The sequence below is a fragment of the Kitasatospora sp. NPDC101447 genome, from assembly GCF_044767225.1.
Lineage (GTDB): Bacteria > Actinomycetota > Actinomycetes > Streptomycetales > Streptomycetaceae > Kitasatospora.
In genome coordinates this window covers 1-55,796 of the sequence record NZ_JBIWNL010000017.1, presented here as the reverse complement: position 1 = coordinate 55,796, position 55,796 = coordinate 1, and the positions used below count along the sequence as shown (strand labels likewise).

At 72.8% G+C, this 55,796-nt stretch carries 52 protein-coding genes and 1 tRNA gene (1 of these 53 running past the window's edge); 29 read left to right on the top strand and 24 right to left on the bottom strand.

The genetic code is table 11. The features are described 5' to 3' along the window. Positions 1 to 932, top strand: the 3' portion of a protein-coding gene (locus ACIRST_RS23905; protein ID WP_350523578.1) for a DUF1963 domain-containing protein. The gene continues 34 nt to the left of window position 1, outside the view; only the last 932 of its 966 coding nucleotides appear in the window; the start codon falls outside the window, past its left edge; it ends in the stop codon at positions 930 to 932. Between the two features lie 164 nt (positions 933 to 1,096). Here the strand turns inward: ACIRST_RS23905 and ACIRST_RS23900 are convergent, their stop codons facing one another. The 3 genes from ACIRST_RS23900 to ACIRST_RS23890 form a co-directional block, all read right to left on the bottom strand. Continuing rightward, positions 1,097 to 1,798 carry an exonuclease domain-containing protein gene (locus ACIRST_RS23900; protein ID WP_350523577.1) on the bottom strand — a complete coding sequence of 234 codons (702 nt, stop codon included), beginning with the start codon at positions 1,796 to 1,798 and terminating at the stop codon, positions 1,097 to 1,099. A gap of 191 nt (positions 1,799 to 1,989) precedes the next feature. Then, positions 1,990 to 2,937 (bottom strand): GNAT family N-acetyltransferase, encoded by a 948-nt coding sequence (locus tag ACIRST_RS23895; protein WP_402804193.1) that lies wholly within the window; start codon positions 2,935 to 2,937, stop codon positions 1,990 to 1,992. 62 nt (positions 2,938 to 2,999) lie between these two features. Next, positions 3,000 to 4,274, bottom strand: coding sequence for an SAV2148 family HEPN domain-containing protein (locus tag ACIRST_RS23890; protein WP_350523575.1), 1,275 nt, complete (start codon positions 4,272 to 4,274; stop codon positions 3,000 to 3,002). A gap of 482 nt (positions 4,275 to 4,756) precedes the next feature. Here ACIRST_RS23890 and glgX point away from each other — a divergent pair, with 482 nt between their 5' ends. From glgX to treZ, 3 genes are all read left to right on the top strand, one after another. Beyond that, positions 4,757 to 6,880: a glycogen debranching protein GlgX gene (glgX, locus tag ACIRST_RS23885; RefSeq protein ID WP_350523574.1), complete on the top strand. Its 2,124-nt coding sequence runs from the start codon at positions 4,757 to 4,759 to the stop codon at positions 6,878 to 6,880. Positions 6,881 to 6,999: 119 nt separating this feature from the next. Further along, entirely contained in the window at positions 7,000 to 9,498 is a 2,499-nt protein-coding gene (gene treY / locus ACIRST_RS23880) for a malto-oligosyltrehalose synthase (protein WP_402804191.1), read from the top strand. Then, a complete protein-coding gene (gene treZ / locus ACIRST_RS23875; RefSeq protein WP_402804189.1) occupies positions 9,498 to 11,231 on the top strand; it encodes a malto-oligosyltrehalose trehalohydrolase in 1,734 nt (577 codons plus the stop codon). The genes treY and treZ overlap by 1 nt, the downstream gene beginning before the upstream one ends. A gap of 82 nt (positions 11,232 to 11,313) precedes the next feature. Here treZ and ACIRST_RS23870 read toward each other — a convergent pair whose 3' ends face one another. Together ACIRST_RS23870 and ACIRST_RS23865 are read right to left on the bottom strand one after the other, a co-directional pair. Further along, a complete protein-coding gene (locus ACIRST_RS23870; protein ID WP_350523571.1) occupies positions 11,314 to 12,207 on the bottom strand; it encodes a transketolase C-terminal domain-containing protein in 894 nt (297 codons plus the stop codon). Positions 12,208 to 12,275: 68 nt separating this feature from the next. Continuing rightward, entirely contained in the window at positions 12,276 to 13,028 is a 753-nt protein-coding gene (locus ACIRST_RS23865; RefSeq protein ID WP_396553256.1) for a transketolase, read from the bottom strand. A gap of 57 nt (positions 13,029 to 13,085) precedes the next feature. Between ACIRST_RS23865 and soxR the strand changes: the two genes are divergently transcribed. Next, positions 13,086 to 13,646 carry a redox-sensitive transcriptional activator SoxR gene (soxR, locus tag ACIRST_RS23860; RefSeq protein ID WP_402804187.1) on the top strand — a complete coding sequence of 187 codons (561 nt, stop codon included), beginning with the start codon at positions 13,086 to 13,088 and terminating at the stop codon, positions 13,644 to 13,646. A 43-nt stretch (positions 13,647 to 13,689) separates the two neighbouring features. Next, on the top strand, positions 13,690 to 14,616 hold the full coding sequence (locus tag ACIRST_RS23855; RefSeq protein WP_402804185.1) for a phosphotransferase family protein: 927 nt from the start codon (positions 13,690 to 13,692) through the stop codon (positions 14,614 to 14,616). Here the strand turns inward: ACIRST_RS23855 and ACIRST_RS23850 are convergent. Both ACIRST_RS23850 and ACIRST_RS23845 read right to left on the bottom strand, forming a co-directional pair. Continuing rightward, a complete protein-coding gene (locus tag ACIRST_RS23850) occupies positions 14,613 to 15,134 on the bottom strand; it encodes a GNAT family N-acetyltransferase (protein WP_402804183.1) in 522 nt (173 codons plus the stop codon). The genes ACIRST_RS23855 and ACIRST_RS23850 overlap by 4 nt on opposite strands. 138 nt (positions 15,135 to 15,272) lie before the next feature. Further along, positions 15,273 to 15,710: a hypothetical protein gene (locus ACIRST_RS23845; RefSeq protein WP_402804181.1), complete on the bottom strand. Its 438-nt coding sequence runs from the start codon at positions 15,708 to 15,710 to the stop codon at positions 15,273 to 15,275. A 333-nt stretch (positions 15,711 to 16,043) separates the two neighbouring features. On the opposite strand from ACIRST_RS23845, the gene ACIRST_RS23840 reads away from it, so the two are divergent. The 3 genes from ACIRST_RS23840 (at position 16,044) to ACIRST_RS23830 (ending at position 19,468) form a co-directional block, all read left to right on the top strand. Next, a complete protein-coding gene (locus tag ACIRST_RS23840) occupies positions 16,044 to 16,799 on the top strand; it encodes a class I SAM-dependent methyltransferase (RefSeq protein WP_402804179.1) in 756 nt (251 codons plus the stop codon). Between the two features lie 36 nt (positions 16,800 to 16,835). Continuing rightward, on the top strand, positions 16,836 to 18,095 hold the full coding sequence (locus tag ACIRST_RS23835) for an alpha/beta hydrolase (protein ID WP_402804177.1): 1,260 nt from the start codon (positions 16,836 to 16,838) through the stop codon (positions 18,093 to 18,095). A 560-nt stretch (positions 18,096 to 18,655) separates the two neighbouring features. Then, on the top strand, positions 18,656 to 19,468 hold the full coding sequence (locus ACIRST_RS23830; RefSeq protein ID WP_402804175.1) for a hypothetical protein: 813 nt from the start codon (positions 18,656 to 18,658) through the stop codon (positions 19,466 to 19,468). Positions 19,469 to 19,688: 220 nt separating this feature from the next. Here ACIRST_RS23830 and ACIRST_RS23825 read toward each other — a convergent pair whose 3' ends face one another. The 3 genes from ACIRST_RS23825 to ACIRST_RS23815 all read right to left on the bottom strand — a co-directional run bounded on the left by ACIRST_RS23825 (position 19,689) and on the right by ACIRST_RS23815 (position 22,035). Further along, positions 19,689 to 20,294 (bottom strand): hypothetical protein, encoded by a 606-nt coding sequence (locus tag ACIRST_RS23825; RefSeq protein WP_402804174.1) that lies wholly within the window; start codon positions 20,292 to 20,294, stop codon positions 19,689 to 19,691. A gap of 153 nt (positions 20,295 to 20,447) precedes the next feature. Further along, entirely contained in the window at positions 20,448 to 21,002 is a 555-nt protein-coding gene (locus ACIRST_RS23820) for a GNAT family N-acetyltransferase (protein ID WP_402804172.1), read from the bottom strand. A 124-nt stretch (positions 21,003 to 21,126) separates the two neighbouring features. Then, positions 21,127 to 22,035, bottom strand: coding sequence for a LysR family transcriptional regulator (locus ACIRST_RS23815; protein ID WP_402804170.1), 909 nt, complete (start codon positions 22,033 to 22,035; stop codon positions 21,127 to 21,129). A 70-nt stretch (positions 22,036 to 22,105) separates the two neighbouring features. Between ACIRST_RS23815 and ACIRST_RS23810 the strand changes: the two genes are divergently transcribed. Further along, a complete protein-coding gene (locus ACIRST_RS23810; protein WP_350523560.1) occupies positions 22,106 to 22,837 on the top strand; it encodes a glutamine amidotransferase-related protein in 732 nt (243 codons plus the stop codon). 7 nt (positions 22,838 to 22,844) lie between these two features. On the opposite strand, the gene ACIRST_RS23805 is transcribed toward ACIRST_RS23810, so the two are convergent. Then, entirely contained in the window at positions 22,845 to 23,537 is a 693-nt protein-coding gene (locus ACIRST_RS23805) for a GNAT family N-acetyltransferase (RefSeq protein ID WP_402804168.1), read from the bottom strand. A 102-nt stretch (positions 23,538 to 23,639) separates the two neighbouring features. On the opposite strand from ACIRST_RS23805, the gene ACIRST_RS23800 reads away from it, so the two are divergent. Continuing rightward, the gene (locus tag ACIRST_RS23800; RefSeq protein WP_402804166.1) at positions 23,640 to 24,875 is read left to right on the top strand and encodes a sensor histidine kinase; all 1,236 of its coding nucleotides are present in this window, start codon (positions 23,640 to 23,642) and stop codon (positions 24,873 to 24,875) included. A 114-nt stretch (positions 24,876 to 24,989) separates the two neighbouring features. Here ACIRST_RS23800 and coaE read toward each other — a convergent pair whose 3' ends face one another. Both coaE and ACIRST_RS23790 read right to left on the bottom strand, forming a co-directional pair. After that, positions 24,990 to 25,589 (bottom strand): dephospho-CoA kinase, encoded by a 600-nt coding sequence (coaE, locus tag ACIRST_RS23795; RefSeq protein WP_350523557.1) that lies wholly within the window; start codon positions 25,587 to 25,589, stop codon positions 24,990 to 24,992. Positions 25,590 to 25,689: 100 nt separating this feature from the next. Then, positions 25,690 to 26,331 (bottom strand): MBL fold metallo-hydrolase, encoded by a 642-nt coding sequence (locus tag ACIRST_RS23790; protein WP_402804164.1) that lies wholly within the window; start codon positions 26,329 to 26,331, stop codon positions 25,690 to 25,692. Positions 26,332 to 26,393: 62 nt separating this feature from the next. On the opposite strand from ACIRST_RS23790, the gene ACIRST_RS23785 reads away from it, so the two are divergent. Beyond that, entirely contained in the window at positions 26,394 to 26,825 is a 432-nt protein-coding gene (locus ACIRST_RS23785; protein WP_350523555.1) for a MarR family transcriptional regulator, read from the top strand. 77 nt (positions 26,826 to 26,902) lie between these two features. Here the strand turns inward: ACIRST_RS23785 and ACIRST_RS23780 are convergent, their stop codons facing one another. Beyond that, positions 26,903 to 29,128 carry an MMPL family transporter gene (locus ACIRST_RS23780; protein WP_402804162.1) on the bottom strand — a complete coding sequence of 742 codons (2,226 nt, stop codon included), beginning with the start codon at positions 29,126 to 29,128 and terminating at the stop codon, positions 26,903 to 26,905. 194 nt (positions 29,129 to 29,322) lie between these two features. Then, a complete protein-coding gene (gene rpsA, locus ACIRST_RS23775) occupies positions 29,323 to 30,813 on the bottom strand; it encodes a 30S ribosomal protein S1 (protein WP_316520647.1) in 1,491 nt (496 codons plus the stop codon). Positions 30,814 to 31,227: 414 nt separating this feature from the next. Between rpsA and ACIRST_RS23770 the strand changes: the two genes are divergently transcribed. From ACIRST_RS23770 to ACIRST_RS23760, 3 genes are read left to right on the top strand one after another with little or no spacing between them, the layout of a single operon-like run. Beyond that, positions 31,228 to 32,094, top strand: coding sequence for a class I SAM-dependent methyltransferase (locus ACIRST_RS23770; protein ID WP_402804159.1), 867 nt, complete (start codon positions 31,228 to 31,230; stop codon positions 32,092 to 32,094). Positions 32,095 to 32,099: 5 nt separating this feature from the next. Next, positions 32,100 to 34,610: an ATP-dependent helicase HrpB gene (hrpB, locus tag ACIRST_RS23765; RefSeq protein WP_402804157.1), complete on the top strand. Its 2,511-nt coding sequence runs from the start codon at positions 32,100 to 32,102 to the stop codon at positions 34,608 to 34,610. A gap of 36 nt (positions 34,611 to 34,646) precedes the next feature. Beyond that, entirely contained in the window at positions 34,647 to 35,123 is a 477-nt protein-coding gene (locus ACIRST_RS23760; protein ID WP_350523551.1) for a hypothetical protein, read from the top strand. A gap of 28 nt (positions 35,124 to 35,151) precedes the next feature. Here the strand turns inward: ACIRST_RS23760 and ACIRST_RS23755 are convergent, their stop codons facing one another. The 5 genes from ACIRST_RS23755 to ACIRST_RS23735 all read right to left on the bottom strand — a co-directional run bounded on the left by ACIRST_RS23755 (position 35,152) and on the right by ACIRST_RS23735 (position 37,395). After that, entirely contained in the window at positions 35,152 to 35,619 is a 468-nt protein-coding gene (locus ACIRST_RS23755) for an NUDIX domain-containing protein (RefSeq protein ID WP_402804155.1), read from the bottom strand. A 68-nt stretch (positions 35,620 to 35,687) separates the two neighbouring features. Then, complete coding sequence (locus ACIRST_RS23750) at positions 35,688 to 35,891, bottom strand: DUF397 domain-containing protein (RefSeq protein ID WP_402804153.1); 204 nt, start codon at positions 35,889 to 35,891, stop codon at positions 35,688 to 35,690. After that, on the bottom strand, positions 35,882 to 36,076 hold the full coding sequence (locus ACIRST_RS23745) for a DUF397 domain-containing protein (RefSeq protein ID WP_402804151.1): 195 nt from the start codon (positions 36,074 to 36,076) through the stop codon (positions 35,882 to 35,884). The genes ACIRST_RS23750 and ACIRST_RS23745 overlap by 10 nt, the downstream gene beginning before the upstream one ends. Before the next feature lie 295 nt (positions 36,077 to 36,371). Beyond that, positions 36,372 to 36,575, bottom strand: a complete 204-nt coding sequence (locus ACIRST_RS23740) for a DUF397 domain-containing protein (RefSeq protein WP_402804149.1) — start codon at positions 36,573 to 36,575, stop codon at positions 36,372 to 36,374. Then, complete coding sequence (locus ACIRST_RS23735; RefSeq protein WP_402804147.1) at positions 36,565 to 37,395, bottom strand: Scr1 family TA system antitoxin-like transcriptional regulator; 831 nt, start codon at positions 37,393 to 37,395, stop codon at positions 36,565 to 36,567. Before ACIRST_RS23735 ends, ACIRST_RS23740 begins: the two co-directional genes overlap by 11 nt. A gap of 143 nt (positions 37,396 to 37,538) precedes the next feature. Between ACIRST_RS23735 and ACIRST_RS23730 the strand changes: the two genes are divergently transcribed. The 5 genes from ACIRST_RS23730 (at position 37,539) to tgmC (ending at position 41,053) form a co-directional block, all read left to right on the top strand. Then, positions 37,539 to 37,961 carry an ATP-binding protein gene (locus tag ACIRST_RS23730; RefSeq protein WP_402804145.1) on the top strand — a complete coding sequence of 141 codons (423 nt, stop codon included), beginning with the start codon at positions 37,539 to 37,541 and terminating at the stop codon, positions 37,959 to 37,961. A 12-nt stretch (positions 37,962 to 37,973) separates the two neighbouring features. Further along, positions 37,974 to 38,543, top strand: a complete 570-nt coding sequence (locus tag ACIRST_RS23725) for a hypothetical protein (protein WP_402804143.1) — start codon at positions 37,974 to 37,976, stop codon at positions 38,541 to 38,543. A 133-nt stretch (positions 38,544 to 38,676) separates the two neighbouring features. Beyond that, a complete protein-coding gene (gene tgmA, locus ACIRST_RS23720) occupies positions 38,677 to 38,949 on the top strand; it encodes a putative ATP-grasp-modified RiPP (protein WP_402804141.1) in 273 nt (90 codons plus the stop codon). Then, positions 38,949 to 39,914 (top strand): ATP-grasp ribosomal peptide maturase, encoded by a 966-nt coding sequence (gene tgmB, locus ACIRST_RS23715; protein ID WP_402804139.1) that lies wholly within the window; start codon positions 38,949 to 38,951, stop codon positions 39,912 to 39,914. Before tgmA ends, tgmB begins: the two co-directional genes overlap by 1 nt. Beyond that, complete coding sequence (tgmC, locus tag ACIRST_RS23710; RefSeq protein WP_402804137.1) at positions 39,911 to 41,053, top strand: ATP-grasp peptide maturase system methyltransferase; 1,143 nt, start codon at positions 39,911 to 39,913, stop codon at positions 41,051 to 41,053. The genes tgmB and tgmC overlap by 4 nt, the downstream gene beginning before the upstream one ends. 166 nt (positions 41,054 to 41,219) lie before the next feature. On the opposite strand, the gene ACIRST_RS23705 is transcribed toward tgmC, so the two are convergent. The 3 genes from ACIRST_RS23705 to polA form a co-directional block, all read right to left on the bottom strand. Beyond that, positions 41,220 to 42,002: a hypothetical protein gene (locus ACIRST_RS23705; protein ID WP_402804136.1), complete on the bottom strand. Its 783-nt coding sequence runs from the start codon at positions 42,000 to 42,002 to the stop codon at positions 41,220 to 41,222. A 249-nt stretch (positions 42,003 to 42,251) separates the two neighbouring features. Continuing rightward, positions 42,252 to 43,019, bottom strand: a complete 768-nt coding sequence (locus ACIRST_RS23700) for a GNAT family N-acetyltransferase (protein ID WP_402804134.1) — start codon at positions 43,017 to 43,019, stop codon at positions 42,252 to 42,254. Between the two features lie 150 nt (positions 43,020 to 43,169). Continuing rightward, entirely contained in the window at positions 43,170 to 45,854 is a 2,685-nt protein-coding gene (gene polA, locus ACIRST_RS23695) for a DNA polymerase I (RefSeq protein ID WP_402804294.1), read from the bottom strand. 362 nt (positions 45,855 to 46,216) lie between these two features. On the opposite strand from polA, the gene ACIRST_RS23690 reads away from it, so the two are divergent. The 6 genes from ACIRST_RS23690 (at position 46,217) to ACIRST_RS23665 (ending at position 53,056) form a co-directional block, all read left to right on the top strand. Beyond that, complete coding sequence (locus ACIRST_RS23690; protein WP_350523539.1) at positions 46,217 to 46,681, top strand: hotdog fold thioesterase; 465 nt, start codon at positions 46,217 to 46,219, stop codon at positions 46,679 to 46,681. Positions 46,682 to 47,259: 578 nt separating this feature from the next. Then, positions 47,260 to 48,495 carry a branched-chain amino acid ABC transporter substrate-binding protein gene (locus ACIRST_RS23685; RefSeq protein ID WP_350523538.1) on the top strand — a complete coding sequence of 412 codons (1,236 nt, stop codon included), beginning with the start codon at positions 47,260 to 47,262 and terminating at the stop codon, positions 48,493 to 48,495. Between the two features lie 121 nt (positions 48,496 to 48,616). Next, positions 48,617 to 49,546, top strand: coding sequence for a branched-chain amino acid ABC transporter permease (locus ACIRST_RS23680; RefSeq protein WP_350523537.1), 930 nt, complete (start codon positions 48,617 to 48,619; stop codon positions 49,544 to 49,546). Between the two features lie 5 nt (positions 49,547 to 49,551). Further along, entirely contained in the window at positions 49,552 to 51,483 is a 1,932-nt protein-coding gene (locus ACIRST_RS23675; RefSeq protein ID WP_402804132.1) for a branched-chain amino acid ABC transporter permease, read from the top strand. A gap of 8 nt (positions 51,484 to 51,491) precedes the next feature. Next, positions 51,492 to 52,343 carry an ABC transporter ATP-binding protein gene (locus ACIRST_RS23670; RefSeq protein ID WP_402804292.1) on the top strand — a complete coding sequence of 284 codons (852 nt, stop codon included), beginning with the start codon at positions 51,492 to 51,494 and terminating at the stop codon, positions 52,341 to 52,343. After that, positions 52,340 to 53,056, top strand: a complete 717-nt coding sequence (locus tag ACIRST_RS23665; RefSeq protein WP_350523536.1) for an ABC transporter ATP-binding protein — start codon at positions 52,340 to 52,342, stop codon at positions 53,054 to 53,056. The genes ACIRST_RS23670 and ACIRST_RS23665 overlap by 4 nt, the downstream gene beginning before the upstream one ends. A gap of 92 nt (positions 53,057 to 53,148) precedes the next feature. Here the strand turns inward: ACIRST_RS23665 and ACIRST_RS23660 are convergent, their stop codons facing one another. Then, positions 53,149 to 53,805, bottom strand: coding sequence for a response regulator (locus ACIRST_RS23660; RefSeq protein ID WP_350523535.1), 657 nt, complete (start codon positions 53,803 to 53,805; stop codon positions 53,149 to 53,151). A 96-nt stretch (positions 53,806 to 53,901) separates the two neighbouring features. Between ACIRST_RS23660 and ACIRST_RS23655 the strand changes: the two genes are divergently transcribed. The 3 genes from ACIRST_RS23655 to ACIRST_RS23645 all read left to right on the top strand — a co-directional run bounded on the left by ACIRST_RS23655 (position 53,902) and on the right by ACIRST_RS23645 (position 55,662). Continuing rightward, a tRNA-Leu gene (locus ACIRST_RS23655) sits at positions 53,902 to 53,976 on the top strand. A 119-nt stretch (positions 53,977 to 54,095) separates the two neighbouring features. Next, positions 54,096 to 54,881: a helix-turn-helix domain-containing protein gene (locus tag ACIRST_RS23650; protein WP_402804130.1), complete on the top strand. Its 786-nt coding sequence runs from the start codon at positions 54,096 to 54,098 to the stop codon at positions 54,879 to 54,881. Between the two features lie 7 nt (positions 54,882 to 54,888). Continuing rightward, entirely contained in the window at positions 54,889 to 55,662 is a 774-nt protein-coding gene (locus tag ACIRST_RS23645) for a transcriptional regulator (RefSeq protein WP_402804129.1), read from the top strand. Positions 55,663 to 55,796: the final 134 nt, after the last annotated feature.

Genomic DNA, 55,796 nt, shown 5'->3' with positions numbered 1-55,796 from the left:
TCGCCGCCGTACCGGGACTGGCTCCCTACCTGCGGCCCGCCACGCTGCTCCACCCGTACGCCGCGACACCCGAACCGGCGGCGAGCCGGATCGGCGGCCCGGCTCTGTGGCCGGCCGGCGAGCCCTGGCCGCACTGCACGGCCAAGCACCTGGACGACGACTACCAGGACGTCTCCCCGGCCGACCGCGCGATCTGGGAGGGCATCGACCGCGCGCTGCACGAGCGGGCCCGGGCCGGCGGCGACCCGCACGTCCTCACCTCCGAGGAAGCCGCCGAGCAGCGCCGGATCATGGCCGGCGCCGGCTCCCTCGACCTCACGAACTGGCGCCTCCACCGCAAGGTCGCCGAACGGCCCGCGGCCGGCACGGCCCTGGTACCGCTGGCACACATCCGCGCCGAGGACGCCCCGCACCTGCCCTGGCCGGAGGGCACCGACCGGCTGCAGGTGCTCTGGTGCCCCAACGACCACGACGACATCCAGGGCCAGCGCTTCTACTACGGCCCGAACGTCGAACTGCACTGGCAGCGCGCCGCCGACCTCTCCCCGGTCACCCCGCCGGCACCCCGGCGCAGCGACGAGTACTACCTGCCGACGCCCTGCGCGCTGCGCCCCGAGCAGGTCCTCGACCTGCCCGACCAGGACGAGCTGCCCGGTGAACTCCACGACGCCGCAGAGGAGTTCGCGCAGCGGCACGAACTGGAGTACCACCGCGCGCTGTCCTGCGCGGACGGCTGGAAGCTCGGCGGCTGGCCGTCCTGGCACTCCACCGACCTGATCCCGATCGACTGCGGCTGCGGCGCCCGGATGGTCCACCTGCTCACCGTGGACAGCGGCGGAGACCCGGACCTGTCCGTCGGGCGCTTCGGCGAACTGCACGTGTTCGTCTGCCCGGTGGACCTCGCGCACCCGGTGGGGCTGGACCTGCAGTAGCCCCGGCGGGGCCCCGGTCGGACCCGGCGGGTCGGCCCGGCCGTCGGCCGGCCGGGCCCCCTCAGGTGTGGTCGAGCCGGTGGACCTGCCCGGGGCCGCCCTCCGGGCCCGGGGCGGGGCGTACGGGGCGGGCGGCCATCGGGCCGGTGGCCGGGCTCGCGCGGCTAGCGGGCGGGCCAGCGCGGGTCGACCACCGCCTGCGGGTCCTTGCCGCGGCGCAGCCAGGCCTGCAGGCCCTCCGCCCACGTCCGGTACCAGTCGATCTGCCGGCGGTGCAGCTCGGCCGGAGCGACCGCCCCCACCTCGGCCGGGTAGCGCCCGGCCAGTGCGACGGCGACCCGGACGGCGGCCAGCGCGTCGCTGCCCGCCTCGTGGGCGTCCGTCAGTTCCACCCCGTACACCTCGCAGACCCGCTGCAGGGTGCGCGAGCCCTTGCGGTACTTGTCCACGGCGCGGTCGATCACCAGCGCGTCCAGCACCGGCCCGACCGGCCCGCCGAGGCGCTCCGCGAGCGTCGCCAGTCCGTACCGGCGCAGCTCGGCGTCGAGCAGCGACAGGTCGAACGGCGCGTTGAACGCCACCACCGGTCTCCCGGCGGCTATCCGCTCGCACAGCGCGGCGGCTATCTCCTCCACCGCTTCCTTCGCCGGCCGCCCCTTGCCCCGCGCCACCGCGTCCCCGATCCCGTGGATCGCCTCCGCCTCGGCGGGTATCGGCACCCCGGGGTCGAGCAGCCAGTGCGCGGCCCCCACCCGGGCGGCCCCGACCGTGTCCACGAGCGCGGCCGTGACGATGCGGTCCACGGCCGGGTCGGTGCCCGTGGTCTCCAGGTCGAAGCCGACCAGTGGCTGCTGCCACCAGCTCATCAGGTGTGTCCTTCCGTCCTGTCTCTCGAAACAGCCCCCATCATCACCCGCCCCACCGACAACCCGGCCCACGGGTCGGCCCGCCGGCGTCGCGGACGGGCCGGAACGGGTGCGGTCGAGCCGGTCGGCGGCGCCCCGAACGCCCGGGATCCCAGGGGCACCGGCAGGCACCGGCAGGCACCGGCGGATCGCTACGGCGCCGGGTCGGTCCCGGCCAGTCGGCGGGCCTCGGCGAGGACGTCGGCGTCCACCTCGTCCCGGCTGCGCGTGCTGTACGCCAGGGTGTCGTACTCGTCGTCGAGGCAGGAGAGCGGGTCGGCCGCGTCCAGCTCGTGCCCGAAGCGCTGGTGCGCGGCGCGGGTCAGCTCCCGGGGTGTCAGTTCCCCGTTCAGGAAGGCCACGGCGAGCGCCCGCAGGACGTCCTCCTCGGCGCCGTCGCCGCCGAAGGGGTGGAAGACCAGGCCCTGTTCGGCCATGGCCGCGGGCAGCAGGGTGTGGAGTTCGGTGGCGGCCTCGCGGTAGGAGCAGGCGGCCAGTTCGCGCAGGGCCGGACCGTCGAGCCCGACGACCAGGGCCTCGCAGGCCGCGTCGACCACCACCCGGCCGTCGGCGGCCCCGCCGCTCCACAGGGCGGCGCAGTCCCGGAGCCGGGTGAGCGCCTGGTCCGGGGTGGTCACGGGGGCGGGCTCGGGGGCCGGGCGGTACATGTGGACGTCGACCGGGTCCTCGTGGACGACGGTGAAGCCGTGCCGCTCGTAGAGCCGCCGGGCGGCGCTGCCCTGGAGGACGATCAGGCGCACCGGCTCCCGGGCGGCGTCGGCCTCGGCGAGGAGCCGGCGCAGCACGGCGCCGCCGATCCCGCGGCCCTGCAGGTGCGGGGCGAGGTAGAACAGTTCCAGGTGGCGGCCGCCCTGCGGGTCGGGCCGGACGGCGACGGAGCCGGCGAAGGCGCCGTCGACCAGCAGCACGGACGTCCACCTGGTGGAGAAGGAGTCCGCCACCCGCCGGCGGGAGCGGTCCGGGTCCCAGCGGCCGAGGCGTTCCAGGTCGGCGCGCATGACCTGGTCCTTGAGGTCGGTGATGCGTTCGAGGTCGTCGACGGCGGCGGGTACCAGGGTCCAGGCGGGATAGCTGTTCACGGACCGCAGTCTGTCAGCCCCGCCGCCGCCGGGACCACGGGGTTTCCCGGGGCGTCCGGCCCTCACGACACGGGCCGGGAGTCCGCCCAGACCCCCTCGAACTCCTCGCGGTAGACCTCCAGCAGCCCCGGTTCGGTGCCGCCGGGCTGCTGGCCGGCGCCGCCGCGCAGCACCAGCGCCGGGGACTCCATGCCGCGGGAGCGGCGCAGGTAGGGCTGGATGACGCCGAGGTCGCGGCCCTGCCGGCGGCCGCCCGCCTGGCCGGTGGCCCGGGGGCCCTCGACCAGGTAGGCGGTGAAGCGCGGGGTCTCGTCGAACACCCGGATCTCGAAGCCGCCCTGGTCCCGCAGCCGGGCCCGGACCCGCCGCACGTGCATGATGTTCATCTCGATCGAGCGGGACAACTCGCTGCGGCTGAGGCCGAGTTCGCGTTCGCGGCGGCGCACCGCGCTGCTCGCCGGGTTGAGGAAGAGCAGCCGGACCCGGCAGCCCTCCCCGGCGAGGCGCACCAGGCGCTTGCCGGTGTAGTTCTGGCAGAGCATGCCGAGGCCGATGCCGAGCGCGTCCAGTCGCCGGGCGCCGTCCAGCAGGTCCTCCACCGGCAGGTCGCGCTGCAGCCGGACCCGGTCGGCGTGCACCGCGACCACGTCCGCGTACCGGCCGGCCACCAGGGACTCCACCACGTCGGCGGGCACCCCGCCCGCGCCGCCGTCCAGGACGGCCAGCAGCCGGGCGGCGGCGCGCTCGGTCTGCGCCAGGACGGTCTGGGTGAGCACCCGGTTGCGGGAGACCACGTGCCGGGCCACCTCCAGCTCGTCCAGCGCGAGCTCGATCTCGCGCCGGTCGGCCAGGTACGGCTCGAAGCACGGCCAGTGCTGGACCATCAGCTCGCGCAGCTGGGGCAGGGTGAGGAAGACCAGCGGGTCGTCGTCGGCCGGGTCGAGCAGGTAGCCCTTGCGGCGGCTGACCTCGCGCACCGCCCCGGCCCGGTGCGCCCACTCCTCGCCGGCCGGTCCGGCGGCCGCGGTGACCCAGTCCTCGCCGTGGGCGGGGGCGTAGATCGGGTGCAGCACCTCGTCCACCAGGGAGCGCAGCCGTTGCTCGACCAGGTTGAGCCAGACGTAGGCGCGGCCGGACAGCCGCACCCGCTGGTAGGCGTCCTCCCACTCGCCGGCCGACCAGGCCAGTGCCGGTATCTCGACCGGGCCGCCCTGGGCGGGCACCAGCGTGCGGCCGGTCAGGGTGGGACGCATGACCACCGTGGGCGCCTCGCTGCGGGCCGCGCCCCGGTCGGGGCCGTCGGGCCCGGGGCCACGGCCGCCGGCGGGGAACACCATGCGCCACCTCATCTGGTTGCTGCCGCCGGCCCCCGCGGGCGCGAGGACCGTTGACGGACCGCCATCAGCCTGTTGACGGACTGTCGGCGGGGCGCCGGGCGGCCGGACGATCAAGGGTACTGCCCGCCGCGAGCCGACCGCAGCCGGATCGGCGGGGCTCCGCCCGCGCCGCGGGGCCCGCCCGGCCCGCGTTCCCGCCCGCACCGGCGGCGGCTCGGGCGCCCGGGCGGGCGCGCCCCACCGGCATCACTCTTCACACGAATGCCCGCCGGACACTCGTTCGGACCAACCCGGGCCGGTTCTCCCGGCCACCGGGGAAGGGCTCCGGAAGTATGCGGGCTGTGCCGTGCGTCACGGCGCGCGAGCACCGCACATGCCCGGCCGCCCGGCCGGGCAGGAGAGCGTCCGGGTCCGGGCAGGCTGTCGGACTTATTGTCGGACTACATGTCAGTTTGCTTATGCAGCAAGGAAGTTGAGGAGCCATGCAGGTCTGGCCCGGCACGCCCTACCCCCTCGGCGCCACCTACGACGGAGCCGGCACCAACTTCGCCGTGTTCTCCGAGAGCGCCGACCGCATCGAACTGTGCCTGCTCGCCGAGGACGGCTCCGAGACCGCCGTCGAACTGCGCGAGACGGACGCGTTCGTCCGGCACGCCTACCTCCCCGGCGTCCAGCCCGGCCAGCGCTACGGCTTCCGCGTGCACGGACCGTACAACCCGGGCCTCGGCCAGCGGCACAACAGCGCCAAGCTGCTCCTGGACCCGTACGCCAAGGCGATGAGCGGGCACATCGACTGGGACGAGTCGGTCTACGGCTACCACTTCGGCGCACCCGAGCGCCGCAACGACCTCGACTCCGCCCCGCACACCATGCACTCGGTGGTGATCAACCCGTACTTCGACTGGGGCACCGACCGCCCGCCGCGCACCGACTACCACCGCACCGTCATCTACGAGGCCCACGTCAAGGGCCTCACCCGGCTCCACCCGGGCATCCCCGAGGAGATCCGCGGCACCTACGCCGGCCTCGCCCACCCCGCGGTGATCGAACACCTCGCCAAGCTCGGCGTCACCGCGATCGAGCTGATGCCGGTGCACCAGTTCGTCCGCGACCACCGGCTGCGCGACCTCGGCCTGGCCAACTACTGGGGCTACAACACGATCGGCTTCTTCGCGCCGCACTCCTCCTACTCCTCCACCGGCGACCGCGGCCAGCAGGTGCAGGAGTTCAAGTCGATGGTCAAGGCGCTGCACGCGGCCGGCATCGAGGTGATCCTGGACGTCGTCTACAACCACACCGCCGAGGGCAACCACCTCGGCCCCACCCTCTCGCTGCGCGGCCTGGACAACGTCTCCTACTACCGCCTCGCCCAGGACCAGCGCTTCTACGAGGACACCACCGGCACCGGCAACAGCCTGCTGATGCGCAGCCCGCACGTGCTCCAGCTGATCATGGACTCGCTGCGCTACTGGGTCACCGAGATGCACGTGGACGGCTTCAGATTCGACCTCGCCGCCACCCTCGCCCGGCAGTTCCACGAGGTCGACCGGCTCTCCTCCTTCTTCGACCTGGTCCAGCAGGACCCGGTGGTCTCCCAGGCCAAGCTGATCGCCGAACCCTGGGACCTCGGCGAGGGCGGCTACCAGGTCGGCAACTTCCCCCCGCTGTGGACGGAGTGGAACGGCATGTACCGGGACACCGTGCGCGACCTGTGGCGCGGCGAGAACGCCACCCTCGCCGAGTTCGGCTCCCGCCTCACCGGCTCCTCCGACCTCTACCAGGACGACGGCCGACGCCCGATCGCCTCCATCAACTTCGTCACCTGCCACGACGGCTTCACCCTGCGCGACCTGGTCTCCTACAACGACAAGCGCAACCAGGCCAACGGCGAGGACAACCGCGACGGCGAGTCCTTCAACCGCTCCTGGAACTGCGGCGTCGAGGGCCCCTCCGGCGACCCGGCCGTCGAGGAGCTGCGAGCACGCCAGCAGCGCAACTACATCGCCACCCTGATGCTCTCCCAGGGCGTGCCGATGCTCTCGCACGGCGACGAACTCGGCCGCACCCAACTGGGCAACAACAACGCCTACTGCCAGGACAACGACCTCACCTGGGTGCAGTGGCCCGAGGATGACGGGCCGCAGGCGCGGCTGCTGGAGTTCACCCAGGGAATGATCTGGCTGCGCCGCGACCACCCGGTGTTCCGCCGCCGCCGGTTCTTCCACGGCCGGCCGGTGTCCGCCTCCGGCGGGTTCGACGACCTCACCGACATCGCCTGGTTCACCCCGACCGGGGAGGAGATGACCAAGCGCAACTGGGGAGCCAGCTACGCCAAGTCGCTGACCGTCTTCCTCAACGGCTACGCGATCTCCGAACCCGACCGGCGCGGCGGGCGGATCGTCGACGACTCCTTCCTGCTGATGTTCAACGCGCACTTCGAACCACTGGAGTTCACCGTGCCCGCCGACCACGGCCAGGAGTGGCGGGTCGTGGTCGACACCACCCAGCCCCGGCTCCCCGCCCCGGGCACCGGGGCGCGGGTCAAGGCCGGGGACACGCTGTGGCTCACCGACCGCTCGCTGATGGTGCTGCAGCGGCCGGCGTGACCGGCCGCCCGACGACCGGGGGCGGCCCGGGGGGCGACTGGGGGGCTACCGAGGGGCGGTCACCTGTTCGGATCAACAGCGGGTCTTGGCGGCAGGCTCCCCCGGGTACCTATGGAGCTATGACCTCCGCCGCCGAGCCCGCGCAGCCCCGCCCGGCCGCCGTCCCTCCCGGCGGCACCCCCACCGCCAGCTACCGTCTCCAGCTCCAGCCCGGCTTCACCCTCCACGACGCCACCGCCGCCGTCCCCTACCTGGCCGCCCTCGGCGTCTCCCACCTGCACCTGTCCCCCCTGCTGGAAGCCGTCCCCGGCTCCACCCACGGCTACGACACCGTCGACCACACCCGGATCAGCGAGCAGCTCGGCGGCGAGCCGGCCCTGCGCGCGCTGGCCACCGCCGCCCGCGGGCACGGACTGCGGCTGATCGCGGACGTGGTGCCCAACCACATGGCCGTACCGGCCCCCGAACGGCTCAACCGCCCGCTCTGGCAGGTGCTGCGCGACGGGCCCGACTCGCCGTACGCCCGCTGGTTCGACATCGACTGGACCGCCCAGCCCGGCCCCGCCGACGACCCCGGGCGCGGCCGGGTCCTGCTGCCGCTGCTCGGCGACCGGCTCGGCGCCGTCCTGGACCAGCTGACCGTGGACGGCGGGAGCCTGCGCTACCACCGGCACGAACTGCCGCTGCGCCCCGGCACCGAGTCACTGCCGCTGCCCGAGCTGCTCGCCCGCCAGTGGTACCGGCTCGCCTGGTGGCGCCTGGCCCGCACGGAGCTCAACTACCGGCGCTTCTTCACCGTCAACGAGCTGATCGCCCTGCGCGTCGAGGACCCCGAGGTGTTCGCCGCCACCCACGGCGTGCTGCTGCGGCTGCACGCCGAGGGCGTCCTGGACGGCTTCCGGATCGACCACCCGGACGGGCTCGCCGACCCGCGCGGCTACCTGCGCCGGCTCGCAGCGGCCACCGGCGGGGCGTCGGGGACCACCGGCGGCGCGTCGGGGGCCGCCGGCGGCGCGTACGTCGTGGTCGAGAAGATCCTCACCGGCGAGGAGCAGCTGCCCGAGGACTGGCCGGTCGCCGGCACCACCGGCTACGACGCGCTGCGCCGCATCGACGGCGTGCTCACCGACCACGCGGGCGCCTGCCTGCTGGCCGGGGCCTACGAGTCCTTCCTGCGCGGCGGACCGGTCCGGGACCTCTGCGAGGACCCCCACCCGGCACTCGCCGCCGCCCGGCGCGGACGGGCCGACATGACCGGGCCGGACGGCGAGCTCGCCGCCGAGATCGAACGGCTGGTGCGGATCGCCCTGCGGATCGGCGCCGCCGAACCCGCGCACGCCGACCACGCGCCCTGGCAGCTGCGCGCCGCGCTCGCCCGGCTGCTCACCGGCTACCCGGCGTACCGGCCCTACGCGCGGCCCGGCGAGGCACCCCCGGCGGCCTCCCGGCAGCAGCTGCGCGCGGCCCTGGACGGCTCCGCCGACCCCACCGACCGCCTGGTGGCCGCGCTGGCACTCGGCGAGCTGGGCCGCGGTGCCGACCACGACGAGTTCTGCGTCCGCTTCGCCCAGACCGCCGCGGCGGTGGCCGCCAAGGGCGTCGAGGACACCGCCTTCTACCGCTGGAACGCGTTGCCCGGCCTGAACGAGGTCGGCGGCGAGCCCGCCCGGCCCGGGCTGCGCCCGGCGGACTTCCACGACTGGTGCCGCCGCCAGGAGCGCACCTGGCCGCACGGCATGACCGTGCTCTCCACCCACGACACCAAGCGCAGCGCCGACGCCCGCGCCCGGCTCGCCGTCCTCGCCGAGCAGCCGCACGCCTGGGCCGCCGAGGCCGCCGCCTGGTCCACCGCGGCCGGCCCGGCGGCCCCCGGCCTCGACCGCGACGCCGACTGGCTGCTCTGGCACACCCTGGTCGCCGCCTGGCCGATCACCCCCGACCGGCTGGTCGCCGCCCTGCTCAAGGCCGTCCGCGAGGCCAAGCTGCACACCTCCTGGACCGAGCCCGACCCGCGCTACGAACGGGCGCTGGAGGAGCGGGCCCGCGCCGCCTACGGCAACCCCGGGCTGCTCCCCCGGATCGAGGGCCGGGTGCACGCCCTCGCCCCGCACGCCCGCTCCAACACCCTCGCCGCCGCCCTGCTGCACCTCACCGTGCCGGGCGTGCCCGACCTCTACCAGGGCAGCGAGGAGCCGCTGTACACCCTGGTGGACCCGGACAACCGGGGCGTGGTGGACCTCGGCGCGCTGGCCGTGCGGCTCACCGACTCCGCCACCCGGCGCCCCGGCGACCTCGCCCGCGAGAAGCTGCACCTCACCACCACCGCCCTGCACCTGCGCCGCTCCCGCCCGCTCGGCCCGTACCGGCCGCTGCCCGCCACCGGCGCCGCCGGCGACCACCTGCTGGCCTTCGCCCGCGGCGACGACGTCGTCACCGCCGTCACCCGGCTGCCGTACGGGCTGCAGCGGGCGGGCGGCTGGCGGGACACCGTGCTGGAGCTGCCGCCGGGCGGGCCGTGGACGGACGAGCTGACCCTGCGGAGCTTCCCGGCGGGCCCGGTACCGGTAGCCGAACTGCTGGCCGGGAGCCCGGTGGCGCTGCTGACGAGGAGGGGCTGATGCCGGCCTACGAGGTGTGGGCGCCCCACGCCGCTTCCCGCGTCCGCGTCGAAGTCGACGGCACGGAACACGAGTTGGCCCGCTGCGCCGACCGCGCCGGCTGGTGGTCCGGGCAGGCCCCGGCGGGCGACTACGCCTTCCGCCTCGACGACGGCCCGCCGCTGCCCGACCCGCGCTCGGCCTGCCAGCCGCACGGCCCGCACGGCCCGAGCCGCCCGGTGGACCACGCCGCGTTCCGCTGGTCGCGGACCGGCTGGCGCGGCCGCGCGCTTCCCGGCGCGGTGCTGTACGAGCTGCACATCGGCACCTTCACCGCCCGCGGCACCTTCGAGGCCGCCGCCGAACACCTGGACCACCTGGTCGAGTTGGGCGTCGACTTCGTCGAGCTGATGCCGGTCTGCCCGTTCCCCGGCCGGCACGGCTGGGGCTACGACGGGGTCTCGCTCTGGGCCGTCCACGAGCCCTACGGCGGGCCCGAGGGACTCAAGCGCTTCGTCGACGCCGCCCACCGCAAGGGCCTCGGCGTGGTGCTGGACGTCGTGCACAACCACCTCGGCCCGTCCGGCAACTACCTCCCCGCGTACGGCCCGTACTTCACCGACCGGCACCACACGCCGTGGGGCTCCGCCGTGAACCTGGACGCGCCCGGCTCGGACGAGGTGCGCGCGTACCTGATCGGCAGCGCACTGGCCTGGCTTCGCGACTACCGCATCGACGGCCTGCGGCTGGACGCCGTGCACGCCCTCGCGGACGACCGCGCGGTCCACTTCCTGGAGGAACTCTCCTACGAGGTACGGAAGTTGGCGGTCACCACGAACCGCCCGCTGTTCCTGATCGCCGAGTCCGACCTCAACACCCCGCGCACCACCGCCCCGACCGAGGCCGGCGGCCAGGGCCTCACCGCCCAGTGGAGCGACGACTTCCACCACGCCCTGCACTGCGCGCTGACCGGTGAATCCCAGGGCTACTACGCGGACTTCGCGCGCGAACCGCTCGCCGCCGTCGCCAAGGCGCTGACCCGCGGGTTCTTCCACGACGGCACCTGGTCCTCCTTCCGCGGCCGCAGCCACGGACGCCCGTTCCCCACCGCCGAGGGCCACCGACTGCTCGGCTATCTGCAGACCCACGACCAGGTCGGCAACCGGGCGCTCGGGGACCGCATCTCCACCACGCTCCCCGTCGGCCGACTCGCCTGCGGCGCCGCCCTGGTGCTCACCTCGCCGTTCACCCCGATGCTGTTCATGGGTGAGGAATGGGGCGCCGCGACACCCTGGCAGTACTTCACCGACCACACCGACCCGGACCTCGCCGAGGCCGTCCGACAGGGCCGGCGGCGGGAGTTCACCGAGCACGGCTGGGCCGCCGAGGCCGTCCCCGACCCCCAGGAGCCCGCCACCGTGCTGCGCTCCGTCCTCGACTGGACCGAGCCCCGGCGCGCCCCGCACGCCGAACTGCTCTCCTGGTACCGGACGTTGATCCGACTGCGCCGGGAGCGACCGGAGTTCGCCGACCCCGACCTCGGCGCGGTGCGGGCGGTCCTCGACGAGGCGGCGGGGTGGCTGGTGGTGCACCGCGGGCCGTACCGGGTCGCGGTCAACCTCGGGCCGGACGAGGCCGCAGTGCCGCTGGGGGCCGCCGGGCGCGAGGTGGTCGCGGCCTTCGGCCCGGTGGCGCCGGCCGGCACGGACGTGCGGGTGGGACCGGACGCGGTGGCCGTGGTCCTGACCGGCTGATCCACCGACGGCCGCGGTGCCGGGCGTCGCAGCGCAGCCGCCCACGGCGCGAGCGCTCGCGGCCCCGGGGACCGTGGCCGGCTCACCAGAGGAAGGTGCCGATCCGCTCCCGCAGCGCGGGCGCGTCCAGGCCGTAGGCGGCCAGGTGCTCCGCGATCGAGCCGTAGTGCCGGTGCTCCTCGCGCGGCACGCCCAGGCCCAGCACCCGGTGCGGGCGGTCGGCCAGCGCCTCGTGCACCTCGTTCGCCGACGTCCCGGCCAGGTACGGCTCGACCAGCACCACCTCCGCCCGCTCGCCGACCGCCGCCCGCAGCCCGGCCGCGTCGAAGGGGCGCACCGTCGCCGCGTACAGCACCGTGACGTCCAGGCCCTCGGTGGCCGCGAGCACCGCGTCCAGCATCGGCCCGACGGCCAGCACCACACCGCGCGAGCCGGTGCGGACGGTGCTGAAGCGGCCCGGCTCGACCGCCACCGGCGCGGCGTTCTGGTGCGCCGAGAGCCGGACGTACACGTTGCGGTCGCCGTCCGCGTACGCGTGGCGCAGCAGTTGCTCGGCCTCGTCCGGGTGCCCGGGGACGTGGACGGTCCAGTCCGGCAGGGTGTCCAGCAGCGCGACGTCGCCCGGGGACATGTGGGTGCGGCCGCCGGCCGGCCAGTCGTACGAGCCCGCCGCGCTCACCAGGACGGCCCCCACGCCCTGGTGGACCAGGTCCAACTTGACCTGCTCGAAGGGCCGTTCGATCAGGAAGCTGGCGAAGGTGTGGGCGATCGGCCGCATCCCGCTCAGCGCCAGGCCGCCGGCCGCGCCGATCAGCAGCTGTTCGCGGATGCCGACGTTGACCACCCGGTCGGGGTGGCGCTCCTGGGCCGGGGTGAAGGCGGCCGCGGTGATGTCGGCGAGCACCACGGCCAGCCGGGGGTCCTCGTCCAGCAGGCGGGTGGTGACGGCGACGAAGCGGTCGCGCATGGTGTCCATCGGTGACGTTCCTTCCGGGAATGCGGGTTCGGCGTGCTCGTCCGGGCGCTCTCGGGGCGGCCGGATGCTCAGTGGTTCTCCTTGGGCTCCACCCGGGCGACCACCACGTGCGGGCGGCCCGGGTGCTCGGCGGTGAAGGCCCGGTGCAGCGCCTCGTGGTCGCGGCCGTCCACCGTCGCGGTCGACCAGCCCGCGGCCGCGAACCGCTGCGCGATGCCGCCCTGCCAGCCGTGCGTGGCCGAGGAGTTGTCGATCACCACGACGTGCAGCCGCTCCAGCCCGTACGACCCGGCGAAGGCGACCGCCTCGTGGTTGGAGCCCTCGTCGAACTCGGCGTCGCCGACCAGCACCCACACCGCGGCGTCGGTCAGGCCCTGCGCGCGCAGCCCGAGCGCCGTGCCGACGCCCAGCGGCAGGCCGTGCCCGAGCGAGCCGGAGGAGATCTCCACGCCGGGCACCAGCGTGCGGTCCGGGTGGTGGCCGAGCGGCGAGTCGTAGCCGCCGAAGCTCGGCAGTACCTCGGGGTCGATGAAGCCCTTGGCCGCGAGCACCGCGTAGTACGCCATCGGCCCGTGGCCCTTGGAGAGCAGGAAGCGGTCGCGGTCCTGCTCCTGCGCGGTGGCCGGGCCGACCCGCAGCACCCGGTCGTACAGCACCCAGAGCACGTCCAGCGTGGAGGTGGCGGCCGGGCCGTGCTTCTCGGCGCCGGTCATCAGTGCCATCAGGGCCGGCAGGTCCTCGAACCGGGCCTCGGGACGGGCCTGGGCACGGCTCCCGGAACGGCTCTCGGTCACGGATCCCGCGGTTGCGTTCGTCGTCATGACCACGATCGTGCAACTTAAAGCCAGCTTGAGGTCAAGCGGCTACAGTGGGCTCCCATGACGGCCCACCCCGACGACCGCCGCACCGCCGGCCCGCACCACAGCGACCTGCTCACGATCGGCCAACTCGCCGACCGCAGCGGCCTCGCCGCGTCCGCGCTGCGCTACTACGAGAGCCTCGGCCTGATCCACGCCACCCGCACCACCGGCGGGCAGCGCCGCTACACCCGGGGCACCCTGCGCCGGATCGCGTTCATCCGCGCGGCCCAACGGGTCGGCCTCTCCCTCGACGAGGCACGGGTCGCCCTCGACCGCCTCCCCGACCGCCCGGCACCCACCCGCGCCGAGTGGGACCGGGTGGCCGAGTCCTGGCAGGGCCGCATCGACGAGCAGATCGCCGAACTCGAACTGCTGAAGCGCAAGCTGTCCGGCTGCATCGGCTGCGGCTGCCTCTCGCTCGCCCGCTGCGCCCTCTACAACGCCGGCGACCGCGCCGCCGACGCCGGCCCCGGCGCCCGCTACCTGCTCACCCGCGACCCGGCCGCCGGGCCCGAGCCGGTCCCGCCGTCCGCCGACGCGTACGGCGACGCGTACGGCGCGGCCCCGCAGGAGCGGTGAAAAGCCTTTGCGGCGCGGGCCCGGCCCTGCCTACGGTGCGCCCGTGCTGCCTCTGGTACTGACGGACGAGGAATGGGACGCGGTCGTCCCCGACGAGTCGGTGGTGCGCCCCGGCGCGGAGGCGCTGTGCGCCCGGCTCGGCGTCGGCGGACTGCCGCTGGAACGCTTCGCGGAGGGCTCCGTCCCGGTCTACGCCGTCGGCGACGAGCACGTCCTCAAGCTGTTCCCGGCCGCCAGTGCCCGGGACGGCCTCGTCGAGGCGCGCGTCCTGGACCGGCTGCGGGGCGCGCTGCCGATCCCCACCCCGGTGGTGCGCGAGGCCGGCGAGTACGTCAACGGCTGGCGCTACGTGCTGATGTCCCGGCTGCCCGGCGAGGGCCTGGCGCCCGCCTGGCCGCGCATCCCCCGGCCCGAACGCGAGCGGATCGCGCGCGACTGCGGCGAGGCACTCGCCGCCCTGCACGCCCTCGACCCCGAACCGCTCGCCGACGCCCTCGGCCCCGGCGACTGGCACGCCTTCCTCGACGATCAGCGGGCCGGCGCCGTCGCCCGCCAGCGGGACCGCGGCCTGCCGGAGGCCTGGTCCGAGCAGATCCCGGACTTCCTCGCCGCCGCCCCGCTCCCGGCGGCGCCCGGACGCGCCCTGCTGCACACCGAGTTCATGCGCGAGCACCTCCTCACCGACCCGGCCGCCGGCTGGCGCCTGACCGGCCTGTTCGACTTCGAGCCCGCCATGATCGGGGACCCTGCCTACGACCTCGTCGCCGTCGGCCTCTTCACCACCCGCGCCGACCCGCACCTCCTCGGGCAGCTGCTGGCCGCCTACGGCCGGGCCGTCGAGCCGCGGCTGCTGATGGCCTACACACTGCTCCACGTCTACAGCAACCTGCCTTGGTACCTACGGGAGTTGAAGCCCGCCGCCCGGACGCTGGACGCCCTCGCCGAGGAGTGGTTCGGGGCGCTGGGCTAACCCCGCGGATCCGTGCGCAGCAGGCCGTAGCGGACGACGTCGCGCCACTGCCCGTCCCGGAAGGTCAGTGCGCGCTGCACGCCCTCCCGGGTGAAGCCGCACTTCTCCAGCGCCCGCTGCTCGGCGTGGTTGCCGGTCTCGGTGTCCGCCTCCAGCCGCATCACCGGCGAGTGCGCGAACAGGTAGTCCACGAGCAGGCGTTGGGCCGCGGTGCCGATGCCCCGGCCGCGCACCTCCGGACGGAGCTGGATGCCGATGTTCCAGTACGGGGCGTTGGTCGCGGCGTTCATCCGGCGCCAGGCGACGAATCCCGCGAACTCGCCGCCGACCCGGACCGCCAGCACCGACCGCTCGTCCGACAGCAGGCCGTCCTCGGCCCAGGTGCGGCGGAACCGGCCGGGATCGCGCCAGCCGAACCACTGGAACGGGCCCAGCTGCTCGGGGTCGGCGACCAGCCCCTCCAGCCGGGCGAGGTCGGCCTCGGCGATCGGGGCGAGGAGGATCGTTTCGTCGGTCACACCGGCCCCAACGACCACTCCCCGCCGACGAGTTCCTCGGCTGCCGGGCTCCGGGCCGCACAGGCTCGGGCCGCACGAGCTCGGGCCGCACGGGCTCGGGCCGCGCCGCATCGCGTCACATCGCCTCGCTTCGCGTCGCTAGAGCGGCAGTGCCCACAGGTCGACGGCGAGCCAGCCGGTCGCCGTGACCGCCGCGCACACCCGGGCGACCACCGCCGCCCGACGGCCGCACTCGCGGCCCCGGGCCCGCTGGAACCCCGCGATCAGCCCGGCGATCGCGGTGACCGGCAGGGCGAGGAAGGCCAGGTAGAGGGGCCAGCCGTCGACCGCCAGCGCGAACAGGACGCCGACGAGGCCACAGGGCACCGACACCGCCGCGACGGCCATTCCGGCCGCCGCGCAGGCGACCCGGAAGTGCTTGCGGCCGCCAAAGAAGGGCGGCACGGCGCAGGCCGCCACGCAGAAGAGCCCGGCCGCGTACAGGAACGCCCCGGCAGTACCGAACCCGTCGACGACGGCGACCACCGGCAGGAGGAACACGACACCCCCGAGCCCCGACAGCAGACGGGCGCTCACCGGCACCGCTTCCATGGATCCCCCGGGCACGTAGGTGAACGCATACATTTGAACGCGTTCGAATGTAACACGCCCCCACACGGCGGCAGGCCGCCCCGACGCCCGCCGGGCCCGCTCGCAGCCTTGCCCGAAACGTTATGCCGCCCCCGCTCCCGCGGGCCCCGGCGGCTCCGCGGAACGGGCCCTTCCCGACGCGCGGCGGGCACGCCGCCGTACGCCGGACCGGCCCGGAACCACCCCGTCCCACCACCACGGCCGGGGCCCCGACAGCCTGCCCCACAAGGGATTTCGCGTCGCTCGCAGCCACCCGCCGGGCCGCCTACGCTCGGCCGCATGAACCGCACGATCCGCACCGCCGAGGACGTCCTCGCCCTCCTCGACCGGCTGTTCCCGCCGGCCGAGGCCTGGTGGGACCGTTTCTATGCCGACCGCTCCGCCGACCGCCCGTTCTTCACCCCCGAGCCGGACGAGAACCTGGTCTCCTATCTCGACCGCGGCCTGGTCTCCTATCTCGACCGCGGCCTGCTCTCCCCCGGCGCCGGGCACGCGCCCGCCCGCGCCCTCGACCTCGGCTGCGGGCCCGGCCGCAACGCGATCCACCTGGCCGCCCGCGGGTTCGAGGTGGACGCCGTCGACGTCTCCTCCGCCGCCGTCGCCTGGGCCGAGGAGCGCGCCCGCGAGGCCGGGGTCGGCGCCGCCGTGCGCTTCCACCGGGCGAGCATCTTCGAGGCCGACCTCCCGCACGCCCGGTACGACCTGGTCTACGACTCCGGCTGCCTGCACCACCTGCCGCCGCACCGCCGCGTCAGCTACCTCGCCCTCCTCGACCGCGTCCTCGCACCGGGCGGGCACTTCGCCGTCACCGCGTTCGCCGCCGGGGCGATGGGGTCCGAGCGGCCCGACGAGGAGCTGTACCGGCTGGGCGCCCTGGAGGGCGGCCTGGCGTGGTCCCCCGACGAGCTCCGCTCGCTGTTCCGCGAGCTCACGCCGCTGGAGATCCGCCCGATGGCGGCCCGGCCGCCGGGCTCCGGGCTCTTCGGTCTCCCCTTCCTCCTCACAGGTCTCTTCCAGCGAACTACCAGTCTCTAACCAGCCTCTCATCCTCCGCGCCTAGCCTCCGACCCCATGAACGTCTCCCTGCTGGACGGCTGGTTCCCCTGGACGGTGCAGGCCGCGGCCCTCGCGGTGTTCCTGGGCTCGGTGGCCCGGCGGGACCGGACGTGGCGGCTGAAGTGGGGTCCGGTCGCGCTCGGGACGGCGGTGGCGGTCACCGCCGTCGCCGCCGTCTCCGTGGTGACGCTCAGCGGGATCACCGACCCGATCCCGTACGGGGTGTGGCTGTGGAGCGGGGTGGCCGTCGCGGCCCTGTGCGTGCTCGGGTTCGGCTGGCGCGGCGCGCGGTGGTGGCGGCGACTGCTGGTGGTGCCGACCGTCCTGCTGGCGCTGTTCTGCGCCGCGAACAGCCTGAACGCCGCCACCGGCTACTACCCGACCCTGGGCGACGCGATCGGTGAGCTCGGCGGCGGGCCGCTGCCGCAGCAGGTCACGCTCGCCGAACTCGCCTCCCTCCACGGCAGGACGAGCACCGGCCGCATCGTCCAGGTCGACATACCGGACACCACCGGCGGCTTCGCCCACCGCCAGGAGCTGGTGTACCTGCCGCCCGCCTGGTTCCGCAGCCAGAGCAGGCCCAAGCTGCCGGTGCTGGAGATGATCGGCGGCGAGTTCGCGGCGCCGGACAACTGGATCCGCTCCGGCAACGCCGTGAAGACCGCGGACGCGTTCGCCGCCCAGCACAACGGCTTCGCGCCGATCCTGGTCTTCGTCGACGCCACCGGCGGCTTCCGGGTGGACACCGAGTGCGTGGACGGCCCGCACGGCAACGCCGAGACCCACCTGGTCAAGGACGTCCCGCCGTTCGTCCAGAAGACCTTCAACGCCGCCACCGACCCGCACAAGTGGGGCGTGGCCGGCTGGTCGATGGGCGGCACCTGCGCCGTCGACCTGACCGTCGAACACCCCGGCGTCTTCACGCACTTCGGCGACTTCTCGGGCGACCGGGGCCCGTTCATCGGCGACAAGGACCACACCGTCCAGGAGCTGTACGGCGGCGACGCCGCGGCCTGGGCCGCCCACGACCCGCTGACGGTGCTCGCCCACCACCCCCGGTACCAGGGCGTCTCCGGCTACTTCGGCCAGGGCGACGAGGAGCACGGCCAGATCGAGTCCGCCAAGGCCCTGGAGGCGGCCGCCCGGAAGGACGGCATCCGCACCGTCTCCGCCGTCGGCTCCGGCAAGCACAGCTGGCAGACCGGCGCCGCGACCTTCGCCCAGGCGCTCCCCTGGCTCGCCCAGCAGCTCGGCGTCCCGGGCACCCACGGGTAGCCGCCCGGCTCCCGCCGCGGCCCCTCCGACGCTCGCCGTCCCGGGGCCACCGCGTGGGAAAGCCTTGGTGTCAAGGGCCGCCCGCGGTCCGTCCTCCGGCGCGGCCGGGGCACCGTACGCGCTCGCAGCACCGCGCTCCGTCGGCGCGGATCCCCTGTTCAGGGCGGCACTTGACCGTGTCCGGCCGCTCCAGGAATCCCCCGCACCCCGCGCATAGCTCCCGCCGCGCCCGCACACACGTTCCCCACCACTGCCCTGCAACCACCCGGGCCACCCGGGCGTCCGCCGGAATCCCGCTTTGCTCCCGACGGTCGCTTGGCATAGGTTTCGACCGCCGTCGACGCAGCACCGGCGCTGACCGCCCCTCAAACCCGAGGAGGGCGGCGCGGCCAGGAGCCGGACGGCAGTACGTCAACGGGGGAGGAAGAGCCATGCCGAGTGCCCGCGACCACGGGTCGCCCGGGCGGCGGGGGCGGACGGGCGGTGCCGCGCACCAGCGGCCCGCGACCGACGCGCACCCGACCCCGATCCACGCCACCGGACACTTGAGGATTCGTCAGTTGCGCAGCACCCGCCTGGTCACCGCCACCGCCGCAGCCCTCGTCTGCCTGGGCGCCCTCAGCGCCTGCGGACCGGACAACAGCGGCGCGGACGGCGGCAAGACCGCCGCACCCGCTCCGTCCACCGCCGCCGCGACCGGCGCCGCCCCCAGCGGTGCCCCCGCCACGGGCACCGGCAAGCCCGCCGGCACCGGCGGCACCGACGGAGCTGCGAAGACCATCCCGGCCAAGGCCTGGATGGACACCAAGAGCATCCCGATGGACGAGACCTACCACTACGCGCCGCTGGCGGCCAACGCCAAGCCGCAGACCGGCCCGGTCCAGTTCAAGGGCATGGAGCTGTGCCACGCCCCGATCGCCAAGGACGACGAGTACGGGTTCGCCGGCACCGCCTCCGCGAAGGCCTCGGTCGGCTTCGGCGGCGACCGCTGGACGGCCCAGCAGACCCTGCTCTTCGTCGGCGACCCGACCCACAGCAGCGGCACCAAGCAGACCACCAACATGGTCGACCAGCGTCTGACGGACGCACTCAAGGGCTGCGCCAAGACCGCGCCCGGGGCCACTGTGAAGGTCAACAGCGCCGACGACGCGCCGTACTTCGCCGCCGTCCTGACGATCCCGCAGGCCGACGGCACCGCCGTCACCCTGCACGAGTACGCGGTCACCGACGGCGGGACGGTCAGCGAGCTGTCCGTCTGGGCGACCACCAAGGCCGGCGCCCAGCCCAAGGACGCCTGGAAGGCCCCCGAGGACAAGTACGTCGGCACCGGGATGACCGCGCCGATGTGCGAGGCCCTGCCCGGCTGCGGCTGATCCGCGGGGCGCCGCACCCGGGCGCCCGCACCACCCCACAGACGGCCGTCCGGCCCGTCCGGCACAGGGGACCGGACGGACCGGGCGGCTCCTTCGCGCCCGCCCGCGGTGAACCGGCTTCACCGCGTCAGGGGCGCCCGGGAGCCGCGGCGCTCAGGAACTGGGGCGCCCCGGAGTTGCGGCGCTCAGGAACCGTGGCGCTCCGGAACCTCGGCGCGCCTCACAGCCCCAGGACGCTGAGGGCCGTGGTCCAGTCGCTCGCGATCGCGCCGCGGGCGTCGTCCAGGCCCACCCGGCCACTGCACACCGCGTTCTTCAGCCGGGTCTCGACGGAGTCCTTGCTCTGCGCCGGCTCGGTGCCGTAGCGCGGCTCGGGCCACAGGTTGGCCGGGTCGCGCGGGGCGCCGCCGAGCTCCAGCGGGACGAGGTGGTCCTCCTCGTAGTCGGCCGTGCTGGTGTCGTCGTAGCCGTACTGGGCGATCTGGCGCACCTTCAGCGGGTTGGTGTAGCTGGTCGGCGGGCGGACGGTGGCGGTCCAGCCGGAGACGCAGATGGTCTGCCCGATGGTGTCCTGGGTGACGTCCGGGTTGTACGCACCCGGGGTGCAGGACGGGTCGGGCAGCGGCAGGTAGTCCTGCGAACAACTCGCGGCGAGCGCACGGGACTTCGCGGTGGCGGTCGCCGGGGCGGCCGCGTGGGCGGTGCCCGCGGCGAGCCCGGCGACGGTCAGGGCGGCCGCCGAGGCGACGACGGTCAGGCGCTGACGGAGCATCATGGGGAAGATCTCCAGGGTCGGCCCGGCCGTTCGCCGGGCAGCTGTGTTCATGACAGCACCGGATGTGGGACGACCGTCAGCCCCGGGACGTGAACGCCTGGTGACCTCGTCTTCACAACCGCCGGGCCACCCTCCCGGATCGCCCGCCGACCCCGCAGGACGGCCCGGGGAGCAGCCCCGGAGCGCCGACCCGGAGCGCGGCGATCAGCCCCGGGAGACCGCCAGTTCGATCTCCCGGTGCGACGCGTCACCCGGGACGGGCAGCGCCACGCCGGAGGGCTCGAACCCGACCTTGACGTACAGCGCCTCGGCGCGGGCGTTGTCCTCATGGACGAACAGCCGCACCCGCTCGATCCGGGGTTCGGCGAGCGACCAGGACCAGTCCCGGGCCGCCCGGATGAGATCGGGTGCGAGCCCGGTGCCGCGTGCCTCGGGCCGGACGTAGACGCCCACGATGTGCGCCTGCTCGACCCGGACGACGTCGCCCTCCAACGCCCCAGGCCCGCCGGGCCGTTCGACCACCACGCTGACCGCGCCGAGCCAGCGCCCGTCCGTATCCTCAGCGACGAACTGCGCCACGGCGGAGCCGATCGCCGCCCGCGCCGCACGGTCCTGCCAGAACTCGTCGGGCCTGGCGGCCGCCTGCTCGTGGGTCTCAAGGAAGGCGATGGCCGCGACCGGGTCCCGCAGTGAGTCCAGGCGGATCTGCTTGACCCGCGCCCAATCCTCGTGCCGTACCCGTCTGATGATGATGCTCATTGCGTGATCATTCCATCGGCTCCGGCGGCCCCCGCAACCCGATTTAAGCAACCGGCCGGCACCGCAGACCGCCGCACCGCAGACCGCCGCACCGCGCACCACCACACCGCACGGCGGCCGCCGGTCAGACGGAGTCGGCCGACACCCCCTCCAGCAACCGCGCCAGCAGCGCCGCCGGCCCCTCCGGCAGGCTCCCGTGCACCAGCTCGGTGCGGTGCACCAGCCGGGGCGCGGCGATCGGCGCGCACCCGACCCCGGGCACCCCGGCCGGCACCGGCTCGGGCAGCAGCGCGAGGCCGTGCCCGGCGGCGACCAGTGCCAGCAGCCCGTGCAGGTCGGTCCCCCGGTAGCGGGTGGCGGGCCGGAAGCCGTCGACGCCCGCCACCGCGCGCAGCCGGGCGACCGGCGGGGTGAGGTCGGGGGCGTCCAGCCAGCGGGCCGCGGAGAGGTCGGCGAGCGCGAGGCCGGCGCGGCCCGCCAGCGGGTGGCCGGCGGGCAGGACCACGACGACCGGCTGCTCGTCCACCGCGACGGTCCGCAGCGGGCCGACCTCGGGCAGCGGCAGCGGGTCGCTGGGCGCGGCCAGGCCGTCGATCAGGGCGAGGTCGACCTCGCCGGTGGCGACCTGCGCGGGCAGCACGTCCTGGGCGAGCACCCGGACCTCCGGTTGCACCCTCGGGTACGCCCGGCGCACCTCGCCGAGCGCGCGCCCCAGCACCGCCCCGACCGCGGGCGCCGTGGCGCCGACCACCAGCCGGGCGCTCGGGGCGCCGGCCAGGCGTGCGACGTCGGCACGCGCCGCCTCCAAGCGGACCAGCAGCGGCGCGGCGTGCTCCAGCAGCCGACGCCCCGCCTCGGTCGGGCCGACCGGGCGGCGGAGCAGCAGGGCCGTACCGAGGTCCGCCTCCAGCGCGGCGATCTGCTGCGAGACCGCGGACTGGGTGTAGCCGAGTTCCCGCGCCGCGTCGGAGAAGGAGGCGAGGCGGGTGACGGTGACGAAGGTGCGCAGCTGCTGGGGATCCACGGCGGCCATCAACCGATCTGATCGAGATGTAAGAAATCATCGTTGGCGCTGATCTCGGGTGCGGGGTCAGGATAGCCGCATGACCTACCTGACCCCGCGGGTCGCCCTCGTCGGCGACCGCTCCCCCGCCGTCCGCTCGCACGCCCGCATCCCCGGCCTGCTCGACGCCCTCGCCGAGCACGACCACCTCGTGCTGGACGCCTACTGGATCCCCACCGAGGACGCCGCGGCGGCCGGCGCCCTGGACGGCTTCGACGCCGTCTGGCTGCTGCCCGGCAGCCCCTACCGCAGCGAGGAGGGCGCGGTGGCCGCCGTGCGCACCGCCCGCGAACGCGGCATCCCCTTCCTCGGCACCTGCGCCGGGTTCCAGCACGCGGTCCTGGAGTTCGCCCGCAACGTCTGCGGCCTGGCCGGAGCCGTCCACGGCGAGCAGCAGCCCGACGGGGAGCAGCAGGTGATCGCCCCGCTGAGCTGCTCACTGGTCGGCCACGAGGGCGCCGTCGCCATCACCCCGGGCAGCCTCGCCGAGCGCGTCTTCGGCACCACCCGCACCCTGGAGCGCTACCACTGCGCGTACGGCCTCAACGCCGCCTACCTGGACCGGCTGAGCACGCACGGCCTGCGGTTCAGCGGCGCGGACGAGTCGGGCGAGGTGCGGATCCTGGAACTTCCGGACCACCCGTTCTTCCTCGCCTCGCTGTTCCAGCCCGAGCTGTCCGGCGACGGCACCCGGGCGCACGCCGCGATCCGCGCGCTGGCCGCCGCCGCCGTCGCCCACGCGGAGTCCTCCGCGCCGGCCGCCCGCGCCTGATCCGGCCTCACATCGGCAGCGAGCGCAGCCGGACCGGACCCTCCGGCCAGTCGGCCCCCGCCGCCAGCGGCGCCCACATGGTGCGCAGCGGCATCACGGCCAGCCGGCCCTCCGGCTGCTCCACCGTCACCTCCTGCGTCACCTCGCGGAAGCCCAGCCCCCGGTAGAGCGTGACCAGGGGCGGGCGGCAGAACAGCAGCGCGCGCCGGTGGCCGAGGGTGCGGGCGTGGTCCAGGGCGGCCCCGACCACGGCGTGCGCGAGGCCGCCGCCGCGCCGGTCGGGGGCGACGCAGACCCCGCCGACGCCCATCACCGTCAGGTCGGTGCCGCCCGCGGTGAGCGGCAGGGGCCGCAGCCCGGTGTGGGCCACGAGCCGGCCGTCGACGGCCCGGACACCGAAGTGGATCTCCTTGGGCAGGTAGGTCAGCCCGGTGTACGCGACCCCGTACGGGTCGTCCCCCGGGCCGAGGATCTCCTCCTGCTCGGCGCGGGAGTACTGCTCCAACCGTTCGACGGCCACGTGCCGCTCGGTCAGTGCCGCGTCGGTCGGGTGCGGGGCGAAAGGGGTCGCATCGGCGGGGCGCGGGTCGAAAGGGGTCGCGTCGGTCGGCTGCGGGTCGGTCAGATGCGGCCCGGTCCGGCGCCGTTCGGCCGACTGCGACTCGGCCGACTGCGCCCCGGACGAAAAATGATCACTCATGCCCGCCATGTTCTCCCCGTCGGGATCCTCGCAACAGCCCCTTCCCGGCCACACGGTCGGACGATCATCCCGGTCGGACCCCGGTGTGGAAGCATGCCCCTCATGCAGCACCTCACCGACCGGTCGGCCGTCGACCCCGACGCGCCGCCGCCCTGGCCGCCGGTGCGTCTGCCCCGCCCGGTCCGGGCCCTCGCGCCGACCGCCCTGGTCATGCTGGTGCTCGTCCCGCTCGCCGCGAACGACCCGGACTTCGGCCCGACCACCTCGCCGTCGGTCAACGCCGGCCTGATGGCGTTCGGCGCCCTCGCCCTGGCCCTGCGGCGCCGGCATCCCGCGGCGGTCACCGCGGCCACCCTGGTGAGCGGTCAACTCCCGCTCGCGGTCGCCCTCTACGGGCTGGCCGCGCGGCGCGGCACCACCACGCTGCTGTACGTCCTGGCGGCCGCGGCCGAACTGCGGCTGATCGTCCCGTTCGACCTCGGGGACGTCACCACCCCCTCCTCGCTGGCCGGCCTGATCGAGGACCCGCTGGTCTTCGGCGCGGTCCCGATCCTCCTCGGGCTGACCACCCACCACCGCGCCCACACCGTCCGGGTGCTCGCGGAGCGCAACCGCTTCCTGGGCGAGCGCAACCGGCTGCTGGAGGAAGCCCGCCGGCACGTCGAGGAGCGCGCCGCGGCCGCCGAACGCTCCCGGCTCGCACGGGAGATGCACGACGTGGTCTCCAACCGGGTGTCACTGATCACCCTGCACGCGGGCGCCGGTCAGGTCGCCCGGGCCGAGGACCCGGCGGCCGTCCGGGAGACGCTCGGCCTGATCCGTACCCTCGGACTGCAGGCGCTCACCGAGCTGCGCGGCCTGCTGGGCGTGCTGACCACGGCCGCCGACCAGGCGCCCTCGCTGCGCGGCCTGCCCACCCTGGTCGAGGAGTCCCGGCAGGCCGGGCTGGCGGTCGGACTGACCGTCACCGGCCCGGCCGACGGACTGCCCGCGCCGGGGCCCGCCGTGCAGTACGCGGCGTACCGGATCGTCCAGGAGGCGCTGACCAACGCGCACAAGCACGCCCCGGCGGCCGAGGTGGCCGTCACCGTCGAGGTCCGGCCGGACGGGCTGCGCCTGGCGGTGGTCAACACCCCGGCTGCGGCGGAGTCCGACGGGCCGACGGGTGGCCACGCACCGGCGGCCGACGGAAGCGGTCTGCCCTCCGGCGGGCACGGCCTGACCGGCATGCGCACCCGGGCCGGCGATCTCGGCGGCACCCTGCACGCCGGGCCGACGGCCGAGGGCGGCTTCGCGGTGCGGGCCCGGCTGCCGCTCGGCGCCGGCCGGACCGGCTGACCCGGCTGACCCGGCGCGGCCCGGCAGGGCCCGAGCCTGCGGGGCCGGGCCTGGGAGGCCCGGTCCGACCACCCCGCGGCTCACACCACCCCGCGGCTCACACCACCCCGCGGCTCAGACCGCCGCGCGCTCCGCCAGCTCCGCCCAGACCTCGTCCACCCGGGCCGACAGCTCCGCCAGCCCGCCGCCGTTGTCGATCACCAGGTCGGCGATCGCCAGCCGGTCCGCCCGCGAGGCCTGCGCGGCCATCCGGGCCCGGGCCTCCTCCTCGGCCATCCCGCGCAACCGCACCAGCCGGTCCACCCGCACCTCGTCGGCGGCGTCGACCACCACGACCAGGTCGAACAGCGGCGCCAGCCCGTTCTCGGCCAGCAGCGGCACGTCGTGCACCACGACCGCGTCCGGGGCGGCCGCCGCCTCCAGCTCGGCGGAGCGGGCCCGCACCAGCGGGTGGACGATCGCGTTCAGCGCCTTCAGCCGCTCCGGGTCGGCGAACACGACCGCCCCGAGGGCCGGACGGTCCAGCGCGCCGTCCTCCCGCAGTACCTGCGGGCCGAACTCGGCGACGACGGCCGCCAGACCGTCCGTCCCGGGGGCGACCACCTCGCGGGCGATCACGTCGGAGTCCACGATCACCGCGCCGTGCGCGGCGAACAGCCGGGACACCTCGCTCTTGCCCGCGCCGATGCCACCCGTCAGTCCGATCTTCAGCATGGCGTCAGGCTACCGGCGCCGCACCGGGCCCGTCAGCACCGGGCGGGCACCCGGCGGCGCCGGCTCCGCACCCGGGCGGCACCCGCTCCGCACCCGGCGGTCAGCCCAGCTCCAGGCTCTCCCCGTCCCCGAGGACGGCCAGCTCCGAGCCCGTGCCCGGCCCGTCCGGTCCGACCAGGCGGGTGTGCACGGCGAAGCCGACCGGGCTGAGCACCGCCTCGTGGACCGGCACCGCCCGGTGCGCCCCGGCCTCCCGGACGTAGTCGATCACCTCGGAGGCCTTGCTCCACGGCGCCGCGAGCGGCAGCAGCAGGGTGTCCACGGCGTGCGGCGGCAGGGTGAACGCGTCACCGGGGTGGAAGAGCCGGCCGTCGAAGAGGAAACCGATGTTGCACACCTGCGGGATGTCCGGGTGGATCACCGCGTGCCACTCGCCGTGCACCGAGACGCCGAGGCCGCCGAGCTCGAAGGCGTCCCCCTCGCCGACCGCGGTGACGCGCTGCGCCACGCCCTCCAGCTGGGCGGCGACGGCGGTGTTGGTCCACACGCGCAGCGCCGGGTCGGCCTCCAGGGCGGCGCGCAGCCGGGACTCCTCGAAGTGGTCCATGTGCTCGTGGGTGATCAGGACGGCGTCCGCGCCGGCCAGCGCGGCGGGGTCGGTGAACATTCCGGGGTCGACGACGACGGTGGTGTCGCCGTGCTCGACGCGTACGCAGGCATGTCCGAACTTGGTGATTCGCATGCCAGAAACCATACAGCAAAGCTGTACAGCGATGCTGTAGATCTTCCGGGTAGACTTCTGCCATGCCCAGCGAAGCCCCGCACCCGGACACCCTGGAACTCGCCGCGGACCTGCGCGCCGCCCTCGGGAGCCTGGTCCGCTCCCTGCGCGACAGCGACGAGCTGCCGCAGAACCAGGCCGCCGTCCTCGGTCTGCTGGTCCGCGACGAGCGCTCCTGCACCGTCGCGGAACTCGCCGACCTCCAGCGCGTCCGCCACCAGTCGATGGCCCGCACCGTCGCCCTGATGGCCGAGGCCGGACTGGTCACCCAGCAGCCCCACCCCACCGACGGCCGCAAGCAGCTCATCGCCGCCACCGAGGCCGGCCACGCCGCCCTCCTCGACCAGCGCGCCCGCCGCGAACACCGCATCGCGGCCGCCATCGAGTCCCGCCTCACCCCCGCCGAGCAGGACCGGCTCCGCGCCGCGGTCGGCCTCCTGAGCCGCCTGTCCTGAGCCGCCCGCCCCGAAAACCGGACGTCCCCCGGCGGCTCAGGCCACCGGGGGACGCCGAGGGACGAGCGCCGGAACAGCTACGCCTTCACCAGGTCCGTGCCCATCGGCTCGCCGGCCGCCGGCCGCGGCGCCGGGATCACCGCCGGCTCGATCTCCGGCAGCTCGACGTGCTCGCTCAGCCCGAAGCGCCGGTGCAGTCGCCGCAGCGGAGCGGGCGCCCACCAGTTGAACTCGCCGAACAGGCTCATCGCGGCCGGCACCAGGAGGCAGCGCACCAGGGTGGCGTCCACCGCGACGGCGACGGCCAGCGCGATGCCCATCTGCTTGACCATCAGCATGTCCCCGAGCGCGAACCCGGCGAAGACGATCACCATCAGCAGTGCCGCCGAGGTGATGATCCGACCGCTGCGCTGGACGCCCAGCTCCACCGACCGGGTGCAGCTGTGCCCCTTGTCCCGCAGTTCCTTGATCCGGGCGAGCAGGAACACCTCGTAGTCCATCGACAACCCGAAGGCGAAGGCGAAGACCAGCACCGGGATGAACGTCTCTAGCCCGCCCGTCGGACTGAACCCGAGCAGCCCGCTGAAGTACCCGTCCTGGAACACCAGGGTGAGCGCGCCGAGCGAGGCACCCAGCGACAGCAGGTTCATCAGCAGCGCCTTGACCGGCATCACCACCGAGCCGGTCATCAGGAACAGCAGCACCAGCGTGCCCGCCGCGACCAGCCCCAGCGCCCACGGCCCGCGCGAGAGCAGTTCCTTCTGGAAGTCGACCACCGAGGCCGCACCGCCGGTGACGTAGGTCTTCAGCCCGCCGCGGTCCGCCCGCAACTCCTCGACCACGTGCTTGGCCTGCCCGCCCTGCGGGTCCCCCTTCACCAGCACGTCGATGGTGGAGACGGCGTCGCTCACCGGGCTGACCGCCCGTACCCCGCTCACCCCGGGCAGCTTGGCGACCACCTCGTCGGCGTACGCCTGCGCCACCGTCGCGCCGCCCTCGACCACCACCGTGATCGGCGCGGCCGAGACCTGCGGGAAGCGCTGGTCGACGGTCTCGGCGACCTGCCGCCCCGCCGAGGAGGCGGGCAGCACGGCGGCGCCCGAGTTGCGCATCTCGGCGTGGAGGAACGGAGCCCCGGCCGCCATCAGCAGCGCCACGGAGGCGAGCGTGACCAGCACGGCCCGCTTGCGGACCCGGCGGACGGTCCGGCTGAAGAACCCCTCGTCCGGTACGGGCGAGGTGGGCGTCTTGATCCGGGAGCCGGCGAAGCCGAGCAGCGCGGGGATCAGCGTCAGCGCGGCGGCGACGGCGATCACCACCACGCTCACTCCGGCGGCGGCCACCGCCCCGAGCACCGGGCTGGTGAAGACGAACAGACCGGACAGCGCCACGGCCACGGTCAGCCCGGAGAAGGCCACGGTGCGCCCGGCGGTCGCCGCGGTGCGCTCGACGGCGGCGGCGATGCCCGCGCCGTGGCCGCGTTCCTCGCGGAAACGATTCACCATGAGCAGCGCGTAGTCGATCGAGAGCCCGAGCCCCAGCACGGTCGCGATCGGCAGCACGCTGGTGTCGATGTCCATGATCTGGCTGAACCCGAACATGGCCAGCAGCGCACCGCCCACCGAGGCGACCGCCCCGATCACCGGCAGCGAGGCCGCCGACAGCCCGCCGAAGACCAGCACCATGACGACCAGCGTGAGCGGCAGCGTCACCATCTCGCCGAAGCGGGTGTCCTTCTCGGTCTGCTTCTTGACCTCGTCCTGCAGCACCAGGTCCCCGCCGACGGTCACGTGCGCGCCGCCCGCGCCGTTCAGCGCGGTGAGCCGCTCGGTGACGGCGTCAGTCTGGGCGGTGGTCGCGGTGTCGGCCATCCGGACGGTCACCAGGCTCGCCGTGCCGTCGGCGGAGCGCAGCGCGGCCGGGGCCGGGCCGGGGCCGTAGGCGTCGAGGCTGGAGGAGACCCCGGGCAGGGCGGAGATCTCGGCGGTGGCCTTCTCGACGGCGGCCTTCACCGCCGGATCGTCCACCGGCTTCCCGTCCACCACGGCGGTGACGGTGCCCTTGACCGGGTCGGCCGCGGTGACCACCGCACTGCCCCGGTCGGCCTCGGCGCTGGCGGAGGAGGCCCCCGCCACCGAGCCTTCGAAGACCCGGCCGCCGATCAGGACACCGAGGACCAGGACGACGGCCCAGAAGCCGAGCACCCAGCGGCGGTGGCGGAAGCAGAACCGGCCGAGGGCCGCGAGCCGGCCGCCGACCACGGCGGCGGGGGTGACGGGGGCGTCGGACGAGGGGTTTCGCATGAAGGAGCCTTTCGGGCAGCTCCATTCAATGTAGGCGGAACCCGAACTTCGACCTATAGAAGGGCAATGAGCCCCATCTCACACTTTCCTTCACATAAAACACACATAAGTCAAAGCGGAAAACCAAATGGGCCCCACCCGGAATTCCGGGTGGGGCCCATCTGCTAGCTATCGGCTAGCGGGAAGCGAGAGCCTCAGCTCTGGCCACCGGCCAGCTTCTCGCGCAGGGCGGCCAGGGCCTCGTCGGAGGCCAGGGCGCCCGAGCCCTCGTCGCTGCTGGACGAGTAGGAGCCACCGGCGGCAGCGGCGACGGCGTCGCCACCCTCCTCGGCAGCCTGGGCGTCGGCCTCGCGGCTCTTGATGACCTGGGCCTGGTGCTGCTCGAAGCGGGTCTGCGCCTCGGCGTACTGGCGCTCCCACTCCTCGCGCTGCTTCTCGAAGCCGGGCAGCCAGTCGTTCGCCTCGGGGTCGAAGCCCTCCGGGTAGATGTAGTTGCCCTGGTCGTCGTACGAGGCGGCCATGCCGTACAGGGTCGGGTCGAACTCGACCTCGGCCGGGTTGGCACCCAGGGCCTCGTTCGCCTGCTTCAGCGACAGGCTGATGCGGCGACGCTCCAGGTCGATGTCGATGACCTTGACGAAGATCTCGTCGCCGACCTGGACGACCTGCTCCGGGATCTCGACGTGGCGCTCGGCCAGCTCGGAGATGTGGACCAGACCCTCGATGCCCTCGTCCACGCGGACGAACGCACCGAACGGAACCAGCTTGGTGACCTTACCCGGGACGACCTGACCGATCTGGTGCGTACGGGCGAACTGCTGCCACGGGTCCTCCTGGGTCGCCTTCAGCGACAGGGAGACGCGCTCGCGGTCCATGTCAACGTCGAGAACCTCGACGGTGACCTCCTGGCCGACCTCGACAACCTCGGACGGGTGGTCGATGTGCTTCCAGGACAGCTCGGAGACGTGCACCAGGCCGTCGACGCCACCCAGGTCCACGAAGGCACCGAAGTTGACGATCGAGGAGACGACGCCGGAGCGCACCTGGCCCTTCTGCAGGGTGGTGAGGAAGGTCTGGCGGACCTCGCTCTGGGTCTGCTCCAGCCAGGCACGGCGGGACAGGACCACGTTGTTGCGGTTCTTGTCCAGCTCGATGATCTTGGCCTCGAGCTCCTTGCCCACGTAGGGCTGGAGGTCGCGGACGCGACGCATCTCGACCAGCGAGGCGGGGAGGAAGCCGCGGAGGCCGATGTCGAGGATGAGACCACCCTTGACGACCTCGATGACGGTACCGGTGACGATGCCGTCCTCTTCCTTGATCTTCTCGATCGTGCCCCAGGCACGCTCGTACTGAGCGCGCTTCTTGGACAGGATGAGACGACCCTCCTTGTCCTCCTTCTGGAGAACCAGGGCCTCGATGTTGTCACCGACGGCGACGACCTCGTGCGGGTCAACGTCGTGCTTGATCGAGAGCTCGCGGGACGGGATGACGCCCTCGGTCTTGTAACCGATGTCGAGGAGGACCTCGTCACGGTCGACCTTCACGATGACGCCCTCGACGATGTCGCCATCGTTGAAGTACTTGATGGTCTCGTCGATGGCGGCGAGGAAGGCCTCCGCGTCGCCGATGTCGTTGACCGCGACCTGCGGGGTGGTGCTGAGGGAGGAGTCGGTGGGGCTCGTCATTAGGAAAAGGGCTCCGGTACGGACATGAAAGTCGTAGGTAATGCCACGCGGAGGGCCCGTATCGCTCCCACCGAAAGCCGGACAGCCAAGAGCACGGCGCACCGGCATTCCCGTGACAACGGGAATCGGCGTCCGTCTTGCGACCGTGGGGTCTTCGACAGGTGCGAGCGCGACCTGCTCCGTCTGAGGCGCGCAGGCCCGCAGCGCAACTTGTAGCATACGGGGACGGCCAGGCACGGTCAACGCCAAGAGAGTCAAGACGGTGGAGCCTGGTACGGATCAGGCCATATCCTCCGATTGCGCGCCTCACGGCGGCGCCCGCAGGGGCCCTTCCCCGGATGCCACCGCCAGGATCCGGACCCCTCTCGGGGCCGGTTCGCGGCAGCGGCGCTTCCGCACTCCATACCCTACGCGATGGGCATTGTCACCGTGGCCACCACCCCCCAGTCAGACCTCCACGATCTTGACGCATCCGCCGAGGAGGCCGACGACGACGCGGTCCGACGCGACGCGGGCACCGGGGAGAGCAGCCGCGCCAGCCGGCACTGGTGGGACCGCAACGCCGACGAGTACCAGGACGAACACGGCGACTTCCTCGGCGACGACCGCTTCACCTGGTGCCCCGAAGGCCTCGACGAGGCCGACACCCACCTGCTCGGCGACGTCGCCGGCAAGGACGTGCTGGAGATCGGCGCCGGCGCCGCCCAGTGCTCCCGCTGGCTGGCCGGCCGCGGCGCCCGCCCCGTCGCCCTCGACATCTCCTACCGCCAGCTCCAGCACTCCCGCCGGATCGACCTCGGCCGCGGCGCCGTCCCCGTCCCGGTCGTCCAGGCCGACGCCGCCGTCCTCCCCTTCGCCGACAGCGCCTTCGACCTCGCCTGCTCCGCCTACGGCGCCGTCCCGTTCAGCGCCGACACCGCCGCCCTGATGCGCGAGGTGCACCGGGTGCTGCGGCCCGGCGGGCGCTGGGTGTTCTCGGTGACCCACCCGATCCGCTGGGCCTTCCCGGACGAGCCGGGCGTCGAGGGCCTCACCGCGATGTCCTCCTACTTCGACCGCACCCCCTACGTCGAGCAGGACGAGCAGGGCCACGCCACCTACGTCGAGCACCACCGGACCGTCGGCGACCGGGTCCGCGAACTCGTCGGCGCGGGCTTCCGCCTGCTGGACCTGGTCGAGCCCGAGTGGCCGGCCGGCCTGGAACAGGAGTGGGGCGGCTGGTCCCCGCTGCGCGGGCGGCTGATCCCCGGCACGGCGATCTTCGTCACGGAGCGGGGCTGACGCACGTGACCCCGGCCTGGCACGACCTGCCCGTCCGCACCGCCCTGCCCGCACTGCACGACGCCCTCGCCGGACACGGCACCGCCGTCCTCGCCGCCCCGCCCGGCACCGGCAAGACCACCCTGGTGCCGCTCGCCCTGGCCGGACTGCTCGGCGACGGCCGGCCGGTGCGCCGGGTGCTGGTCGCCGAACCGCGCCGGCTCGCCGTCCGCGCCGCCGCCCGGCGGATGGCCTGGCTGCTCGGATCCGCCGTGGGCCGCGAAGTCGGCTACACCGTGCGCGGCGAGCGCCGGGTCGGGCCGGAGACGGTCGTCGAGGTGGTCACCACCGGCGTGCTGCTGCAGCGGCTCCAGCGCGACCAGGAACTGCCCGGCGTGGACGTCGTCGTCCTCGACGAGTGCCACGAACGGCACCTGGACGCCGACACGGCACTCGCCTTCCTGCTGGACGTCCGGGCGGCACTGCGGCCCGAACTCGGGCTGGTCTGCGCCTCGGCCACCTCCGACACCGAGGCCTGGGCCGAACTCCTCGGCGGCGCCCCCGTGGTGGAGGCGCACGGGGTCTCCCACCCGGTGGACGTCCTCTGGGCGCCCCCGCCGCGCGCCGTCCGGCCCGCACACGGCACCCGGGTCGACCCGGCCCTGCTCGACCACGTCGCGGCCGTCGTACGGCGGGCGCTGAGCGAGCGCGAGGGCGACGTCCTCTGCTTCCTGCCCGGCGTCGGCGAGATCGCCCGGGTCGCCGGACAGTTGGGCGGGGTCGCGGCAGACGTGCTGCAGCTGCACGGGCGCGCCCCGCAGGCCGTCCAGGACGCCGCCCTCACCCCGGCCGAGGGCCGCCGGGTGGTGCTGGCCACCGCCGTCGCCGAATCCTCCCTCACCGTGCCCGGCGTACGCGTCGTCGTCGACGCCGGGCTCGCCCGCGAACCCCGCACCGACCACGCCCGGGGACTCGCGGGGCTCGTCACCGTCCGGGCCTCGCTCGCCGCCGCCCGCCAGCGCGCCGGACGGGCCGGGCGCGAGGCCCCGGGCACCGTGTACCGCTGCTGGCACGAGGCCGAGGACGCCCGCGCCGCACGGTTCCCCACCCCCGAGATCGCCCTCGCCGACCTCACGTCGTTCGCCCTCCAGGCCGCCTGCTGGGGAGACCCGGACGCCACCGACCTGGCCCTGCCCGACCGGCCCCCGGCGGGCGCGATGGCCGCCGCCCGGGACACCCTGCTCGCCCTCGGGGCCGTTTCCGTCGATGGGCGGGCAACGGAGCGCGGCGTACGGCTCGCCCGCACCGGGCTGCACCCCCGGCTGGGGCGGGCCCTGGTCGACGGCGCCGCTGCGGTGGGCGCCCGCCGGGCGGCCGAGGTCGTCGCCCTGCTCTCCGAGGAGCCGCCGCGTGCGCTGGGGGACGACCTCGGCGCGGTGTGGCGCGGAGTGAAGGACTCCCGCGACCCCTACGCCGGGCGCTGGCGCGACGAAGTCCGCCGGCTGCAGCGCGCCGCGGGCGACGAACCCGCCACGGCGTTGGGCGATGCGACCGCCGTCGGGCTGATCGTCGCCCTGGCGTTCCCGGAGCGGATCGCGAGGGCGAGGGTCGAACGCCCGGCGCCCGGCGAGCGCAGCCCGTACCTGATGGCCTCGGGGACGGCGGCCGAACTCTCCCGCGACACCCGGCTCGGCGCGCTGCCGTGGCTCGCCGTCGCGGTCGCCGACCGCCCGGCGGGATCGCACTCCGCGCGGGTGCTGCACGCTGCAGCGTTGGACGAGGACACCGCACTGCAGGCCGGTGCGGCACTGCTCGACACCCGCGAGGAGGTCCACTGGGACACCCGGCGGGGCGAGGTGGTGTCCCGCCGGGTGGAATCGCTGGGCGCCATCGAACTGTCGGAGAAGCGGCTGGACCGGCCTGCTCCGGCGCTCGTTCGAGCCGCCATCCGCGAAGGCCTCGCCCGCGAGGGCGTGAGCGAGCTGCTGACCTTCCCGTCCAACCTCCGCGAACGCCTGGCGTTCCTCCGCGCCGCCCTCGGAGATCCGTGGCCGGATGTCGCCGATGCCGCCCTCCTGGAACGCGCCGAGGAGTGGCTGGAGCCCGAACTCTCCCGCGCCCGCCGCCGCGCCGACCTGGCGAGGATCGACACCACGGCAGCACTCCAGCGCCTGCTCCCCTGGGCGAGCGGACAGGCCGGCCGCCTGGACGAGTTGGCCCCCGAGCGGATCACCGTGCCCAGCGGCTCGAAGATACGGGTCGACTACAGCACCGAACGCCCGGTGCTGGCGGTCAAGTTGCAGGAGCTCTTCGGCTGGACAGCGGCCCCGGCCCTGGCCGGCGGCCGCGTCCCGCTCACTGTGCAGTTGCTGTCCCCCGCCGGTCGCCCCGCCGCCATCACCGGTGATCTGGAGAACTTCTGGCACAACGGCTACCACGCCGTCCGAGCAGACCTCAGGGGTCGCTACCCCCGCCACCCCTGGCCCGAAGACCCGACCACGGCAGAACCCACCAAGCGCACCAACGCCAGGAAATAGCAGGCACGGATCGGCGGGGGCGACGATACTCCCCGGGTGTTCTACGAAGACCTCAGCGAGTACAGCTACCAGGCCAACGACTCGTTCACGGACAGCGGGTCGAACTTCTACGCGCTCAGGTACCGGCCGACATACACCCGTCTGAATGTCGGCTGGCTGGAGTCCGACCGAACGTACGCGACCGGGCCGGTCCCCGGCCATTTCGTCGAGAAGCTGGAAGCCGTCCAGAAGGTCCAGTGGATGAACGTCTGCCGCGGCTTCCACGACTGCGGCCTGTGCCCCGAGGAAGTGGCTCCCGAAGGGAACGGGGAGGTGCGGATCCCGGGCGAGCCCGGCATCGCCTACGCCGCTCCGTTCCTGATCACCCACTACATCACCGCCCACGGCTACCGGCCGCCCCAGGTCTTCGTCGACGCCGTCATGGCCGTGGACCTCGATGCCTGGGCCGCCGCACGGTGGCCCGACGTCCCGTTCCCCTGGGTTCCCGACGACGCGGAACGCATGCTGGAGTGAGGCCCGCGAACCTCACGGCGCGAACCGGCTAACGCACCACGGGGAACTCCCCCGAGCGCCAGTCGGCCAACCGCCTGCGGATGTTCGACACCATCGGCAGACCGTCCGTCTCCGCCGGGGCGAACCACGCCACCTCGTAGGACTCGTCGGACACCCGCAACTCCCCGCCGAGCGGGCGCCCGAGGAGGCAGACGGAGAACTCCTGACGGACCTCGCCGTCGTCGTAGGCGAAGACGTGGCGGGGGTCGGTGTAGGTGCCGACGATCCCGGTGATCTCGATGTCGATTCCGGTCTCCTCGCGCGTCTCGCGGATGCCGCACCCGGCGATCGACTCACCGATGTCCATCGTGCCGCCGGGCAGGGCCCACATCCCGTTGTCGGTGCGGCGTTGGAGGAGGACACGGCCCGCATCGTCGACGACGACCACGGACGCCGCCGGGACGAGGGAGTTGGCCGCGGGGGCGTCCGGATCGTCCTCGTAGTCACGCCTGGCCATGATCCGCCACCTCCACCATCGGGTTCGTCCACACATTCCTACTAGCGCGACGGCACTCACGCGACGCGTCAGACGTCGCCGAACTCGCCGAAGCGAACGGCGGTCACGAAGGACTGCCATGCGCCGACGGGGAAGGAGAGCACGGGACCGTGAGGGTCCTTGGAGTCCCGGACAGGCACCTGACAGGGGTCGCCGACTGCAACCTCCACACATTGTCCCTGCTGGGCGCTGAACGAGCTCTTACGCCAGGTCAGCGTGCCAGTCAGACCCATGCCGGCACGTCACCTTCACGGACTGCCACCACGAATGCTTCCCAGGCCGCAGCAGGGAAAGTGAGAACCGGGCCATGCGGGTCCTTGGAGTCCCGCACAGGAACGGTGCCGGGGACGCTGTCGGACACCTCGATGCACTGCCCGCCATTGCTGCTGTAGCTGGACTTGAACCAGTCGAGGGTCATAGTTGCCTCCATAGCTCGCGGATCACCGCCACCGAGTCCGCCTGTGAATGAGCATGCGTCTGCAGCTGATGGTAGGACGCCAACTCGGCCGTCACAGCGCTGCCTTACCGCTCCAAACGCCCTTGGTGTGCGCTCCGGGCAGAGGGGGTCAGTGATCACTCCGCCCCCGCCACCCATGGGCCGAAGGCCCGACGGCAGCAGAACACACGCACCACACCAACCCGACGAAGCAGCAGGAGAAGGCCCTGCTCCCCGTCCACGGGGAGCAGGGCCTCGGGCAACGTGCAGGTTCCCGTCAGACGTCGCCGAACTCACCGGAGCGGACGGCGGCCACGAACGACTGCCATGCGTCGACCGGGAAGGAGAGCGCCGGGCCGTGAGGATCCTTGGAGTCACGCACCGTTCCAGGGCGCGAGTCATCGACCTCGACGCACCCACCCTGCCCGTTGCTGTAGGAGCTCGTTCGCCACGCGGCGTCAGCCGGGCGGTCATCGTGCATGCCGTTCATAATCCTTCCGCGCCTCCCGGATCATGGTCGCGCTATCCGGCCGGGTGAGAGCGTCGACCTGAAGCCGATCGTACTGGCCGGCCCATCGGGCCACGACCTCGGAGTCGCGTTCGAGAAGGCCTCGTCCGAGCGTTTCGGTGTACCCAACCATCGTGCGAGTCGGCAGGGTCAACAAGGTGACCGAGTGCGAGAAGGGGCGCGACTCGCCAAGAGTGCACGGGGCGACCTGGAGGATGACATGGGGCCGCGCCGCCAGGTCCTCCAGATGACGCAACTGGCTGGCCATGACGGCCCTTCCGCCGATCTGCCGCCGCAGAGCCGATTCGTCCAGGACCACATGAACCGTCACAGGACGGTCGAGCAAACGCTGGCGTCCCGCCAGAACCTTCAACCGCTCCTCCGCCTGCTCCTGTGTGGCTTCACCCCGCCGAACGGGAGCCATCTCGTAGGCGGCGCTGTAGTCAGGGTGCTGGAGCATCCCAGGGACCATGTCCAGCTCGAAGATCCGGATCGCCACGGATTCCCGCTCTTTCGCCGCGTACTGATCGAAGCCCTCGAACAGAACCCGCTGCCCCGACTGCCGCCATTCCCGCTCGAATCGGTCCGTCTCGAACGCACCATCAATTCTTTTCGCGAATCGACTGGTTGGAGGCTTCCGACCAGTTTCCACGGCGGAGATGTGAACGGCCGAGTACCCGACGAGTCCGCCCAGCTGCTCTTGCGTCCAGCCCCTACCCTCCCTGGCCTGGCGAAGGAGCACACCGAACTTGGCGGTGGGCGAGGAGTCGGGGTCAAGTTCCTTGCGGTTCATGATCGTTAGCGACTTTCCCTTCCCTCTCGAAAGGTTGAAGGCATCGCCAATGCTAGGCCACAGTGAGCGCCCTGGGTAGTCGCATCATTACGCATTGGAGCGATGCCCGTGACGTCCGCCCTTCCGCCCCTTCGAGGTACCCCATGCTCGTCTCCCGCCGCCCCCGCACGTTCGCCGCCCGGCTCGACTCGCGCACCGCATCCACCCCGTTCGCCCGACACCTGCTCCGGGCCTACCTCACGGCTCTGCCCACCGGCGACCACTACGCCGACACCGCCGAGCTCCTCCTCGGCGAGCTGGTCGCCAACGCCGTCCAGCACTCCTCCGCTCCGCCCGACCGCCTCGTCGAGGTCCGCTTCTCCGTCGTCCGCGACCTCCTCCGCCTCGAAGTCCACGACGCCGGCGCCGGCCGACCCTCCGTCCACACCGCCGGTACCGACGAGGAGCGCGGGCGTGGGCTCTTCCTCGTCAACGAGCTGGCCGAGCGATGGGGTTGCTGCCCCCGCTCGGGCGGCATCGGCAAGTTCGTCTGGGCGCTCATCGCGCCCGCCCTCGCCACCGTCTGAAAGCGCACCCCGATGCAGCCTCCCCTCCTCACCCTCGCCCGCCACGCCCTCGCCCGCGGCGCAACCCCCGCCCAGGCCTACGCCCTCCTCGCCCGCCGGACCCGCCAGCCCCTCCCCTCCGCCCGAGCCGTGTGCCTCGCCCTCGACATCCCCCTCACCGAGGCTGCTCGCCGCCTCGACGACTGCTACGGCTCCCTCCTCGCCAACCCCCGCCCCGACTCCGAGGCCGACACCGGTGAACTCCTCGAAGCCCTCGGTGTCTTCGACGTCCCCGCCGCCCTCACCGACACCGACCGCGCGGTCATCGACCTCTTCCTCGCCGCCATCGACGCCATGGGCGGCATCCGCCCCGGCCACCAGCACGGCCTCGACCGCTGGTTCACCACCGGCAACCTGACCACCGCCTACCTCTCCCTGGCCGCCGCCCACCCCCTCCCCTGCACCGGCGACGCCACCACCTACTGGGCCACCCTCGTGACCGCCGGCGAACTCCTCGCCACCTCCCCGGCACCGGACGGCCGTATCAGGCTCGCCCTCGCCCACTGCCGCACCCGCGCCGCCGCCCACACCACCACCCCCTGAACACAGGAAGTCGACCCCACCGACTTCCCGCTCCCCCCACCACCCCGACCGCCCGCCCACAGCGAGCCGATGAACGACTCCGCACAGCAGCGGAGTTGCCGGAAATAACCGGATACCGCTACAAGGAGGACACATGACGCAGACGCCCAAGCCGTGGGGCATCGGCAGGATGGGGCCCTACGCGGCCACTGCCACGCTCCCCGCGTTCACGCCCGTGATCGACCCCGAGACGCAGATCGCCGTCATCGTGGACGAGAACGGCCGAACGGTCGAGCTGGGCAGCCACGGCACCAGCACGAGCGGTGTCACGCCGACCCACACCAGCCCCGGCGACGGGGCCAAGCCGGGCGGGTCCACGGACAGCGACGTCACCGAGTCCTACGACCAGGACCAGAGCTCCGGCTGATGGACGACCGAAGCGGGTCGGTGCTGGTACTGACCAACTCCTCCGATGTGACGGCGGACGCGGTGCTGCGGCTGCTCGCCGAGCGCCGGGTTCCCGTGGTCCGTCTCGATCCCGGCACCGACCTGCTCACGGCCGCCTCACTGACCGCCACGTACCGTACGGGCGGTCAGCGGGGCACCCTCCGCACGTCGAGCCGGGAACTGGACCTCACGGCCGTTCGCTCCGTCTGGGTGCGCAGGCCCTCGCCCTACGAGGGGCCGCCCGACCTCGACGGCCAGGACCGCCGGTTCGCCGCCTCGCAGGCGTTCTGGGGCGCGGGCGGCATCCTGGCCTCCCTCCCCGGGGCGCACTACCTGAACCATCCCTGGGCCAACCGGGCGGCAGAGTACAAGCCGGCCCAGCTCGCCGCCGCGCAACGCTGCGGATTCCACGTGCCCCACACACTGATCACCGACGACGCGCGTGAGGCACGGGAGTTCACCTCATGCCACGACGGCGGCGCGGTGTACAAGCCGCTGTGGAACACGTCGTACTCGGTCGACGGGCAGGCCCGGGCCGTCTGGGTGCGCGAGGTCGACGGGTCCGAGATCACCGAGGCGGTGGCGGCGTGTCCGCACCTCTTCCAGGCCAAGGTTCCCAAGGTGTTCGACACCCGGGTGACCGCCGTCGGAAGCCGCCTGTTCGGCGCCCGCATCGACAGCCCGGATCTCGACTGGCGACACCGTCAGGACCGGATGCGGTGCAGTCCGATCGACGTCCCCACCCCGGTCGCCGAGTCCATCGCCCACTACCTCGCCACCTTCGCACTGGCCTTCGGCGCCTTCGACTTCGCCGTCACCGCGGACGGCACCTGGTACTTCCTGGAGTGCAACCCCAACGGGCAATGGGCTTGGCAGCCGACCGGGATCACCAACCGGATCGCGCACGCGATCGCGGACCGACTGGAAAGAGGCCACGACGAGTGACCACCTCCGACATCCTGCGCGCCGCCCTGGTCGGGCGGCTCACCGAGAACGGCACGCTCACCGACGCCGCCTGGGCCAAGGCCGCTACCGCCGTACCGCGCGAACTGTTCGCCGGCAGCTACTTCGTCCCGATCGAGGGCAGCACCCCGACCGGCTACCGAACCGTGCACCCCGCTGACCCCGGGTGGCTGGAGGGGGTCTACACGGATCAGACCCTCATCACCCAACTCGACGGTCGCACAAGCCCGGAGGACGCCGGAGAGCAGTCGGTGACCGGGGCGCCCTCGTCGTCCTCCACGCTGCCCTCGCTCGTGCTGGACATGTGGCAGCGGCTCGGCGCGGACGCCGGTCACCGGGTGCTCGAAGTCGGCACGGGAACCGGCTACTCCACCGCCCTCGGTGCCCACCGCCTCGGCGACCGGAACATCACCAGCATCGAGTACGACCCCCTGGTGGCCGCGCGCGCCGCTTCCGCACTCCGGGCCGCCGGCTACGCCCCGCGCCTGCTCACCGGCGACGGTCTCGACGGCGACCCGGAGGGCGGCCCGTTCGACCGGCTCATCGCGACGTGCTCGGTCCGGTACCTGCCGATGGCCTGGCTCCGCCAGGTCGAGCCGGGCGGGCGGATCCTGGTCACCCTGTCCGGGTGGAGCTACGCCAACGCCCTGGCACTGCTCGACGTCACCGGCCCTGGTGAGGCCACCGGCAGGTTCCTGCCCGGCTACACGAGCTTCATGATCGCCCGCCCCCACGACCGCCCGCCCCGCCCGGTTCTCGCCCTACTCCCCGGAGAAGAACGCGCGAGCCGGATCGACCCGGCGAAGCTCGACACGTGGACCGGAAGCTGGGTCGCGCAGCTCGCGGCGCCCTCGGCCGAACGGATGGGAAGCGGCGGGAATCAGATCCTCTCGGACGTGGCCACCGGATCGCAGGCCCGGACCGTGCCCGACGCCGCAGGCGGCTGGACCGTGGTCCAGCGCGGACCACTGCGCCTGTGGGACCGGGTGGAAACCGCCATCGAGGCCTGGCAGGGCGCGGGCGAGCCGCAGCAGGACGCCTTCGGCATCACCGTCTCGGCGGCGGGGCAACGGGTCTGGCTCGGCAGCGCGGACGGTCCGGGCTGGGACCTGCCGGTCTGACCGGGCGCGCGACACCCCTGCCCCCGAGCCGACGCACAGGAAGTCGACCCCGCCGACTTCCTGTGCGCTCCGGACCGAACGGCGGGCACGGCCCCCGAACGCCGGCCCCCGCGCGTCACCGCCCGGGAGTGGTGCCCCGCGCTCAGGCGGTCAGGCGGTCAGGCGCTCAAGCGGTCAGGGCGACGATGACGGTCCAGTCGGGGCTCAGGCCGCCCTCGGCGAGCTCGGTGAAGACGCCCTCGGTGTCGATGCGGCCGGTGGCGATGTCGCCGTTGCCGGCCCGGTAGAACAGGGCTTCCTCGCCGACCGGCACGATGTGCGTCCAGCCGGAGGAGAGCCGACCCTCGGCCAGCTCCGTGAAGATCCCGTCGGTGTCGATCCGGCCGGTGGCGATCACCCCGGTGTCGGACCGGTAGAACAACTCGGCTCCCAGGGGCTCGATGTGGGTCCAGCCGGTGGAGAGCCGACCCTCGGCCAGCTCGGTGAAGATCCCGTTCGTGGACAGGTTCCCGGTGGCTATCACACCGCTGTCGGACCGGTAGAAGAGCAGCACCCGGCCGACCGGCACGATGTGCGTCCAGTGCGGGGAGAGCCGGCCCTCGGCCAGCTCGCTGAAGATGCCGTTGGTGTCGATCCGGCCCGTCGCGATCACCCCGGTGTCGGACCGGTAGAACAGCAGCTCCCGCCCCACCGGCACGATGTGCGTCCAGCCGGTGGAGAGCCGCCCTTCGGCCAGCTCGCTGAAGATGCCGTTGGTGTCGATCCGGCCGGTGGCGATCACCCCGTCACCAGCCCGGTAGAACAACAGCTCCCGCCCGATGGGCACGATGTGCGTCCAGTGCGGGGAGAGCTTTCCGTCGGCCAGGCCGTTGAATCTGCCGTCGGTGCCGAGTCTTCCCGTCGCTATCAGGCCGTCGTCGGCCCGGTAGAAGAGCATTTCCCTGGACATGTGTCCTCCTCAGTCGCAGGGACCGGGGCCGTCGCGTCCCACGGGTGCGCGCGGCCGCCGTCGGGTCGGTCCCTCGCCGACCAGCTCCCTCCACGCTACGCGCACGAACCGCCGGGTGTCACCGGCTGCTTCGGCGTCAACCCGGCGGCTACGGAGCGCACTCGCGGTGACTTCGCGTCACCGGCCCGGGCGGCCGGCGCGCCTCTGGCGAAGGCGCGCGCAGACGCGGCCCCGGCGCAATGGCGTCGGTCAGGAGGAGGCCCACCAGGTGGAGGGCGTCGCGACCGTGTAGCCCAGCGACTCGTACAGCGGCCTGCCCAGCTTCGAGGCGGTGAGGGTGGCCGGCAGGTCCGTCATGTGGGCGAGGGCGCCGAGCATGACGGCCCGGCCCACGCCGCGCGAGCGGAACGCCGAGGACGTGGCGACCCAGTAGTGGCTTCCGACGCCGTCGGCCACGACGCTGACGCAGGCTCCCGCGACCGTGCCGTCGATGGAGGCGACGAACACGTCCACGCCCGGCTGTTCGATCAGCGCCGCCGGGAAGAGCTCGCCGGGGCGGTGGGGCTGGAACCCGTCCAGGTCGAAGCCCTCGATCACGACCTGCTCGGCCGCCTGGAGGTCGCCGGCCCCCCGCACCCGGATCACGTCCAGGGCCGGTTCGGCGACGGGCCCGGGCAGGCGCAGCATGATCGGCATCTGCCAGTTGCGCAGGCCCAGGCCCAGGTCGCTCAGGTCGGCCGAGCTGAACGGGTCGTCGACGTAGGCCGTCCCGGCGGCCGCGCGGACCAGCTCGCCCACCTCGGCGAGTTCGGCCGGGTCGAGGTCGGGCTCCTGGATCAGGACCCGCAGGCCCGCGCGCGCGTCGCCGTCGACCGCGACGAATCCGCGGCGCCGGATCACCTCGTGGCCCCGGCTCAGGCCGGTCGCGGTCCAGAAGGCGGCGGAGTTGCGGGCCTGGGCGGTCGGCGCCTCGGCGAGGGACGGGAACTGGTCGGTCGAAGGGGTTCCGGTTGTCATTGCGCCTACGGTAGTACGAAATTGACCGAACATGAGGACCAATTCCCCGTCGGCGGAACAGGCCTCCCCGGACCGGGCCGCCCCCGGACCCCGCACACGACGGCGGGCCCGGACACCTGTGTGCCCGGGCCCGCCGATACCGCTCCGCCGTCAGTGCGCGGCGGCCTCCCAGTTCGCGCCGACGCCGACCGAGACGTCCAGCGGGGCGCGCAGCGGGTACGCACCCGCCATCTGCTCGCGGACGACGGCCTCCACCCGCTCGCGCTCGCCGGGGGCCAGCTCCAGGACGATTTCGTCGTGCACCTGGAGCAGCATCCGGGAGGTGAGGCCGGCCGCGCGCAGCGCCTCGTCCACCCGGAGCATGGCGATCTTGACGATGTCGGCGGCCGAGCCCTGGATCGGGGCGTTGAGGGCCATCCGCTCCGCCATCTCGCGGCGCTGGCGGTTGTCGCTGTTGAGGTCCGGCAGGTAGCGGCGGCGGCCGAGCAGCGTCTCGGTGTATCCCGTCGCGCGGGCCTCGTCGACGACCCGGCGCAGGTAGTCGCGCACGCCGCCGAAGCGCTCGAAGTAGGTGTCCATCAGGCCCTGCGCCTCGGCGGGCTTGATGCCGAGCTGCTGCGAGAGCCCGTACGCGGACAGCCCGTACGCCAGGCCGTAGGACATCGCCTTGATCTTGCGGCGCATCTCGGCGTCGACCGCGGCGCCCGGGACCTCGAAGACCTGGGAGGCGACGGTGGTGTGCAGGTCCTCGCCGGAGGCGAAGGCCTCGATCAGCGCCTCGTCCTCGGACAAGTGCGCCATGATCCGCAGTTCGATCTGCGAGTAGTCGGCGGTGAGCAGCGTCTCGTAGCCCTCGCCGACGACGAAGGCGCGGCGGATGGCGCGGCCCTCCTCGGTGCGGACCGGGATGTTCTGCAGGTTCGGGTCCTGCGAGGAGAGCCGGCCGGTGGCGGCGACCATCTGGTTGAAGGTGGTGTGGATCCGGCCCTTGGGCGAGACGGTCTTGAGCAGGCCCTCGACGGTGGTGCGCAGCTTGGCCTGGTCGCGGTGGCGCAGCAGGATGACCGGCAGCTCGTTGTCGGTCTGGGTGGCCAGCCAGGTCAGCGCGTCGGCGTCGGTGGTGTAGCCGGTCTTGATCTTCTTGGTCTTGGGGAGCGCGAGCTCGCCGAAGAGGATCTCCTGGAGCTGCTTGGGCGAGCCGAGGTTGAACTCGTGCCCGGCGGCGGCGTGGGCCTCCTCGACGCAGCGCTGGATCTCGGCGGCGAACTGCGTCTCCAGCGTGGTGAGCCACGCGCGGTCGGCGGCGATGCCGTAGCGCTCCATGCGGGCGAGCAGGGCGGCGATGGGCAGTTCCATGTCGTGCATCAGCCCGGCGGCGCCGACCTCGGCGAGGCGGGTGTCGAAGAGCGCGGCGAGGTCGAGCACGGCGCGGGCCTGGAGCATCAGCGACTGGGCCGCGGCGGTCTCGTCCTCCTCCGGCGCGTCGAAGGCGAGTTGGCCGCTCTCGGCGGCGGGGGCCGGGGTGAGCGAGCGGGCCAGGTACTCCTCGGCGAGCACCTCCAGGGTGAAGGTGCGACGGCCGGGCTTCTCCAGGTAGGCGGCGAGCGCGGTGTCGGCGACGACGCCCTCGACCGTCCAGCCGCGCTCGGCGAAGGCGCGCATGACCTGCTTGGCGATGTGCAGGGCCTTGGGGGCGGCCGGGTCGGCGAGCCAGCCGGCGAAGGCCCGCTCGTCCTCCTCGGCGAGCAGGGCCGGGTCGAACCAGGCGGCCGTCTCGCCCGCGGCGAGGGCGACTTCGGTGACCTCGCCGGTGCCGAGCGCCCACCGGTAGACGGCGGCGAGGGCGACGGTGGTCTTGCCGTCGGAGGCGTGCTCGCGCAGCCAGGCGGCCAGGGTGCCCGGGTCGGTCAGCAGTTCGCCGTCCACCTCGACGCCGGGGGCGAGTTCGGCGGCCTCCTCCTCCCCGACGGCCGGGTCGATGCCGTAGACGCGGTCGCGGAAGTTGGCGTTGCGGAACTCCAGCGACTCCATCAGGGTGCCGACGGCGGTCCTGTCGAACGGCGCGCGGGCCAGGTCGGCCACGCCGAGCGGGAGTTCGACGTCGCGGACCAGTTCGGTGAGGACGCGGTTGCGCTTGACCGAGTCGAGGTTGTCGCGCAGCTTCTCGCCGATCTTGCCCTTGACCTCGTCGGCGCGGGTGACCAGTTCGTCGAAGGAGCCGAACTGGTTGACCCACTTGGCGGCGGTCTTCTCGCCGACGCCGGGGATGCCGGGCAGGTTGTCGGACGGGTCGCCGCGCAGCGCGGCGAGGTCCGGGTACTGGCGCGGGGTGACGCCGTACTTCTCGGTGACCTTCTCCGGGGTGAAGCGGGTGAGCTCGGAGACGCCCTTGGTCGGGTAGAGGACGGTGACGTGGTCGGTGACCAGCTGGAGCGAGTCGCGGTCGCCGGTGACGATGTCGACGTCGTACCCGGCCGCCTCGGCGGCGGTGGCCAGGGTGGCGATGATGTCGTCGGCCTCGAAGCCCTCGGCGGTGATCCGGGGGACGTTCATGGCGTCGAGGAGTTCGCCGATCAGGCCGACCTGGCTCTTGAACTCGTCCGGCGTCTTGGCCCGGTTGGCCTTGTAGTCGGGGAACTCGACGGAGCGGAAGGTCTGCCGGGAGAGGTCGAAGGCGACGGCGAGGTGGGTGGGCTGCTCGTCGCGGACGGTGTTGGCGAGCATCGACGCGAAGCCGTAGACCGCGTTGGTGGGCTGCCCGGTGGAGGTGTTGAAGTTCTCCACGGGCAGGGCGTAGAAGGCCCGGTAGGCCATCGAGTGCCCGTCGAGCAGCATCAGCCGGGGCCGCGGGCCGGCCCCGCCGCCACCCGTAGCGCCCTTGTCCGTACTCTGCGTAGCCACGTCAACGTCCGTTCCTGCCGATTCCACTACCGTCCACCGATCCTATGGCCCGGCACCGACAAAAGGGGCACGGCACCGGTGGGGCCGAGCACGGCAGCGGCGGCGCAGCAGGGCCCGCGCCGCCGGCACGGCGAGGCCCGCACGGGCGGCGCGGCAGGGCCCGCAGCGGCGGCCGCGGCGGGGCGCCCGCCGGGGCCGCCACGCCAGCCTCCGGCCGCGCGCTCTACCGCCGAGTAGGACGGTCGTACGATCACAGGCAGCAGGACCCGTGACCCCCGAGCGGCAGGAGTTCCCCCATGACCGATGCGGCACCCGACACCGCCCCCCTCCTGAACGTCCCGCAGGACGTGCTGGACCACTTCGCCAAGCTGGGCGTCAGCCCCGAGACCTTCTCCGGCGGCCTCCTCGGCGAGAAGCTCGGCATCCGGATCGTCGAGGCCTCCGGCGACCGCGTGGTCGGCACGATGCCGGTGGAGGGCAACCAGCAGCCGTACGGGCTGCTGCACGGCGGTGCGTCGGCGGCGTTGGCCGAGACGCTGGGCTCGATCGGGGCGATGCTGCACGCCGGCCCCGGCCGGTACGCGGTCGGCGTGGACCTCAACGCCACCCACCACCGCTCGGCGACGTCCGGCCTGGTCACCGGGGTGGCGACGGCCGTGTTCAAGGGCCGCACCGCCGCCACCTACGAGATCGCGATCACCGACGACACCGGCAAGCGCGTCACCAGCTGCCGGCTGACCTGCATGCTGCGCGACCTCTAACGGCCCGACAGCTTCTGCGAGTTCAGCAGACGCGGCATCAGATTCCTTTTCCGCCCCCTTGTTTGACCACCGACCCTCCTGGGCAGGCGTTGGTCAAACGAGGGGGCGTTCGCATGCCCGGACGCGCCGAGGCGCCCTCCACGCCCGTAACGCTGCGTAACGAGCAGGAAATCCTCGCACGAGTCCGGCTCCGGGAGCCCCGGGCGCCCCGAGATCACTTGACCGTGCTCTTTTCGTCCGCAATCCGGACGCTCAAGGCCGGAACCTGGGAATCGGACATGACCGTCCGGTAATCGACGACGCCAGCCGCAACCCGCATTTCTGGCCCTTACATCGCCCTACCAGCGCGTAAACGCCCGAAAGCGCCGGATCGATCGAGCCGAAACGACCACATGTTGAGACAACTGCTCCGTGTGCTCATAACAAGAGAATCACAGCATGCTCGCAGCACTGCCCGAGCCGCCCAACCACGCCTAGAGTCACGGCCAGTCACCGCGCCATCCAATTGGGCCTGGCCCTCAGCGCACCCGGCTCCCGCCCCTCCGGCGCGGGCGCATCCTGAACCGAAGGGGACCCTCGTGCGTCACCGTTCAGCAGTTGTCGTGAGCATTGCCGTGATCGCCGCCCTCAGCCTCAGCGCCTGCGGCTCTCGCGGTGACAAGAAGTCCGGCGACGGAGGCAGCGGCGGCGGCTCCGCCGCCACCGTCACCATCGGCATCGACGCCCCGCTCACCGGCGACCTCTCCGCCATCGGCATCGGCATCCGCAACTCCGTCGAGCTCGCGGTGAAGAAGGCCAACGAGGCCAACGAGGTCCCCGGCGTCAAGTTCCAGATCAAGGCACTGGACGACACCGCCAAGCCCGGCCCCGGCCAGCAGAACGCCACCCAGCTGGTCGGCGACACCAGCGTGATCGGCGTCGTCGGCCCGCTCAACTCCAGCGTCGCGCAGTCGATGCAGCAGATCTTCGCCGACGCCAACCTCGTCGAGATCTCCCCCGCCAACACCGGCGTCGCCCTCAGCCAGGGCGAGAAGTGGGCCACCGGCGAGAAGGCGCGCCCCTTCAAGACCTACTTCCGCACCGCCACCACCGACGCCGTCCAAGGCCCCTTCGCCGCCCAGTACCTCGCCAAGGACGCCAAGAAGTCGAAGGTCTTCCTCATCGACGACCAGAAGACCTACGGCGCCGGCCTCGCCGGCACCTTCAAGGCCGAGTTCACCAAGCAGGGCGGCACCATCGTCGGAGAGGAGCACGTCAACCCCGACGACCGCGACTTCGCCGCCATCGTCACCAAGGTCAAGAGCTCCGGCGCCGAAGCCGTCTACTACGGCGGCGAGTACCCCGCCGCCGGCCCGCTCTCCCTCCAGCTCAAGGAGGCCGGCGTCAACATCCCGCTGATGGGCGGCGACGGCATGCAGAGCAAGGACTACATCAAGCTCAACCCCAAGAGCGCCGGCGACTTCGCCACCGCCGTCGGCGGCGCCGTCGAACAGCTCCCCACCGCCGCCAAGTTCATCGCCGACTACAAGGCCGCCGGCTACAAGGACGCCTACGAGACCTACGGCGGTTACTCCTACGACAGCGGCTGGGCCATCATCCAGGCCGTCAAGACCGTCGTCGCCGCCAACAACGGCAAGCTCCCGGCCAACCCCCGCGCCGCCGTCGTCGACGCCGTCCAGAAGGTCTCCTTCGACGGCGTGACCGGCAAGGTCTCCTTCGACGAGTTCGGCGACACCACGAACAAGCAGCTCACCGTCTACACCGTCAAGGACGGCGCGTGGGCCGTGGAGAAGACCGGCACCTTCAACGGCTGACCCCCAGCCGACCCGAGCCACCCGAACCACCACAGCGCGCGGGGGCGCCACGAGTGCCCCCGCGCGCCCCCACATCCACCACCCACGCGGACACCCCAGAACGCACTACGGAGGCCCAGCGGTGCACGACCTACCGCAGCAGCTGGCCAACGGCCTGATCCTCGGCGCCCTCTACGGCCTCGTCGCGATCGGCTACACGATGGTCTACGGCATCGTCCAGCTCATCAACTTCGCCCACGGCGAGATCGTCATGGTCGGCGGCTTCGGCGCCCTGACCGCCTACCTCGCCCTCCCCGGCGGCACCACCCTCTGGCTGGCCCTACCGCTGATGCTGATCGCCGGCATCCTGGTCTCCACCCTCACCGCCGTCGCAGCCGAGCGCTTCGCCTACCGCCCCCTGCGCAACGCCCCCCGGCTCGCCCCCCTGATCACCGCGATCGGGCTCTCCATCTTCCTCCAGCAACTCGTCTTCTCCTTCTACCCCGACGCCAAGAAGGCCCGGGTCTTCCCCAAGATCCCCGGCGACCCCTTCAGCCTCGGCTCCGTCACCATCCAGCGCAGCGACCTCTTCCTCATCATCGCCGCCCCCCTGTGCATGCTCGCCCTCGGCTGGTTCGTCACCCGCACCCGCTCCGGCCGCGCCATGCAGGCCACCAGCCAGGACCCCGACACCGCCAAGCTGATGGGCATCGACACCGACCGCATCATCGTCATGGCCTTCGCCATCGGCGCCGCGTTCGCCGCCGTCGCCGCCATCGCCTACGGCCTGCGCAGCGGCCAGATCGACTTCCGGATGGGCTTCATCCTCGGCCTCAAGGCCTTCACCGCCGCCGTCCTCGGAGGCATCGGCAACATCTACGGCGCCATGCTCGGCGGCCTCGCCCTCGGCCTCGCCGAAGCCCTCGCCACCGGCTACATCCAGCACCTGCCCGGCATGCACCTCTTCGGAGGCGGCGCCTGGAAGGACGTCTGGGCCTTCGTACTCCTCATCCTCGTGCTCCTCGTCCGGCCCCAAGGCCTGCTCGGCGAGCGCGTCGCGGACAGGGCGTGACCACCATGACCACCACGACCACCGAGACCACCCCGGTCATCCCCCTGCCGGCCCGCGCCGCCGCAGCCCTCACCGGCCTCGGCGCCCTCACCACCGCCGCCTCCGCCGCCATGTCCTGGACCTGGACCTCCGACTTCCCCGGCGACCTCACCTACTACGGCTCCCCCGCCGGCCTCCAGTGGCTCGCCCTCACCGCCGGCGCCCTCACCCTCGTCCTGCTGCTCGCCGCCCAGGGCGTCCCCGGCCTGCGCTGGGCCTCCCCCACCCGCAGCAACAACGCCGTCCTCTACGCCGCCACCGGCGCCCTCGCCGTCGCCGCCTACTCCGTCTCCGCCATCGCCGTCGACCTCGGCGGCCTCGCCAACCTCGAACCCGGCGGCTGGGTCCTCGCCGCCGGCGGCCTGCTCACCGTCCTCGGCGCCCTCGGCCTCCCCCTCGACCGCCGCACCGCCGTCCCCCTGCGGATCGTCGACAAGCGCCTCTTCCTGCTCGTCCCCGCCGCACCCCTGGTCTGGCTCGGCGCCCACGCCATCCCGTCCGACAAGCCCGTCGCCCCCGTCATGACCGCCCTCGCCGGCGGCGTGGCCATCGCCACCGGCGCCGTCCTGCTCCTCCAGCTCGGCCACCTCGCCAACACCTGGCTGCGCCTCGGCCGGATCGAGCGCCCGCTGGCCGCGCCGAAGCAACTCCCCTCCTGGGTCGAGGTCCTGGTCATCGTCGTCGCCTTCGGGCTCGGCCTCTTCGCGATCACCTTCGGCATCGACACCGAGTACGGCGAACTCTTCATCTGCTACCTGCTGTTCGCCGGCCCCACCGTCGCCGCCCTCACCCGGTCCGGCCTGATCGCCCGGCTGCGCGCACTGACGGTCAAGCACCGCCCGGTCACCACCGGCGCCGCCTTCGCCGCCGCCGCCAGCTTCCCCTTCACCCAGAGCAGCGACCAGTACACCTCGGTCGCCACCAACATCCTGATCTTCGCCACCGTCGCCCTCGGCCTCAACATCGTCGTCGGCCTGGCCGGACTGCTCGACCTCGGGTACGTCGCCTTCCTCGGCGTCGGCGCCTACGCCGCCGCCCTGGTCTCCGGCTCCCCCGCCTCGCCCATCCACGTCCAGTTCCCGTTCTGGGCCGCGATGCTCACCGGCGCCGCCGTCTCCATGGTCTTCGGCGTCCTGATCGGCGCCCCCACCCTGCGGCTGCGCGGCGACTACCTCGCCATCGTCACCCTCGGCTTCGGCGAGATCTTCCGCATCACCATGCTCAACCTCAACGGCACCACCGGCCCCAAGATCACCAACGGCTCCAACGGCATCCCGCGGATCCCCGACCTGGAGATCCTCGGCTTCGACCTCGGCAAGACCCACACCGTCGCCGGCATCGAACTCGGCCGCTTCTCCAACTACTACCTGCTGATGCTCCTCGTCACGGCCCTGGTCGTGCTCGTCTTCGCCCGGGTCGGCAACTCCCGCATCGGCCGCGCCTGGGTCGCCATCCGCGAGGACGAGACCGCCGCCGAAGCCATGGGCATCAACGGCTTCCGCCTCAAGCTCCTCGCCTTCGCCCTCGGCGCCTGCCTCGCCGGCCTCGCCGGCACCGTCCAGGCCCACGTCAGCTACACCGTCACCCCCGACCAGTACACCTTCGCCGAGGCCCTCCCGCCCAACTCCGCCTTCCTGCTCGCCGCCGTCATCCTCGGCGGCATGGGCACCATCAGCGGCCCGCTGGCCGGCGCCACCCTCCTCTTCCTCATCCCGAAGAAGCTGGAGTTCCTCGCCGACTACCAGCTCCTCGCCTTCGGCGCCGCCCTCATCGTCCTCATGCGCGTCCGCCCCGAAGGCCTCATCCCCAACCGCCGCCGGCAACTGGAGTTCCACGAAGCCGCCATCCCGGCCCAGCCCACCGGCGAGCCGACCGCACTCACCAAGGCAGGGGCGTGAACAACCCGATGACCACCACCGCCGCACCCCTGCTCGAAGTCACCGGCGTCACCATGCGCTTCGGCGGCCTCACCGCCGTCAACGACGTCTCCCTCACCGTCGGCGAGGGCGAGATCATCGGCCTCATCGGCCCCAACGGCGCCGGCAAGACCACCTTCTTCAACTGCCTCACCGGCCTGTACGTCCCCACCGAGGGCTCCGTCCGCTACCGCGACGTCGTACTGCCCCCCAAACCCCACCTGGTCACCCAGGCCGGCATCGCCCGCACCTTCCAGAACATCCGGCTCTTCGCCAACATGACCGTCCTGGAGAACGTCCTCGTCGGCCGCCACACCCGCACCAAGGAAGGCATCTTCTCCGCCATCCTGCGCGGCCCCGGCTACCACCGCGCCGAAGCCGAGAGCCGCGAGAAGGCCATGGACCTCCTCGCGTTCACCGGCCTCGCCGACAAGGCCGACCACCTCGCCCGCAACCTCCCCTACGGCGAGCAGCGCAAGCTCGAAATCGCCCGCGCCCTCGCCTCCGAACCCGGTCTGCTCCTCCTCGACGAGCCCACCGCCGGCATGAACCCCCAGGAGACCCGCGCCGCCGAGGAACTCGTCTTCGCCATCCGCGACAAGGGCGTCTCCATCCTCGTCATCGAGCACGACATGCGCTTCATCTTCAACCTCTGCGACCGCACCGCCGTGCTCGTCCAGGGCCAGAAGATCGTCGAGGGCGACCGCGAGACCGTCCAGAACGACGAGCGCGTCATCACCGCCTACCTCGGCGCGCCGCTCGAAGAGACCGCCCCGGCAGACACCGTCCCGGCAGACACCGCCCCGGCAGGTCCGGAGACCGTTACGGAGACCGACCAGTGACCGCACTCCTTGAGGTCGAGGACCTCCGCGTCGCCTACGGCAAGATCGAAGCCGTCAAGGGCATCAGCTTCACCGTCGAACAGGGCGAGGTCACCACCCTCATCGGCACCAACGGCGCCGGCAAGACCACCACCCTGCGCACCCTCTCCGGCCTCCTCAAGCCCACCGCCGGAAGCATCACCTTCGAGGGCCGGGACCTCTCCACCGTCCCCGCCCACAAGATCGTGTCGCTCGGCCTCGCCCACTCCCCCGAGGGCCGGCACATCTTCCCCCGCATGACCATCGAGGAGAACCTCCTCCTCGGCGCCTTCCTGCGCTCCGACACCGCCGGCATCGCCGCCGACGTCGAACGCGCCTACGGCCTCTTCCCCATCCTCGGCGAACGCCGCAAGCAGGCCGCGGGAACGCTCTCCGGCGGCGAGCAGCAGATGCTCGCCATGGGCCGGGCCCTGATGTCCCAGCCCAAGCTGCTCATGCTGGACGAGCCCTCCATGGGCCTCTCCCCGCTGATGATGCAGAAGATCATGGCGACCATCGTCGAACTCAAGGCGTCCGGTACGACCATCCTGCTCGTCGAGCAGAACGCCCAGGCGGCCCTGTCCCTCTCCGACCGCGGCTACGTCATGGAGACCGGCCGCATCGTCCTCTCCGGGACGGGCGCCGACCTCCTCCACGACGAGTCCGTCCGCAAGGCCTACCTCGGCGAGGACTGACCCCCGTCCGTACAACGCGAAGGGCCCGGCAGATCCGCTCTGCCGGGCCCTTCGCCGTGCGCGTCGTGCTCGTCGCACTCGTCCTGCTCGTCCTACTCGGACTTGCCCTCTTCCGCCTTCTTGCGGTCCTGGGCCTCGCCCTCCTCGATGACCGCCTCGGCCACCGCCGCCATCGTCATCCGCCGGTCCATCGAGGTCTTCTGGATCCACCGGAACGCGGCCGGCTCGTTCAGCCCGAACTTCGTCTGCAGCACACCCTTCGCCCGGTCGACGAGCTTCCGGGTCTCCAGCCGCTGGCTGAGATCCCCGATCTCCTTCTCCAGCGCCCGCATCTCGGCGTACCGCGACACCGCCATCTCGATCGCCGGCACCAGGTCCGACTTCGAGAACGGCTTGACGATGTACGCCATCGCCCCCGCGTCCCGCGCCCGGTCCACCAGCTCCCGCTGCGAGAACGCGGTCAGCATCAGCACCGGAGCCAGGTGCTTCTCGTGGATCTGCTCGGCGGCCGACAGCCCGTCCAGCACCGGCATCTTCACGTCGAAGATCGCCAGATCCGGCTTCAGCTCCTCCACGAGCTTCACCGCCGTCGCCCCGTCACCCGCTTCGCCGACGACGGTGTACCCCTCCTCCTCCAGCATCTCCTTCAGATCGAGGCGGATCAGCGCCTCGTCCTCGGCGATCACGATCCGGGTGATCTGGGGCGTATCGGTCTCAAGCGGCTGTGCCTGCTCGTCGGCGGTGCTCACGGGGCTCCTCGTTCCGGCGGGGTACTGCATGCACGAGGGTACCTAGACACGGTATGTTTGATACACGACGCGAAGGCAGGCGCCTTCGATTCGTAGGCCCCGATAGCCCAATTGGCAGCAGGCGATGGTCTCAAACACCATACAGTGTGGGTTCGAGTCCCACTCGGGGCACTTTTCCTTCGAATCGAAGGAATCGGCCAGCCAGACAATGGTTGCCGATCTTCGCCGATTCGAGTGAAGGTTCGGGCATTCGGCCGACAACTGCGAGAAGTTCGCGCACGCTCATCCGCATGCACGAGTTCACTGTTCGCGAACAAGCAGTACGGCTGACACGCGGCGGTGCAGGCACCGCCGAAACCGCCCGCCGACTCAGGGTCCCGGTCGGGACGGTCTCCTGGTGGAAGCACCGGGACCTCGCCAAGCGCGGCGAACTCCCGGGCCGGAAACGCTCGCCCTGCACGCACTGCTACGGCGACGACCTGAACCCGCCCGCGTACTCGTACCTGCTCGGGCTGTACCTGGGGGACGGTCACATCAGTCATCCCAAACAGCACCGAACCGCCAGCCTGTTCATCACCTGTGACGACAACTGGCCGGGGATCATGGACGCCGCCGAGACGGCCATGCGGCAGGTCTTCCCGACCCTCACGCCGTGCCGCGTCCGGCGGCCCGGCGCCCACAACATCAAGGTGTACTCGAAGCACCTGACCTGCTACTTCCCGCAGCACGGGCCCGGCAAGAAGCACGAGCGCACCATCGCCTTGGAGCCCTGGCAGCAGGAGGTCGTGGACGCGCACCCCTGGGAGTTCCTGCGCGGCCTGATCCACTCCGACGGCTGCCGGATCACCAACTGGGCGACCCGCACGGTGGCCGGCGTCACGAAGCGCTACGAGTACCCGCGGTACTTCTTCACCAACACGTCGACCGACATCATCGGTCTCTTCACCGCCACCCTCGACGCCGTCGGTGTCCGGTGGAAGGCTTCGATCCCGCGCCCTACCGGTCAGGTCAACATCTCGATCGCCCGCAAGGACTCCGTCGCCCTCATGGACGCCCACATCGGCCCCAAGTACTGACGGCGAGATGTACGACCTCACCACGCGGCAGCGAGCACTCGACCTGCACGCATCCGGGCTGACCCTCAGCCAAGTCAGCCGCGTCACCGGAATATCCCGGTTTGCGATCCGTGAATGGGCGTCCGGTGCCGTGCCAAGTCCGCGCATGACCGCCGAGTGTCCGGTCCGCGGCGGTCGGCTCGATCCTTCGCGCCCCCGCGCCGAGTACGCCTACCTGCTCGGCCTCTATCTCGGTGACGGCTGCATCAGCGAGGGCCGCCGCAAGGTCTACGCCCTCCGCATCGCCTGCTGCGACGCCTGGCCCGGCCTCATCGAGGAGTGCGCGCGAGCGGTGTCCGCCGTCATGCCGCACAACAAGGTCCAGCGCGTCCGCGCGCCGGGCTGCACGAGTGTCGTCAGCACCAGCAAGCACTGGCCCTGCCTCTTCCCGCAGCACGGCCCCGGCAAGAAGCACGAGCGGACCATAGCCCTCGCGCCCTGGCAGCAGGAGATCGTGGACGCGCATCCCTGGGAGTTCCTGCGCGGGCTGATCCACTCCGACGGCTGCCGGATCACCAACTGGGCGACCCGCACGGTGGCTGGCGCCACGAAGCGCTACGAGTACCCGCGGTACTTCTTCACCAACACGTCGACCGACATCATCGGCCTCTTCACCGCCACCCTCGACGCCGTCGGTGTCCGGTGGAAGAACGCTTCCCGGTCCAACGGGGGCTTCAACATCTCGATCGCCCGCAGGGACTCCGTCGCCCTCATGGACGCCCACATCGGCCCCAAGTACTGACGGCGGCGCGAGCCCTCGGAGGGCCGCGCCGCCGATGGCGCCTCAGAAAGTGTTGGGTAATCGGATGATTACTGGTTCTTGAGGTCGTCGGCGAGGCGGCGGGCTGCTTCGGTCTCGATGGGGCCGCGCGGTTC

Excerpts from the sequence above, each read along its gene's own strand:
- ACIRST_RS23835 (WP_402804177.1), top strand. The coding sequence starts at position 16,836 with ATGAACGTCTCCCTGCTGGACGGCTGGTTCCCCTGGACGGTGCAGGCC.
- soxR (WP_402804187.1), top strand. The coding sequence starts at position 13,086 with ATGACGGCCCACCCCGACGACCGCCGCACCGCCGGCCCGCACCACAGC.
- ACIRST_RS23785 (WP_350523555.1), top strand. The coding sequence starts at position 26,394 with ATGCCCAGCGAAGCCCCGCACCCGGACACCCTGGAACTCGCCGCGGAC.
- ACIRST_RS23790 (WP_402804164.1), bottom strand. The coding sequence starts at position 26,331 with ATGCGAATCACCAAGTTCGGACATGCCTGCGTACGCGTCGAGCACGGC.
- ACIRST_RS23690 (WP_350523539.1), top strand. The coding sequence starts at position 46,217 with ATGACCGATGCGGCACCCGACACCGCCCCCCTCCTGAACGTCCCGCAG.
- ACIRST_RS23755 (WP_402804155.1), bottom strand. The coding sequence starts at position 35,619 with ATGGCCAGGCGTGACTACGAGGACGATCCGGACGCCCCCGCGGCCAAC.
- ACIRST_RS23820 (WP_402804172.1), bottom strand. The coding sequence starts at position 21,002 with ATGAGCATCATCATCAGACGGGTACGGCACGAGGATTGGGCGCGGGTC.
- ACIRST_RS23645 (WP_402804129.1), top strand. The coding sequence starts at position 54,889 with ATGTACGACCTCACCACGCGGCAGCGAGCACTCGACCTGCACGCATCC.
- ACIRST_RS23740 (WP_402804149.1), bottom strand. The coding sequence starts at position 36,575 with ATGCACGATGACCGCCCGGCTGACGCCGCGTGGCGAACGAGCTCCTAC.
- treZ (WP_402804189.1), top strand. The coding sequence starts at position 9,498 with ATGCCGGCCTACGAGGTGTGGGCGCCCCACGCCGCTTCCCGCGTCCGC.
- ACIRST_RS23750 (WP_402804153.1), bottom strand. The coding sequence starts at position 35,891 with ATGGGTCTGACTGGCACGCTGACCTGGCGTAAGAGCTCGTTCAGCGCC.
- ACIRST_RS23745 (WP_402804151.1), bottom strand. The coding sequence starts at position 36,076 with ATGACCCTCGACTGGTTCAAGTCCAGCTACAGCAGCAATGGCGGGCAG.
- ACIRST_RS23825 (WP_402804174.1), bottom strand. The coding sequence starts at position 20,294 with ATGAACACAGCTGCCCGGCGAACGGCCGGGCCGACCCTGGAGATCTTC.
- ACIRST_RS23870 (WP_350523571.1), bottom strand. The coding sequence starts at position 12,207 with ATGGACACCATGCGCGACCGCTTCGTCGCCGTCACCACCCGCCTGCTG.
- ACIRST_RS23900 (WP_350523577.1), bottom strand. The coding sequence starts at position 1,798 with ATGAGCTGGTGGCAGCAGCCACTGGTCGGCTTCGACCTGGAGACCACG.
- ACIRST_RS23670 (WP_402804292.1), top strand. The coding sequence starts at position 51,492 with ATGACCACCACCGCCGCACCCCTGCTCGAAGTCACCGGCGTCACCATG.
- tgmA (WP_402804141.1), top strand. The coding sequence starts at position 38,677 with ATGACGCAGACGCCCAAGCCGTGGGGCATCGGCAGGATGGGGCCCTAC.
- ACIRST_RS23780 (WP_402804162.1), bottom strand. The coding sequence starts at position 29,128 with ATGCGAAACCCCTCGTCCGACGCCCCCGTCACCCCCGCCGCCGTGGTC.
- ACIRST_RS23650 (WP_402804130.1), top strand. The coding sequence starts at position 54,096 with ATGCACGAGTTCACTGTTCGCGAACAAGCAGTACGGCTGACACGCGGC.
- ACIRST_RS23770 (WP_402804159.1), top strand. The coding sequence starts at position 31,228 with ATGGGCATTGTCACCGTGGCCACCACCCCCCAGTCAGACCTCCACGAT.
- ACIRST_RS23800 (WP_402804166.1), top strand. The coding sequence starts at position 23,640 with ATGCAGCACCTCACCGACCGGTCGGCCGTCGACCCCGACGCGCCGCCG.
- tgmB (WP_402804139.1), top strand. The coding sequence starts at position 38,949 with ATGGACGACCGAAGCGGGTCGGTGCTGGTACTGACCAACTCCTCCGAT.
- coaE (WP_350523557.1), bottom strand. The coding sequence starts at position 25,589 with ATGCTGAAGATCGGACTGACGGGTGGCATCGGCGCGGGCAAGAGCGAG.
- ACIRST_RS23805 (WP_402804168.1), bottom strand. The coding sequence starts at position 23,537 with ATGAGTGATCATTTTTCGTCCGGGGCGCAGTCGGCCGAGTCGCAGTCG.
- polA (WP_402804294.1), bottom strand. The coding sequence starts at position 45,854 with ATGCTGCTCGACGGGCACTCGATGGCCTACCGGGCCTTCTACGCCCTG.
- ACIRST_RS23725 (WP_402804143.1), top strand. The coding sequence starts at position 37,974 with ATGCAGCCTCCCCTCCTCACCCTCGCCCGCCACGCCCTCGCCCGCGGC.
- ACIRST_RS23730 (WP_402804145.1), top strand. The coding sequence starts at position 37,539 with ATGCTCGTCTCCCGCCGCCCCCGCACGTTCGCCGCCCGGCTCGACTCG.
- treY (WP_402804191.1), top strand. The coding sequence starts at position 7,000 with ATGACCTCCGCCGCCGAGCCCGCGCAGCCCCGCCCGGCCGCCGTCCCT.
- ACIRST_RS23810 (WP_350523560.1), top strand. The coding sequence starts at position 22,106 with ATGACCTACCTGACCCCGCGGGTCGCCCTCGTCGGCGACCGCTCCCCC.
- ACIRST_RS23675 (WP_402804132.1), top strand. The coding sequence starts at position 49,552 with ATGACCACCACGACCACCGAGACCACCCCGGTCATCCCCCTGCCGGCC.
- ACIRST_RS23700 (WP_402804134.1), bottom strand. The coding sequence starts at position 43,019 with ATGACAACCGGAACCCCTTCGACCGACCAGTTCCCGTCCCTCGCCGAG.
- ACIRST_RS23865 (WP_396553256.1), bottom strand. The coding sequence starts at position 13,028 with ATGACGACGAACGCAACCGCGGGATCCGTGACCGAGAGCCGTTCCGGG.
- ACIRST_RS23890 (WP_350523575.1), bottom strand. The coding sequence starts at position 4,274 with ATGGTGTTCCCCGCCGGCGGCCGTGGCCCCGGGCCCGACGGCCCCGAC.
- glgX (WP_350523574.1), top strand. The coding sequence starts at position 4,757 with ATGCAGGTCTGGCCCGGCACGCCCTACCCCCTCGGCGCCACCTACGAC.
- rpsA (WP_316520647.1), bottom strand. The coding sequence starts at position 30,813 with ATGACGAGCCCCACCGACTCCTCCCTCAGCACCACCCCGCAGGTCGCG.
- ACIRST_RS23840 (WP_402804179.1), top strand. The coding sequence starts at position 16,044 with ATGAACCGCACGATCCGCACCGCCGAGGACGTCCTCGCCCTCCTCGAC.
- ACIRST_RS23705 (WP_402804136.1), bottom strand. The coding sequence starts at position 42,002 with ATGTCCAGGGAAATGCTCTTCTACCGGGCCGACGACGGCCTGATAGCG.
- ACIRST_RS23815 (WP_402804170.1), bottom strand. The coding sequence starts at position 22,035 with ATGGCCGCCGTGGATCCCCAGCAGCTGCGCACCTTCGTCACCGTCACC.
- ACIRST_RS23735 (WP_402804147.1), bottom strand. The coding sequence starts at position 37,395 with ATGAACCGCAAGGAACTTGACCCCGACTCCTCGCCCACCGCCAAGTTC.